Here is a 55,848-nt window from a genome sequence, read left to right as displayed (position 1 = left end):
GCTATGCCGGGACAGCGTCGATCGAAGATCTGGACGATGCCAATGGCATTCTGCTGATCGGCACCAACCCGGCGATTGAATCGCCGGTGCTGAACGCGCGTATCCGCAAGGCTTGGCTGCGCGGGGCGACGGTTGGCGTGGTGGGCGAAGCGCCCGACCTCAGCTATGACTATCACCATTTCGGCAATGACCGCGCCGCACTGGCCGAGCATGTGAAAACCGCCAAGTCGGAGCCCGTGGGCGAGGATGAGCGCGGCATCGTGATCGTCGGGCAGGGCGCCCTGCGCGAGGCCGATGGCGCCGCCGTTCTGGGTGCCGCGATGGAAATCGCCACCGCCCGTCAGGCGAAACTGCTGATCCTGCACACCGCCGCCAGCCGCGTCGGCGCGATGGACGTGGGCGCGGTGAACGATCGCGGGATGGATGCCGTGTCCGAGGCCGAGGTGATCTATAACCTTGGCGCGGACGAGGTGGAAATCGCCGAGGGCGCCTTTGTGATCTATCAGGGCAGCCATGGCGACCGGGGCGCGCATCGGGCCGACATCATCCTGCCCGGCGCCGCCTATACCGAGGAATCGGGCCTGTTCGTGAACACCGAAGGCCGCCCGCAGCTGGCGCTGCGCGCCGGGTTCGCGCCGGGTGAGGCCAAGGAAAACTGGGCCATCCTGCGCGCGCTGTCGGGCGAGCTGGGCAGCGCCTTGCCCTTCGACAGCCTGGCGCAGCTGCGTCAGAAGCTGGTCGCCGAGGTGCCGCACCTGGCCGATATCGACGAGGTGCCGGAAAACGAATGGGTCGCGGTTGAACCCGGCTCGCTGGGCGAGGCAAGTTTCGTGCCCGCGATCAGCGATTTCTACCTGACCAACCCCATCGCCCGCGCCAGCGCGCTGATGGCGGAGCTGTCGGCCAATGCCAAGGCCCGCCGGGCCGAGAAGATCGCCGCCGAATGAGCCGGATCGCCGTCATATCGGCGCTGGCCCTTGCGGCCTGTGGCACGGCGAATGCGCCCGAGGCCGCTGTGCCCGTGCCCGGCTACCAGGGCATCGAAACCAGTCTGCTGGCCGATGACCTTGTGCGCTTTGACGTGACGATGACCAATGTTTCGCAGCCCAACCAGCTGCGGGATTATGCGGAATGTGCCGCCGCGCAATACGCGCTGATCCGGGGTTTCGGATTTGCGCGTCATCTGCGCACGAATGTTGATGAAAAGGGTGGCGTGTGGGTGGCGGATGCTGTTTACACCATCTCGCCATCGCTGCCCCGCGGGCTGGAAACGCTTGACGCCGAAGTCGTCGTCGCCAGCTGCGCGGAAAACGGGATACCCACGGTGTGAGGACTTATGGCTGACTTCTTTACCACCACATACCTCGGCATTGCGCTTCTGACTTTGGGTCAGATCCTGCTGCTGGTTCTGCCGCTGATGGTGGCGCTGGCATTCCTGATGTATGCCGACCGCAAGATCTGGGCGGCGGTGCAGCTGCGCCGGGGCCCCAACGTGGTGGGGGTGTTCGGCCTGCTGCAAAGCTTTGCCGACCTGCTGAAATACGTGGTCAAGGAAGTCGTCTTCCCCGCCGGGGCCGACAAGGCGGTGTTCCTGCTGGCGCCGATGGTGTCGCTGGTCATGGCGCTGATCGCCTGGGCGGTGATTCCGTTCAACGACGGCTGGGTGATCTCCGACATCAACGTCGCGATCCTCTATGTCATGGCGATTTCATCGCTTGAGGTCTACGGCGTCATCATGGGCGGCTGGGCGTCGAACTCGAAATACCCGTTCCTCGGCTCGCTGCGGTCAGCCGCGCAGATGATTTCCTACGAGGTCTCGCTGGGCCTGATCATCATCGGCGTCATCATCTCGACCGGGTCGATGAACTTTGGCGATATCGTCAACGCGCAGCGCGGCGATTTCGGGCTGTTCAGCTGGTACTGGCTGCCGCATTTCCCGATGGTCTTCCTGTTCTTCATCTCGGCGCTGGCCGAAACCAACCGCCCCCCCTTCGACCTGCCCGAGGCGGAATCGGAACTGGTGGCGGGCTACCAGGTGGAATATTCCTCGACCCCGTTCCTGCTGTTCATGATCGGCGAACTGGTGGCCGTGGTGCTGATGTGCGCGCTGGTGTCGCTGCTGTTCCTTGGCGGCTGGCTCTCGCCCATTCCGGGGCTGCCCGATGGCATCCTGTGGATGATCGCCAAGATGCTGGTGGTGTTCTTCATGTTCGCGATGATCAAGGCGATCACCCCGCGCTACCGTTACGACCAGCTGATGCGGCTGGGGTGGAAAGTGTTCCTGCCCTTCAGCCTTGTCTGGGTGGTCTTTGTATCCTTCGCCGCAAAATTCGACTGGTTCTGGGGTGCTTTCGCACGCTGGAGCACAGGGGGCTGACATGACTCAGATCGACTATACCCGCGCCGCCAAGTACTTCCTGCTTCAGGATTTCGCCAAGGGCTTCATGCTTGGGCTGAAGTACATGTTCAAACCCAAGGCGACGGTGAACTATCCGCATGAAAAGGGGCCGCTGTCGCCCCGGTTCCGTGGCGAACACGCGCTGCGCCGTTACCCGAATGGCGAAGAACGCTGTATTGCGTGCAAGCTGTGCGAGGCGATCTGCCCGGCGCAGGCCATCACCATCGACGCCGAACCGCGCGAGGATGGCAGCCGCCGCACCACGCGGTACGACATCGACATGACCAAATGCATCTACTGCGGATTCTGCCAGGAGGCCTGCCCGGTGGATGCCATCGTCGAGGGGCCGAATTTCGAATTCGCCACCGAAACCCGCGAAGAGCTGTTCTATGACAAGGCCAAGCTGCTTGAGAACGGCGAGCGCTGGGAAGCCGAGATCGCGCGCAACCTGGAAATGGATGCGCCCTACCGATGAACGACACGCGCAACCCGTTCGAGGCCATGATGGCGCAGGCGCACGAGATGGCGAAAGCCCTCAACCCTGCGCTTGAAAGCTTCTCGCCCAAGGGGTTCGAGGCCCTGTGGCCGACGATGCCCAAGGACGTGATGGAGATGTGGTTCGGCAATACCGTCAACAAGGACGGGTTGGACGCAAAAACACGTCTTCTTCTGACACTTGCCGGGTTGACGATGCAGGGCGCTCAGGCCGATACGGCGGTGCGCCAGACCGTGCGCCACGCCATCGAGGCGGGGGCGAAAAAACAGGAAATCGTCGAGACCATCGGCCAGATGTCGATGTTCGCAGGCATTCCCGCAATGACACGCGCGCTTGAACTCGCGCAGGACGCCATGGGTGAAAAAGAGGACCCGGAGACATGACCGTATTCAGCTTTTACCTCTTTGCGCTCAGCGCCATCGCGGGCGGGTTCTTTACGGTGGTCAGCCGCCAGCCGGTGCATTCGGTGCTGTGGCTGATCCTTGCGTTCCTGTCCTCGGCCGGGCTGTTCGTGCTGTTGGGCGCCGAATTCGTGGCGATGCTGCTGGTCATCGTCTATGTCGGCGCGGTCGCGGTGCTGTTCCTGTTCGTCGTGATGATGCTCGATGTGGATTTCGCCGAGCTGAAGGCCGAGATGGCGCGCTACATGCCGCTGGCGCTGCTGATCGGGCTGGTTATCCTGATGCAATTCGTCATGGCCTTTGGTGCATGGGAAGCGAACGAAGCTGCCGAAGGTCTGCGCACGCAGGTGATGCCGGTGGATCGACACAACACCGAAGCGCTGGGGATGATCCTGTACGATCAGTATTTCCTGCTGTTCCAACTGGCCGGGCTGATCCTGCTGGTTGCGATGATCGGCGCCATCGTGCTGACGCTGCGCCACCGCCAGGATGTGAAACGCCAGGACGTGGTTGCCCAGATGATGCGCGATCCGGCCAAGGCGATGGAACTGCGCGATGTGAAACCGGGGCAGGGGCTGTGACCGGGAAACCGGTCGGACAGGGCCCTGCCATGACAGACCACGATCCGCCGCTGGCGGTGATCTAAGACGCGACATCCGGGCACCAAGACCCGGGACAAGGCAATACGCACCCGGACACGCTCCGGCACGGAAAAACCGAGGGACGACATGATCGGACTTGAACATTACCTTACCGTAGCGGCGACATTGTTCGTCATCGGCATCTTCGGGCTGTTCCTGAACCGCAAGAATATCATCATCCTGCTGATGAGCATCGAACTGATGCTGCTGGCGGTGAACATCAACCTTGTCGCCTTCTCGTCCTATCTGGGCGACATGGTGGGGCAGGTGTTCACCCTATTCGTGCTGACGGTCGCCGCCGCCGAGGCCGCGATCGGGCTGGCGATCCTTGTCTGTTTCTTCCGCAACCGCGGCACCATCGCCGTTGAAGACGCCAACGTGATGAAGGGCTAGGACATCATGGAAACCATCATTCTCTTTGCCCCCCTCGTCGGCGCGCTTCTGTGCGGCTTCGGCTGGAAGGTGATCGGCGAAACCGCAGCGCAATGGGTGGCGACCGGGCTGCTGTTCCTGTCGGCGCTGCTGTCCTGGATCGCCTTCTTCAGCTTTGAAGGCGTGACGGAACACATCACCGTCCTGCGCTTCATCGAAAGCGGCAGCCTGGCCACCGAATGGGCAATCCGCATGGACCGCCTGACCGCGATCATGCTGATCGTGATCACCACGGTGTCCAGCCTCGTGCACCTGTATTCCTTCGGCTACATGGCCCACGATCCGCAGTGGAAGGACGGCGAAAGCTACAAGCCGCGGTTCTTCGCCTACCTGTCGTTCTTCACCTTTGCCATGCTGGCGCTGGTGACATCGGACAACCTGGTCCAGATGTTCTTTGGCTGGGAAGGCGTGGGCGTGGCCTCGTACCTGCTGATCGGATTCTACTATCGCAAACCCTCGGCCAACGCGGCGGCGATCAAGGCCTTCGTGGTCAACCGGGTCGGCGATTTCGGGTTCGCTCTGGGCATCTTCTGCCTGTTCTTCCTGACGGATTCGATTGATTTCAACACGATCTTCTCCGAGGCATCGACCCTTGCGGAAACGCAGGTCAGCTTCCTCTGGGCGGAATGGAACGCGGCGAACCTTGTGGCCTTCCTGCTGTTCATCGGCGCGATGGGCAAATCGGCCCAATTGCTGCTGCACACCTGGCTGCCCGATGCGATGGAAGGACCGACTCCGGTGTCGGCGCTGATCCACGCGGCAACCATGGTGACGGCGGGCGTGTTCCTTGTGTGCCGCATGTCGCCGATTATGGAATTTGCACCCGAGGCCACCGCCTTCATCACCGTGCTGGGCGCCACGACGGCCTTCTTCGCGGCGACCGTGGGCCTGGTGCAGACCGACATCAAGCGCGTCATTGCCTATTCGACCTGTTCGCAGCTGGGCTACATGTTCGTGGCCGCCGGTGTGGGCATGTATTCGGCGGCGATGTTCCACCTGTTCACCCACGCCTTCTTCAAGGCGATGCTGTTCCTTGGCGCGGGCTCGGTCATCCATGCGATGCACCACGAACAGGACATGATGAACTATGGCGGGCTGCGCAAGAAAATCCCCTATACCTTCTGGGCGATGATGATCGGCACGCTGGCCATCACCGGGGTCGGGATTCCGCTGACGCATATCGGCTTTGCCGGCTTCCTGTCGAAGGATGCGATCATCGAAAGCGCCTGGGCTGGCGGGTCGTCCTACGGGTTCTGGCTGCTGGTGATCGCGGCGGCGATGACATCCTTCTATTCGTGGCGCCTGATCTTCCTGACCTTCTATGGCACCCCGCGCGGCGACAAGCACACGCATGAACACGCGCATGAAAGCCCGATGGTCATGCTGATCCCGCTGGGTGTTCTCAGCCTTGGGGCGATCTTCGCCGGGATGATCTGGTACAACGCCTTCTTCGGCCACACCGACCGGGTCGCGCAGTTCTACGGCATCCCGCTGGCGGGCGCCGAGACCGAGCAGGTCGCCCACGGCGAAACCGCTGCCGCCGACGGTGAACAAGCCGAACACGGGGGCGACGCCGGGCATGGCGAAGACGCCACACATGGTGGCGAACATCACGCAGCCTTTGGCGGAAACCCGGGCGACGGCGCGTTGTACTTTGCCCCCGACAACCACGTACTGGACGACGCACACGCCGCGCCGGTCTGGGTCAAGGTCTCGCCCTTCATCGCGATGTTGCTGGGGCTTGGGCTTGCCGTCTGGTTCTACCTTGTGAACCCGTCGCTTCCGCGTCGTCTGGCCGAGCAGCAGCAGCCCCTGTACCTGTTCCTCAAGAACAAGTGGTACTTTGACGAACTCTATAACGTCGTCTTCGTGCGCCCCGCGCTTGGAATCGGGCGGCTGTTCTGGAAACGCGGCGATGGCAGCATCATTGACGGCTTCCTGAATGGCGTGGCCATGGGCATCGTGCCGTTCTTCACCCGTCTCGCAGGGCGCGCCCAGTCGGGATACATCTTTACCTACGCCTTCTGGATGGTGCTGGGCATTGCCGCCCTTGTCACCTGGATGTCGATCGGAGGAAGCAACTGATGGACAACCTTCTTTCCATCGTCACCTTCATCCCGGCGCTGGCCGCGCTGATCCTTGCCGTGTTCCTGCGCGGAGAGGACGAGGCCGCGCAGCGCAACGCCAAGTGGGTCGCGCTGTTTGCCACTGCGATCACCTTCCTTGTGTCCATCGGCATCTACGCGGGCTTCAACCCCGACGACACCGGGTTCCAGTTCGTGGAAGAGGCGAACTGGCTGGGCGGTTTGAAATACAAGATGGGAGTCGACGGCATCAGCGTGCTGTTCGTAATGCTGACCACCTTCATCATGCCGCTGACGATCCTCGCCAGCTGGGAGGTGAAGACCCGCGTCAAGGAATACATGATCGCCTTCCTGCTGCTGGAAACGCTGATGCTGGGCGTGTTCATGGCGCTGGACCTGGTGCTGTTCTACCTGTTCTTCGAGGCAGGGCTGATCCCGATGTTCCTGATCATCGGCATCTGGGGTGGGGCAAACCGCATCTACGCCAGCTTCAAGTTCTTCCTCTATACCTTCCTCGGCTCGGTGCTCATGCTGGTTGCGATGGTCGCCATGTATGCCGATGCTGGCACCACCGATATCGAGGTTCTGCTGACCCATGAATTCAGCAGCGCCAGCTTCAGCCTGCTGGGCATTCAGGTGTTTGGCGGCTTGCAGACACTGCTGTTCCTAGCCTTCTTTGCCAGCTTCGCGGTGAAGATGCCGATGTGGCCGGTGCACACCTGGCTGCCCGATGCGCACGTTCAGGCGCCCACCGCCGGATCGGTCGTTCTGGCCGCGATCCTGCTGAAGATGGGGGGCTATGGATTCCTGCGTTTCTCGATCCCGATGTTCCCCATCGGGTCCGAGATCCTGACGCCGCTGGTGCTGTGGATGAGCGCGATTGCCATCGTCTATACCTCGCTGGTGGCGCTGGTGCAGGAAGACATGAAGAAGCTGATCGCCTATTCGTCCGTCGCGCACATGGGCTTCGTGACCATGGGCATCTTCGCGGGCAACCAGCAGGGGATCGACGGCGCGATCTTCCAGATGCTCAGCCACGGGTTCATCTCGGCCGCGCTGTTCCTTTGCGTTGGCGTGATCTATGATCGGATGCACACCCGCGACATCGACGCCTATGGCGGTCTTGTGGTGCGGATGCCGGCCTATGCGCTTGTCTTCATGCTGTTCACCATGGCGAACGTGGGCCTGCCGGGGACCTCGGGGTTCATCGGGGAATTCCTGACGCTGATGGGCACCTTCCAGACCAACACCTGGGTGGCCGCCGTGGCGACGACCGGCGTGATCTTCAGTGCGGGCTATGCGCTGTGGCTCTATCGCCGGGTGGTGTTTGGCGATCTGATCAAGGGCAGCCTGAAAACCATTCAGGACATGACCACGCGGGAACGCGCGATCTTTGCGCCGCTGGTTGTCATGACGCTGCTGCTGGGGGTCTATCCCGCGCTTATCACCGATATCATCGGGCCGTCGACGGCGGCATTGGTCGATCACTATCAGGCGGCTGTCAGCGCGGGCGAAGCCGCGACTCAGCACGCATCGAACTAAGGGAGCCGGAGCATGATCCAGGCCGATCTGAACGTCATCCTGCCAGAGATCGTGCTGGCTGCCTTTGCGATGCTGGCGCTTGTGGGCGCGGTGTATACCGGCAAGGACAAGACCGCGCCGGCCATCGTCTGGGCCACGGGGATCCTGATGCTGGGCCTTGCGGTCTGGATCGGGACGCGTGGCACGGCCACCACGGTGGCCTTCAACGGCATGTTCATCGACGATAGCTTTGCGCGGTTCGCCAAGGTCGCGATCCTGCTGTCGGCGGCATCGGTTCTGGTGATGAGCCAGGAGTACATGCAGCGCCGGGGCATCCTGCGGTTCGAATATCCGCTGCTGGTTGCGCTTGCTGCTGTGGGCATGATGATGATGGTCAGTGCGGGCGACCTGATGTCGCTTTACATGGGGCTCGAGCTGCAATCGCTGGCGCTTTACGTCGTCGCCTCGCTGCGCCGCGACAGTCTGAAATCGACCGAGGCCGGGCTGAAATACTTTGTCCTTGGCGCGCTGTCGTCGGGTCTGCTGCTTTATGGCGCGTCGCTGGTCTATGGCTACTCGGGCACCACGCTGTTCTCGGGCATCATCCAGACCGCCGTTCATGGCGAGGTGTCGCTTGGCCTGCTCTTCGGCCTGATCTTCCTGATCTCGGGTCTGGCCTTCAAGGTGTCGGCCGTCCCGTTCCACATGTGGACCCCGGACGTTTACGAAGGCTCGCCCACGCCGGTCACCGCCTTCTTTGCCACCGCGCCCAAGGTTGCCGCGATGGGCCTGTTCGCCCGGCTGATGCACGACGCCTTTGGCGCCGCCGTCAGCGACTGGAGCCAGGTGATCGCGTTGATCGCCGTGGCCTCTATGTTCCTGGGGGCCGTGGCCGCGATCGGCCAAACCGACATCAAGCGCCTGATGGCCTATTCCTCGATCGCGCACATGGGGTTCGCCCTGATGGGGCTGGCCGCCGGAACGGAACTGGGCGTACAGGCGATGCTGATCTACATGGCGATCTACGCCACGATGAATGTCGGCACCTTCGCCTTTATCCTGACGATGGAACGCGATGGCGCCCCCGTTACGGACATTCGCGCGCTGAACCAATACGCGCGCCGTCAACCGGGCCGTGCGTTGGCCATGCTGATCCTGATGTTCAGCCTTGCGGGCGTGCCGCCGATGCTGGGTTTCTTCGGCAAGTTCTACGTGCTGCGCGCGGCGTATGAGGCCGGGCTGGGCTGGCTGGCCGTGGCCGGTGTGGTCGCGTCGGTGATCGGGGCGTTCTACTACCTGCGCATCGTCTACTACATGTACTTCGGCGAGGAAGGCCACGAGATCGAGGCGAATGGCTCGCCCGTGCTCTGGGGTTTCCTGATGGCTTCGGCGGCGGTGATGCTGCTGGGCGTGATCAACATGTTCGGGGTCGAGGGGGCTGCTGCCGCAGCGGCGGCGACGCTTGTCAACTAACCCAGACCGGTCTGAACGGGCAGGGCCAGCGCGATGAGCGACTGGCCCGACGGATACGGGCGGCGCATCCTCGACACCGTGGATTCAACCCTGAACGAGGCCGGGCGCATCGCGCCGGGCCTTTCCGCTCCGGAATGGATACTGGCGCGCCAGCAAACCGCCGCGCGCGGTCGGCGGGGGCGGGCATGGCACATGCCTCCGGGGAACTTGGCCTGCACGCTGGTTTTGCGGCTGGACGAACCGCCCCAGCGGATCGCCCTGCGGTCTTTCGTGTCGGCGCTGGCCTTGTTCGATGCCTGTGCCGAGGTGCTGGGCGACAGCGCCAAACTGTCCCTGAAATGGCCCAACGACGTGCTGCTGAACGGCGGCAAATTCGCGGGCATCCTGCTGGAAACGCTGGGCGGCGCGGGGCAGGGGGGCACCGTCCTGGCCATAGGGATCGGCGCGAACCTGGCCACCGCGCCCGAACCCACCGAGGTCGAATCCCGTGCGCTGCGCCCGGTGTCGGTGCTGGGCGAAACCGGCGTTTCCCTTGACCCCGAGATGTTCCTGACCCATCTGGCCGCCCATTACGCAAAGCGCGAGACGCAATTCACCACATACGGATTCGACACCATCCGACAGGCCTGGCTGGCCCATGCCGCACGGTTGGGCGAGACCATCGTGGCACGAACCGGCACAACCGAAACCGAAGGCCGGTTTGACACGGTGGACAGCGATGGCAATCTGGTGCTTGTCACATCCAGTGGTCCGGTTCGGATTCCTGCGGCAGATGTCTATTTCTAAGGGAACGTCCCATGCTTCTTGCGATTGATTGCGGCAACACCAATACGGTTTTCTCGATCTGGGACGGGACGACCTTCCTGTGCACTCTGCGCACCTCGACCCACCATGCCCGCACGGCGGATGCCTATTTCACGTGGTACACCACTCTGATCAAACACTACGGGATCGAGGCTGACATCACCGATGTCATCATTTCCTCGACCGTGCCGCGTGTCGTCTTCAACCTGCGGGTCTTCGCCGACCGGTTCTTCAACTGCCGCCCGCTGGTGGTGGGCAAACCCGAATGCCTGTTGCCCCACGCGCCGCGCGTTGATACCGGGACCATCGTCGGGCCCGACCGGCTGGTGAACACGGCTGGCGCCTATGATCGGCACGGCGGCAACCTGATCGTGGTGGATTTCGGCACGGCGACCACGTTTGACGTGGTGGACCATGACGGCGCCTATGTGGGCGGGGTGATTGCGCCGGGGGTGAACCTGAGCCTGGAGGCGCTTCACATGGCAGCCGCCGCGCTGCCACACGTCGACATTTCCAAGCCACAGAACGTGGTGGGCACGAACACGGTGGCCTGTATGCAATCAGGCATTTTCTGGGGATATATCGGCTTGGTGCGGGAAATCTGCACGCGCATCCAGGCCGAACGCGATCGCGACATGCGCATCGTTGCCACAGGCGGGCTGGCGCCGTTGTTCCAGCAAAGCGAAGAGCTTTTCGATGACTTCGAAGACGATCTGACAATGCACGGGCTGACCGTGATTCACAAATACAACAAGGATAACGAGTGATATATGAGCAGTAAGCGACTGATCTACCTGCCCCTTGGTGGGGCGGGTGAAATTGGGATGAATGCCTACGTCTACGGCTATGGTGAGCCGGACAAGGAGCGGTTCATCCTTGTCGATCTTGGCGTGACCTTCCCGGATATGGACGGCACGCCGGGGGTTGATCTGATCCTGCCGGACATGACCTGGCTGAAAGAGCGGGCCGACCGGCTGGATGCGATTTTTGTCACCCACGCCCATGAAGACCACGTTGGCGCGGTGGCGATGTGCTACGAGGCGCTTGGCGCACCCGTCTATGCGCGCGCCTTCACGGCCAATATCGCCCGCCGCAAGATGGAAGAATACGGCCATCCCGAAGATGCCGTGCGCACTGCCTCTGCCTGGCCCGAGCAGGTGCAGGCGGGGCCGTTCAGCGTTGGTTTCCTGCCGATGTCACATTCGATCCCCGAAAGTGGCGCGCTGGTGATCGACAGCCCGGCGGGCCGCGTGATCCACACCGGCGATTTCAAGCTGGACCAGACGCCGATCGTGGGTGAACCCTTTGACCCCGAGCTTTGGGCAGAGGTGTCGGCCGGTGGCGTCAAGGCAATGATCTGCGACAGCACCAACGTGTTTTCCCCGATGCCGGGCCGGTCCGAGGCGACTGTGGGCCCCGAGATCGAAAAACTGGTCTCGCAGGCGAGCGGCATGGTGGTTGCGACGACCTTTGCCAGCAACGTGGCGCGTGTCAAGACGCTGGCCGAAGCGGGCGAGCGGGCAGGGCGGTCAATCGTTCTGCTGGGGCGCGCGATGCGCCGGATGGTCGAGGCGGCCATCGAAACCGGCGTGCTGACGGACTTCCCCAAGGTGGTCAGCACCGATGCCGCCAAGGATATCCCGCGTGAAAACCTGATGTTGCTGGTGACGGGCAGCCAGGGCGAGCGCCGGGCCGCAAGCGCCCAGTTGGCGCGCGGCAAATATCAGGGGCTCGAGGTGAAAGAAGGCGATCTGTTCCTGTTCTCCTCGAAAACGATCCCGGGTAATGAACGTGGTGTGATCCGCATCATCAATGCGTTCTCGGAAAAGGGCGTGGATGTGGTGGACGACAGCTCGGGGCTGTATCACGTCTCGGGTCATGCGAACCGCCCCGATCTGGAACGCTTGCACGCCATCGTGAAACCTCAGATGCTGATCCCGATGCACGGCGAACACCGCCACCTGCGCGAACATGCCAAGCTGGCCGAAGCTGCGGGGCTGCAATCGGCGCTGGTTGTGAACGGCATGATGATGGATCTGACAGGCAACGAACCCCGCGTCGCCGAGTACATCGAAACCGGGCGGACCTACCTTGATGGTGCAGTGCAGATTGGCGCGCTGGATGGTGTCGTGCGCGACAGGATCCGGATGGCACTGAACGGCCATGTGATCGTCACCTTGATCCTGGATGACGAGGACGAGCTGCTTGGCGATCCCTGGTGCGAAATCATGGGGTTGCCGGAAACCGGGCGTTCGCGTGCGGCGCTGGTCGAGGTGCTGGAAGAAGACCTGAGTCAATTCCTGAATCGCGCCAACCGCAAGACATTGCGCGATGATGCGGCCATTGAAGAGGCGCTGCGCCGGATTGTGCGCAAGACAGCGCAGGATGAGATCGGCAAGAAGCCAGAGGTGACCGTTGTCGTCAGCCGCCTAAGCTGAGCCAAGCGCGTCCCGTTGAGACCCGGGACGCGCGGGTGCAAAGGCAGAGGCCGTCGTCCTGCGGGCACAGCGCGCCCACAGGACGACGGCCTCTGCGGTTTCGCCCTGGGCATATGGTGCGATCAAAAGAAAAGACCGGCGCGCCAAAGCGCGCCGGTCTTTGTGCGTTACTGCTTGAGGGTGTTATCCGGCGCGCCGCTCGGCAAAGCTGAGCGCGATGAAGCTGGGCATATGATCGCCCAGCCCGACAACATCCTGATCCCGCCGGTCAGACGATTTGCGCGACCGACCACGATCGTCCGAGCGCGACGGGTTGTCTTTCTTGGCAGGCTCGGACTTGGCAGGCTCTGCCTTTGCGGCTTCTGCCCGGGGCGTTTCGTCGGCAACCTCGTCCCGTGCGGCGCTGCGGCGCGAAGACGACGACCGGCTGCGCGAGGATTTGCGCGGCTCGTCCTTCGAAGCAGTGTCGGCCTCTTCGGTCGGTGCGCTGGATTTCAGCGGATTTTCGAGACGCGGAATTTCCCGCTGAACCAGATGCTCGACATCGGCGAGGTTCTTTTCGTCGCGCGGAACGCAGATCATCATCGCTGTCCCCTCGCGACCCGCGCGGCCGGTGCGGCCGATCCGGTGCACATAATCTTCGGCGTGGCTGGGCACATCGAAGTTGAACACATGGCTGACGCTGGGGACATCCAGCCCGCGCGCAGCGACGTCCGACGCGACAAGGATTTTCAACGCGCCGTTACGGAACCCGTCCAGCGTGCGGGTGCGCTGCGACTGGTCAAGATCGCCGTGGATCGGTGCCGCGTCATAGCCGTATTTTTTCAGCGATTTCGCGACGATATCCACATCCGTCTTGCGGTTGCAGAAGATGATGCCGTTGGTCAGTTTATCACCTTCGCCGTCGATCAGTGCGCGCAGCACTGCGCGCTTCTCGCTGGCTTCACGGTCTTTCCGGCTGCCTTTGAACAGCACCACGCCCTGGGTGATCGTCTCGCTCGTGGTGGCCTGGCGGGCAACCTCGATCCGTTCAGGCGCGGAAAGGAAGGTATTGGTGATGCGCTCGATCTCGGGCGCCATGGTGGCACTGAAGAACAACGTTTGACGGGTAAAGGGCGTCAGTCCGAAAATCCGCTCGATATCGGGGATGAACCCCATGTCCAGCATCCGGTCGGCTTCGTCCACAACCATGATCTTCACGTCCGACAGAATCAGCTTGCCGCGCTCGAAATGGTCCAGCAGGCGGCCGGGGGTTGCGATCAACACGTCGACGCCCTTGTCGATCAGCCGGTCCTGTTCGCCAAAGGACACGCCGCCGATCAGCAGCGCCTTGGTCAGTTTGACGTGTTTCGCGTAGGTATCGAAATTCTCGGCCACCTGTGCGGCCAATTCGCGGGTGGGGCACAGCACAAGGCTGCGCGGCATCCGGGCGCGGGCGCGGCCACGGGCCAGCGCGGTGATCATCGGCAGTGTGAAACTTGCGGTTTTGCCGGTGCCGGTCTGGGCGATTCCCAGGACGTCGCGGCCTTCCAAAGCGGGCGGAATGGCGCCAGCCTGGATCGGAGTGGGGGTTTCGTATCCGGCCTCTTCAACGGCCTTCAATACTTTGGGATTCAGGTTCAGGTCAGAAAACTTGGTCATGTGTATCCGCAATTCGCGGACACTGTTCCGGCCCGCGCGTCTGATAAATCGGGCCCGGATGGCCCGCCGGGGCCTGCGCGGCCCGCATGTGACGCTGCCCATAGCAAAATAAGCGCAAAGGGTCAAATTTCATGTCCGTAACGCCCGCGCTAGCAGACGACGTTGGATATTTGTTGCGAAATGGGCAACAAATACCTGCGCTTGGCAGTCAATGTTGCGGAAATTGCCGCGCGCGCTTTTGCTCTAGTTGCAGATCGTGAATGCGAAGTAGCCCCTCGGCCTGTAGCGCGGCGCAATGGGAAGGGGTGGCGGTGCACAGGCTGTCGTGAAACCGGCGAAGCCCGTCTTCGCCTTCGCTGTCCAGCAGCGCGGCAAACACCTCGTGCAGCGTCAGGCCGCTTGGCCCTTTGCGCCCAAGCTCGGCGCGATAGGCGCCATGGCTGTGGCGATAGTCGAACCGGCTGCGGAAATCTTCCCAATCGTTTGCGTGGCAATGCAACAGCGACACAGTGGTCAAATCCACAGCGCCGGGGTTCTGCAACTCGCCCTTACGGGCGTTGTGGATCCGGAACTCTATGTCGCCCATGCCGGTCCGAAGGAAAATCTTGCCGGCAACGTGGCTTAGGAAGCCATCGTCGATATGGGCGGCATAGTCGGGGTACAGCCGTGCAGTGCTGCGATCGCGCGCGGTGCGGTCGATATGCATTGCCTTGAAGGCGGTGGCTGGAGCATAGAAATCGGGCGTGTCCGGAGCCAATGCTTCGGCCGGGCGCACGCGCGCGGTGAAGGCCTGCGCGGGAAGGGCGGTCAGCGCCTCGGCGACGCCGGTTTCGGGCCAGAGGAATTCGTCCACATCAATATGCGCCAGCCAGTCCACCTCGGCAGGGCGGGCATAGGCATGTGTTGCGTTCAGGGTTTGGCGCACCTGATGTTTGGCAGGCCGGCTGCCATTTTGCCGTTTCCAATATCCCGCATCGCAAACCCGCAGGCGGACCTTGGGATGCGCCTTCAGCGCCGCTTCGGCCGTGGGGTTGGGCTCGTCCAGATAGAGGTAAAGACGGTGCGCACCCAGTTCGAGGTGGTGGGCCGCGAAATTCAGGATGGTCGTGTGATCCGCGCGGATGGTGGCGACGATGCCCCAGGTTGTCATGAAGGTGGCCCCGCGCGCGTTACCGTCATTCCATCATGACGCGGGCCGTGGCGGGGTCAAGCCATTATGGTTGGACGTGTCCGCCATGAAGCTGCCACATTTGGTGGTCCGTTTCATCGCTGCGTAGACGCGTGTCAGGTACGGAGCGGTCGGTTGTCTCTGTTACGTGGACAGTGGCAAGATTTTCACCCGAATTAGTGCGGTTGTTGACCGTTTCCACGGAAAATCGAAAAACAATTTTCTTCAAATTTTGTTAACTTTATGGTAAATTTATGGTGCTTGCGGTGCTTGCTTTCCGCAGCGTGTGAGATTTGAAAACAACTTTAGTGTGAGAGAAGGTTATGAAACTGAAACTTTTGAAGACGGCTGCGGTTGCGGCGATTGCAGCAGTGATCGGCACCGGCGCTTCGGCCCACGCGACGTCGATCGGTTATGCGAACTCGGGGCCTGGCGCAGTCGCTGTCTGGCTTGGAACGTATAATCATGGTACATCAACGCACCACCTGGAAGGGTCGATGAACCTGACCGGGGTCGACGTAACGTACAACCAAACCGTTGCTTTCACGCTGGCGGCTGGTCTTGGCGGGACAACGTGGCAAGGTTATGCGGGCTATCAGGGGGTCAACAAGCCGAATGGGCTTATTGACGGGACAACCAACTTCTATGCGCCGAACGGGTGCCTTTCAAGCGGGGGTGCATTGGTTTCCACGCCGAACACCTGCGGCGGCGGCGTTGATCATTGGCAAGGTGCGGTATTCTCTGGGCTGACAGCCGGTACATACCAGTTTACCTGGACGCCCATTGCGAACCCGACAGCAGAATGGTCTGTTCTGAACCCGGCGATGAACGGCCAATTCACCATCTCCGGCAGCGTTATCAACCCGGGCCAGGTTCCGCTTCCGGCCGCCGGCTGGGCGCTGATCGCCGGTCTGGGCAGCTTTGCCGCGCTGCGTCGTCGCAAGAAGAAAGCTGCTTGATCCTTCCGATCAGCGCGAACAGGAAAAGCCCCCGGTGCTGCCGGGGGCTTTTTCGTTGGCTCAGACCATCATTTCCTTGGTCGCGGTCAGCTTGACCTTGGGATAGTCCCGTTCGACCCGGTCGATATCCCATTGCAGGCGCGTCAGGTATACGATGTCGCCATCATGATCGTGAGCGATGTGCTGCTTGTTGGCATTGGCAAAGGCCTCAACCGCTGCGCGCTCGCCACCAACCCAGCGGGCCGAGGTGAACTGCGACGCCTCAAAGCGCACCGGCAGGCCGTATTCCAGCTCGATCCGGCTGGCCAGAACCTCGAATTGCAACTGGCCGACCACGCCGACCACAAAGCCCGAGCCGATCGAGGGTTTGAACACCTTGGCCGCGCCTTCCTCGGCGAATTGCATCAGCGCCTTTTCCAGGTGCTTGGCCTTCATAGGATCGCCCGCGCGCACGCCCTGCAACAGTTCAGGCGCGAAAGAAGGGATGCCCGTAACCCGCAGGTCTTCGCCCTCGGTCAGCGTGTCGCCGATGCGCAACTGGCCGTGGTTCGGAATGCCGATGATATCACCGGCCCAGGCCTCTTCCGCCAGTTCCCGGTCAGACGCCAGAAACATCACCGGGTTCGAGATCGTCATCGGCTTCTTTGACCGCACATGCGTCAGCTTCATGCCGCGACGGAAGTGCCCCGAGGCCATGCGCACAAAGGCCACCCGGTCGCGGTGCTTGGGGTCCATATTGGCCTGCACTTTGAAGACAAAGCCGGAAACCTTTGTTTCCTCGGGTAAAATCTCGCGCGGGGTGGCGGATTGAATCTGCGGCTCGGGGCCATAGTTCGCGATGCCTTCCATCAGTTCCTTCACACCGAAGGAATTGATCGCCGAACCGAACCAGATCGGCGTCAGCGAACCCTCGGCCATGGATTTGGCATCAAGCGGGGGCAGCAGTTCGCGCGCCATCTCAAGCTCTTCGCGCAGTTTCTCAAGCTGCGCGGCAGGAACGTGCTCGGCCAGCTTGGGATCGTCCAGCCCTTTGATTTCAATGCTTTGCGCCACCTTGTTGCGGTCGGCGCGATCCATCAGCTCCAGCCGGTCGCGCAGGATGTCATAACAGCCAAGGAAATCGCGGCCCATGCCGATGGGCCAGCTGGCCGGAGTCACGTCGATGGCCAGGTTTTCCTGTATTTCGTCAATGATCTCGAAGACATCCCGGCTTTCCCGATCCATTTTGTTGCAAAAGGTCAAGATCGGCAGGTCGCGCAGGCGACACACTTCGAACAGTTTCTGGGTCTGGCTTTCGACGCCCTTGGCACCGTCGATCACCATGATCGCCGCATCCACCGCCGTTAGGGTGCGGTAGGTGTCTTCGGAGAAATCGCTGTGGCCGGGCGTGTCGACAAGATTGAACCGATAGTTGGCATAGTCGAACGACATGGCCGAGGCCGAGACGGAAATGCCCCGGTCTTTTTCCATCTGCATGAAGTCCGACCGCGTGCGCCGCGCTTCGCCCTTGGCACGGACCTGGCCCGCCATCTGGATCGCGCCACCGTACAGCAGGAATTTTTCGGTCAGCGTCGTCTTGCCCGCATCCGGGTGCGAGATGATGGCAAAGGTGCGCCGCCGGGCGATTTCGGCGGGCAATTCGGAGCGGTTGGAAGCGGCGTCAAGCATGGCATCGCAATAGGACAAGCCATGGCGCGGCGCAAGCGCGTGCGAAAGGCGCTGGCCCGAATCGACGGGCTATGGCAGGGTGGGAACAATACGTGAACATTTTGGAGGAAAATGATGAAACTGGAAGAGATTGCCGCAGAACTGGTTGCCGGTTGCCGCGAAAACCGGACTGCCGAGAACCTGGATAAGCTTTATGCCGATCACGCGATCTCGGTTGAGGCGCGCGATACGGGCTCGGGCCGTGAATGCGCGGGGCTGGATGGGATCAAGGCCAAGCATGACTGGTGGGATCAGAACATGGAGATGACCGATGGAACGGTCAGCGATCCATTTCCGCATGGCGATGACCGGTTTGCCGTTATCTTCGAGGCGCAGGGGCGTGAAAAGGCCACTGGAAACGCTTTCGAAATGAAGGAAGTGGCAGTTTACCACGTGGCCGATGGCAAGATCGTGCGCGAGGAGTTTTTCTATTAACTACTGCATCGAGGCGCGGCGCAGCAGGTCGATGGCATCGGGGCGGTCCAGCAACGCCTTCTGAACGTCGGTGCCATGTGCGTCGCGGCTGCCATGGTTGGGCAGAAGTCCGGGTAGCCGGTCCAGCAACTCAGGTGGCAGAGCCGGGCGCGTGCGCGGTTCCACCAGCATGGATTCGGCGGCAATGCCTTCGGCGTAGATGATGTGATGGCTGTCGAACAGGATCTGGAAATAGTCGATGTACCCGCCCGACCGCACCCGCACCGTGGTGCCGTTGACAAGGTGGCGCGCCTTGACAAGCAACTCGGCCCGGCCAACGCCCAGTTGATCGCTGCGCTGATACACGAACAGGCGGTGATGCGGGCTGACCACCAGTTCGTTCAGGTTGTTCAATGTGCCGGGCGCAATCACGATGGGGGCGAATTCGCCGGCTGCGCGCACCGTGGTCTGCCCGATCCAGCGCACCGCTTGGGGGCCGTTGTCGCGCGTCAGTACGCGGTCGCCGATCCGCAGCTTTTCAATCGGGACCTGGGCACCGGTCGCCAGGGTGATGTTCGTCCCGCGCGAGAAAGACACACAGGCGATCTGGGCAAAGGTCTGACGTACGGCGGCGCGTTCGGCCTTGACCAGCCGATAGGGTGCGCCGACGCGCAGCGGCTCCAGCGGCAGAAGGTAAACGGCAGCCACGGTCTGATCGGAATCGGTTTCCACCAGCACGATCGCGTCATGCGTCTGACCGTCCGCCGACATCAGAACCAGAGCGCAATCCAGATGCAGGGGGGCCCCGGTTCGGCCAACGGCGCTGCCACTGGCGATTTCCAGCGTTCCGTCGCCATGTGTCAGCAAGGCAAGGCGCTGCGCAGTGGCCCCCCCGGACAGGGCATAGGTATCGTCGGCCTCAAGCTCGCCCAGGATCGACAGCGTGTCACCTTCGTTCACGCCTTCGACGACGCAAAAATCCTCGGCCCGGTGGATAAGGATGTTCTGGGCCGGGAAAGGTGTTTCAGAGAGGGCGATGGCATCGTTCATGGTGGTGGATCGCATGCTAACGGGACAGTGTGAAATACGGGTTACCGTAGAATTGTGGCGCGGTTGGGTCAAATAGCCGGTGATATGCCGACTTGTTTGGCGTAACCGGGGACGGATGAAAGAAGGAGCGCATCATATGGATTTGGGAATTAAAGGAAAACGGGCGCTGGTCTGTGCCAGCAGCAAAGGTTTGGGACTGGGCTGTGCGCAGGCGCTGGCAGAGGCCGGTTGCGATCTGGTGATGAACGCGCGCGGGGCCGAGGCGCTGGAACAATCTGCCGAAGCGATCCGGAAGGCGTATGGCGTATCGGTTGAAACCGTCGCCTGCGATATCACCACAACCGAGGGCCAGGCCGCCGTGCTTGAGGCCGCTGGTCACGTCGACATCCTTGTGACCAACGCGGGCGGACCACCTCCGGGCATGTGGAGCGACTGGGATCGCGACGATTTCATCAAGGCGCTGGACGCGAACATGCTGGCGCCGATTGCGCTGATGAAGGCGCTGTTGCCCGGCATGATCGACCGGGGCTGGGGCCGGGTGGTCAACATCACCAGCCAGTCGGTGCGCGCGCCCATCGCCGTTCTTGGCCTGTCGAACGCGGCACGGACCGGGTTGACGGGCTATGTTGCGGGCACCGCGCGGCAGGTGGCGCAGCATGGCGTGTGCATCAACAACCTGCTGCCCGGCATCCACGACACCGACCGCGCCATCGCTTTGGATACCGGCGCGGGCAAAGCGCAGGATATCACCCGGGACGAGGCGCGCACCCGCCGCGAAGCCACGATTCCGGCGCGGCGCTATGGCACGGCCAGCGAATTCGGCGCCGCCTGCGCCTTCCTGTGTTCACAGCACGCCGGTTTCATCGTGGGGCAGAACCTGCTGCTTGACGGTGGCGCGACCAACCTGACGGTGTAACCGTGGCCTCGGGGTATTCGCTGAAGGATCAGTTGTTTAATGCGGATACGGTCGGTTATCTGGCCGGGCTTTTTGCGGCCGATCCCAACTTTGATGCCCCGGAGTTCACCGCGCAGGTGCTGGCGGGATTTCCCTCGCGCGAGCTGAAACAGCGTATCGACTGGATCGCGGTCTGTCTGGCCGAGCAGATCGGCGTTGACTTGCCGCGCGCCGCGCCGCTTCTGCGTGCAGCCTTGCCGCCACCGCTGGACCCGACGCTAAAAGACGATGATTTCGGTCGGTTCATCTTTGCCAGTCTGGGCGAATACGTGGTTCTGGCAGGGCTGGACGGTCATCCTGATCTGGCGCTGGATCTGATCGAGGACATCACCCAGCGATTCAGCATGGAATATGCGGTGCGCCCGTTTCTGGCGCGCTATCCTGACCTTGTATTGGCGCGCTTTGCCAGGTGGGCGGATCATCCCAACTATCACGTGCGGCGGCTGGTCAGCGAAGGCTCGCGACCTCGGTTGCCTTGGGGCGCAGGGGTTGGGCTGTCGCCCGAGGCCACGCTGCCGCTGCTTGACACGATGCATGGAGACGATGCGCGGTTTGTCACAAGATCGGTCGCCAACCATCTGAATGACATTGCAAAAACTCACCCTGACCTTGTGTTGGAGCGGCTGGCGCGCTGGCGGAACGAAGGTCGGCAAGACGCGAGAGAATTGCGCTGGATGGTCAACCATGCCCTGCGCGGGCTGGTGAAAGCCGGGCATCCAGAGGCGATGGCAATGCTGGGCTATGCTGCGGATGTGGCGTTAAACTGTACGGTGACTGTTCCGCCAAGGGTGCGGATTGGTGACGTTCTGGCGTTGGAATGCAGCCTGACCGCCGCACGGAAAACGCCTGTCTTGGTGGATTACATCGTTTGGTTTGCCCGTGACGGTGGGGCACCGCGCCGTAAGGTATTTAAGCTGAAAACCGGCACGATCATGCCTGGCACGCCATTGGTTCTGACAAAGGGCCACAGGATGAAGGGCGATGCGACGACCTTTCGCCTGACACCCGGGGCGCACGCGGTTGAAATTCAGGTGAACGGGCAGGTGCGGGCGCGGGCAGAGTTCACTTTGCAGCCATAACCGCCGGACCGGCGCTTGCTTCGCGCCGGTCCTGTTGATATTGCCCAGACCGCCCGATCAGGCGGATCGTGCAAGCAGAAAGGCCCGCGTTCTGGAACCCCTGCAAAACCGTTTGGAAATCCGCAACCTGCTGCGCCGGTTCGATGGCAAGGCGGTCGTGAATGACGTGTCTTTGGCGATCAAGCCGGGGCAGGTCACCTGCCTTCTTGGCCCCTCTGGCTGTGGCAAATCCACGACCCTGAGAATGATCGCCGGGGTCGAGCCGCTGGACGGTGGGGAAATTCGTGTCAACGGGCGGCAGGTCGCCGGGGATGCGGGGCTGGTGCCGCCCGAAAAGCGCGGCATCGGTTTGATGTTTCAGGATTTTGCCCTGTTTCCGCATCTGAGCGTGGCCGACAACGTGGCCTTTGGATTAAAAGGACCGCGCGACGAGAAACGAGATCGGGTGCGGTCCCTGCTGGAGCGGGTCGATCTGCTGCGCCACATCGACAGTTTTCCGCACCAATTGTCAGGCGGCGAACAACAGCGCGTGGCGTTGGCCCGTGCCATCGCACCACGTCCCGGTGTGATGCTGATGGACGAGCCGTTTTCCGGGCTCGACAACCGGCTCCGCGATGGCATTCGCGATGAAACGCTGGCCCTGCTGAAAGAAGAGGGCGCCGGGGTACTGCTGGTGACGCATGAACCCGAAGAGGCGATGCGCATGGCTGATGAAATCGCGCTGATGCGCAATGGTCGGATTGTGCAAAGCGGCGCGCCTTACAATGTGTACACCCGTCCCGTCGATCTGGATGCGGTGTTGTTTTTCAGCGATGCCAATATCTTGCGGGCCAAAGTTCATGGCGCGCTGGCGGATACGCCCTTTGGCCGGTTTCTGGCGCCCGGTATTGCCGATGGGATGCCGGTCGATATCGCTTTCCGGCCTCAGCATGTGCGCATCGATTTCGACAGGGGCGGCAGCGGGCCTTTGCCCACGCCAACCGATGGCGTGGCCGCGCGCGGCGAAGTGGTGCGCGCACGCTTCATGGGGCATGAATCGCTAGTCGAATTCCGGATGGATTTCGAAGGCGCGATCCTCAAGGCGACAGTGCCGTCGGTTTTCCTGCCCAAGCCCGGGACGGTGATGTGGCTGACAGTGCGTCGGGATCGATGTTTCGTCTTTCCGGCAACCGGTTAGGAACCAGCGCCAAAGTCTGACAGCCGCTTGCCCGGCTCGTCCACGAACAATTCCGGCAGCGGCTCGGCGCGGGTCAGGCTGTCGGTGCGGAACTGCGCAAAGGCCTCTGTGGCTTCGCACCATGCGGTCAGCACCCAGAGGCGCGCCCAATGTTCCAGTCGCAGTGGACGCACCCGGCGCGGGGCGCTGTCCTGCGTTTGAATCAACAGCTTCTGACGTGCGCGGATCGCCCGGCGCAGGGCCGGGATGTGGGAAAAGCCCCGCGTGGCACGAGGCGCGGCATGGGCCGTGGCCCAAGCTTCGCCCGGCTGGTTGCCATGCTCCGGCATGACGGCATCAATCTTCTCGGCAAGCGACAAGGCGGCGGCGCGCAACTCGGGGTCGTCGGTTTCGGCCACGATCGCAATGCCCAGGTTCAGTGCGCCCAGTTCCTCCTCGCTGAGTGACAGCGGCGGCAGCGCAATTTCGGGCGCCAGCCGGTAGCCGGAGCCGGGCTGTCCTTGAACGGGCAGGCCCGCGCGCTGCAGATGCTCCATATCGCGGTAGATGGTGCGTAGTGAGGCCCCGGTCGCCTGTGCCAAATCTTCGGCGCGCAGGGTCTGCCCTCCGGCCAGGCGCCGATGCAGATCAAGCAGACGCTCGGATTTTCGGGTCATTGCTGTGTCGCCTCGTCAAATGCTGCCAAAATCATGTCAGGAGTGATGGCGACTGTAAAGCCGATGGCGATTCTGGACCCGTCCCGGTGCTTGCTACGCCGGTTTGCCGCTTTTGCCGGTGTCCGGGCACGGCTAGAACCGAGGTCAGGATATTGCCCGATACGCATCGGGCCAGAAGAGACTGACAAGGAGAAGACAATGCTCAACAATATCGGCCTGCCGGGCCTTCTGCTGATTGCCGTCGTGGTTCTGGTTCTGTTTGGCCGGGGCAAGATCAGCTCGCTCATGGGCGAAGTCGGCAAGGGAATCACCGCCTTCAAGAAGGGCGTGACCGACGGCTCGAAAGAGCTGGAAGAGGACAACGGCGAAACCGCACGCGACATCACGCCGGAAGGCGAGAAGGACAAGGCGTAACCACAGATGTTCGATCTGGGATGGACCGAGCTGCTGGTCATCGGGATCGTCGCGCTGATCGTGGTCGGGCCAAAGGACCTGCCGGTGTTGTTCCGCAACGTCGGGCGGTTCGTGGGCAAGGCCAAGGGTATGGCGCGCGAATTCAGCCGCGCGATGAACGATGCCGCCGATGAAACCGGAATGCGCGATGTGGCCAAGGGGCTGAAAACGGCCACGAATCCGATGTCGTCGGCAATGGACGGGGTGAAGGATGCCGCGCGCGATCTGACGCGCGATCTGAACCCGGCGCGCTTTGCCGAGGGCAGCGAGACCGAAAAGCTGGCCAAGGAACGCGCCGACAGCGCGAAGAAGATCCAGGCCTCGACCGCCCGCGCGGCGGCCGAACGCAAGGCGAAAGAAGCCGCCGAGGCGCTGGCCAAGGCCGAAGCAGCCGAGGCCGAGCTGGCCAAGGGGACAGAGAGCAAGACATGAGTCACATGGCGGATGACAGTATCGACGACAGCGCCGCGCCGCTGATCGAACATCTGGCCGAACTGCGCACACGGCTGATCCATTCGGTGCTGGCGTTCATCGTCGGGATGGTGATCTGTTTTACCGTCTGGAACCCGATATTCGATTTCCTGACACACCCGCTGTGCAGCGCTATGGCGGTGCGGGGCCACTCTGATTGCGGGCTGATCCTGATCAAGCTGCAAGAGGGCTTTTTCGTCGCGATTTCCATCTCGCTTCTGGGCGGGCTGGTGCTGTCGTTTCCCTATATCAGCTACCAGATGTGGCGGTTCGTGGCGCCGGGGCTGTATAAATCCGAGAAGGGGGCGTTTCTGCCCTTCCTCGTGGCCTCGCCCTTCATGTTCTTCCTGGGGGCGAGTTTCGCGTTCTACGTGGTCACGCCGCTGGCGTTCGACTTCTTTCTTGGCTTCCAGCAGGCGGGCAGCGTTCTGACCGGTGAAACCGATGGCAATGCCGTGGCCGGCATCGCGTTTCAGGGCTCGGCACAGGAATATCTGAGCCTGACGATCAAGTTCATCGTCGCTTTTGGCCTGTGTTTCCAGTTGCCGGTGCTTCTGACGCTGATGGGCAAGGCGGGGCTAGTCAGCGCGGATGGCCTTGGCGGCGTGCGGAAATACGCGGTTGTTGCCATTCTGGTGCTGGCCGCGCTGGTGACGCCGCCTGATGTCATCACCCAGGTCATCCTGTTTGTCGTGGTCTACGGTCTTTACGAGATTTCCATCTTCCTTGTCCGACGAGTCGAGCGCAAGCGCGAGGCACAGCTGCGCGCCGAGGGCTATTACGACGACGAGATGGAGGCCGAGCTTGACGATCCGTTGGCCGACGAGTCGGGTGAAGAGGGCAAGCCATGAGCAAAGACATGATGGACCTTGATCCGGCCGATCTGGGCCGGATTGCCGAGGCATTGGAGCGGATGGCGCCGCCGCCGCTGCCTGCGCCCGATTTCGCCGCTGCTCCGGCCTTTGTCTGGCACGTCGCGCCCGACCGGCTGGAGCCGGTGCCGGTTGTCAATCGGATCGGTCTGGAGCTGCTGGTGGGGATTGACCGCTCGCGCGATACGCTGCTGGACAATACACAGCGCTTCGCCAAGGGGTTCGCCGCGAACAACGCCCTGTTGTGGGGCGCGCGGGGCATGGGAAAATCCAGCCTTGTCAAGGCGATCCATGCCGAAGTGAATGCGGATCACCCCGAGCTGAAGCTGATCGAGCTGCAACGCGAGGATTTGCCCTCGGTCGGGCGGCTGCTGGCCCATCTGCGCGCGGCGCCCTATCGGTTCGTGCTGTTCTGCGATGACCTGTCGTTCAGCCACGACGACCAGCATTACAAATCGCTGAAGGCCGTTCTGGATGGCGGGATCGAGGGGCGTCCAGCCAATGTGGTGCTCTATGCCACGTCGAACCGGCGCCACCTGATGCCGCGCGACATGATCGAGAACGAACGGTCAAGCGCGATCAACCCCTCGGAAGCGGTGGAAGAGAAGGTCTCGCTATCGGATCGTTTCGGGCTGTGGCTGGGATTCCACCCCTGCGATCAGGCGGAATTCCTGGCAATGATCGAACGCTATTGCACGGCCTATGGCGTGACGGTGGACGCCGATACGCTGTACGCAGAGGCGATCGAATGGCAGGCGACGCGGGGCGCGCGTTCGGGCCGGGTGGCGTGGCAGTTCTTTGTCGATCTGGCAGGCCGTCAGGGCGTGCGGATCGGGTAGGGGGCGCTGCCCCCGTCCGCGCTGCGGACTCCCCCGGAGTGTATCTGGAATAGTGAAACAGGGGCGCGGTGGTGCAGGCTGCGCCCCTGTTTATATTCAGTCGAGGTAGGGCGCGGGATTCACGCTGTCGAAGCCGTTGCGGACTTCGAAGTGAACGTAGGCGTTGTCGCCATCGCGCAGCTTGGCGAGGCTTTGGCCGCGTTTGACAGTATCGCCTTTCTTGACCTGAATGCCGTCGATATTGGCGTAGACCGTGAGCAGGTTGTCGGGGTGGCGCACCACGACGATCGGCACCTTGTCGGCGCTGGCCGTGATCGCCGCGACGCTGCCATCGGCGGCGGCCTTGACCGGGGTGCCCGGCTCGGCGGCAATGTCGATCCCGTCGTTCTTGCCTTTGGAGAAGGCGCGGATGATCTTGCCCTGCACGGGATAGCCCATGGGGGCGGTACTGGCGGCTGGTTTCGACGGCTGTCCGACGGAAACCTTGGGCAGCTCGGGTGCTGCTGCGGCAACTTTCTGTTCCGGCAGCGGTTTCGTCGCGCTTGGCGGGGTGGGCGTGGGGCTGCCTGCACCCGGTTCGGTCACGGCGGCGGTGACGGCGGCGGGCAGCGGTTTGGGTGCGGCAGAGCCCGCAACGGGGATCAGCAGATGTTGTCCTTCGCGGATCGCGAAATCGGGGCCAAGACCGTTCCATTCGCCCAGAGATTTTACCGGCACGTTGTACAGGCGGGCGACGGTATAAGCGGTTTCGCCCCGGACCACGCGGTGTTTGACCGGCTCGGCGCCGGCGACGGCTGCCGCCGGTTTTGGCGTGCTGGCCGCCGGTGGCAGGGCCGTCGTTTGCACCGACGACGGAGTCGGGGTGGTGTCGGGGGAAGCGTCGATGGCACCCGATGCGATGGCGGTGATGTCGACATTGCCGGCGCCCGGGGCGGCGGCGATGCGGGTTGGCAGCGCCACGACTTCGCCTTCGCGCAGGGGCTGGCCGTTTTCCAGCCCGTTGTAGCGCGCGAGCTCTTGCGGGTTCAGACCGGTGCGGGCTGCGACGCTGGCGACCGTATCGCCGCGGCGGGCCACGGCGACCTGATAATTGGGATAGGTGATGACGCCGCGCGCATCCGGTTTGGGGCGTTCGCCGGTGGCGGTTTGCGCGGCGGGCGAGGTTGAAAAGGCGCCCAGCTTGCCGCGCATATCCAGATCGAGCGGTTCGTCGCAGGCCGCGAGCAAGGCCAGCGCCGAAGCGGCCAGCCCGAACCGGGCGAGGGTGCGGAGGGAATATGTGGTCATGCTCTGTTCCTCATCTGCCCTTTCCTGTTCGGTCGGAAAGTGGCGCCGTCCTTCATTCAATTCAAGACCCGTCCTTGCCAAGACCTTCGAGCAGGGGCACGAAGCGGACCGGGCGCAATTCATCGTAGTCAAAACCGTTCTCGCCCCGCCGGACCCGGATCAGGGTCTGAACCGCATCCGACTGGCCGACAGGCACCACCATGATACCCCCGATCTTGAGCTGAGCCAAGAGCGGGCCGGGCGGGTCTTCGGCGGCGGCGGTGACAAGGATGCGATCAAAGGGGGCCTGCTCGGCCAGACCATGCGATCCATCGGCTGTCATGGCGGTGATATTGACAAGCCCCAGCGCCTGGAACACGGCGTTGGCGTCGCGCACCAGACGCGCGTGGCGGTCGACCGTGTAGACCCGGCGCGCCAGCCGCGCGAGGATCGCCGCCTGATAGCCCGAGCCGGTGCCGACTTCGAGCACCTTGTCGCGGGCGGTGATCTGGAGCGCCTGTGTCATCAGGCCGACCACGGAGGGTTGCGAGATGGTCTGGCCGCAGGGGATTGGCAGAGGCATGTCCTCATACGCGCGATCCGCGAAGATGCCGGTAATGAAGCGGCCCCGGTCGATGGTTTCCATCGCGTTCAGCACACGCTTGTCGGTCACCCCGCGTGAGCGCAGGGCATAGAGGAACTGCATCTTGGTTTCGGCGTCCGGCCCGCCGGAGCTGGGCCCGGTCATGCGTGGGGATCCGTCATTCGATGGCCTTCAGCGCGTCCAGCGCATCGTGGGCGGTCAGGTCGGCGCGCATCGGCGTAACCGAGATGTAGCCATCGAGGTTGGCGCGGGCATCGGTGCCGGGCGCGGTGCGGACCTGCTGGTTGCCGCCTTTGACCCAGAGGAACCGTTTGCCCGAGGGCGAGCTGTGCGCCTCGACCGAGAAGCAGGTGTCGCGCCGGAAGCCCTGGGTCGCAACGCGAATGCCCGCGACCTCGGGGGCAGGGACGGGTGGAAAGTTGATGTTGTAGAACAGCCGGTAATCCTCGCCCTGGTCGGGGGCGTTTTGCAGGATGCGGCGGATCACCTCGGCGCCATGTTCGGCTGCGGCCTCGAACGGATTCTCCGACGGGAAGTTGCGCGGCCCGAGGTATTGCGAGAGCGCAAAGGCGGGCAGCCCCTGCAACGCGCCTTCGATGGCGCCGCCAAGGGTGCCGGAATAGAGCGCGTTTTCGGCTGAGTTGTTGCCGCGGTTCACGCCCGAGAGCACGATATCGGGGGGCGTGTCGACCATCACGTCATGCAGCCCGGCCAGCACGCAATCAGCGGGCGAGCCTTCGGCGGCGAAACGGCGCGGGCCCATTTCTGCGATCAGCGTGGGGTGGGTGTAGCTGATGCAATGGGCCACGCCCGATTGCTCGAAGGCGGGTGCGACTGTCCAGACTTCGCCATCGGGGCCAGCAAGGTCTTGCGCGATCGCCTCGAGCACCTTCAGCCCGGGGGCGTTGATACCGTCGTCGTTGGTGATAAGAATACGCATGTGCCTGCCCCGTTTTGCCCTTTGTGATAGGCGAGGGGCAGGCGGGGGGCAAGCCGCTACGGCCCTATTCCTTGCGCTGCGGGCGTTGCTGCATCACGCCGGGGCGGTCACTCCGATGTCAGTCAGGATACGTGCGGCCTGGGCTGTGGGCTGGGCCAGTGCGCTGCGGTCTTCTCCGGGGAAGAACCGGGCGCGGGTGGCCGTGGGCATGGGAGCCGGGGTTTCGACATGAACGCGGGGGCCGGTTTTCGCCGTCTCAGCCTGCCAGCTGCGCACCAGCGCCATCTGCGCAGCCTTGCTGGCGCCGTAGACGCCAAAGAATTTCTCGCCCGCGCGGGGGTCGTCGAAGAACAGCGCCTGGCCTTCTGTGCCCAGCAGGGGCGCGACAAATGGGATCAGCACCGAAAGCGCGGTACAGTTCGTCGCCATCGAACGGTCCCAATCCTTGGCATCGGTGAAGACGGCGGGCGCAAGCGTGGGCGCGTGGACCGCCGCATGGGCCCAGAGTGCGACACTGCCCCAGCGGTCGTGGATGCCGCGGCACAGCGTGGCCATGGCATCGGCATTGGTGATGTCCATCGGGGCCAGCGTGGCCGAGCCGCCCAGCGACTTGATCCGGTCGTCCAGGTCTTCGAGCGCGCCGGTGGTGCGGGCGACGGCGACGATGTGGTGGGTCGGGGCCAGCGCTTCGGCCAGGGCGGCGCCCAAGCCACGCGAAGCGCCGGTGATAAGAGCGATCTGTGTCATGAGGGCGGTTTGGGCGCGTTTCGCGGCGGCGTCAAGCCTTGGGCGCGCGGTGCCTAGCCGCGTGGCATTTCGTAGACCCGCGCAATACCGTTCTGCACAAGGTGGACCCGTCCATCGGTTATGGCGGTGACGCGCGCGCCAGCGACGCGGTCGCCCGTGGTGACGCGGTGGATGTCGCCGCGTGGCGTTCGGATCAGCGCGGCGCGGCCGCCCGGGGCTGTGATGGTGCCCAGCAAGGCAAGCGCGTTCAGGTCGAGCGCGTTCTTTTCCGTGGCTTTGCGCGCGGTGGCTTCGGGGGTGTCGGACATGATTCCTCGGGTCGTGGTACCGCGCTCCGGCGGCAGTGGACCGGGGCGATGACACGGCAGGGCGACGGATGAAAGGGGGCGCGGACCCGGACGGGGGCGGGCGGCAGAGGATTGCCGGATGCCTTAGGGACAGATGCCGGATTTCCGCCGAGGCCAAAGCGCGGCCCGGTGTCGCGGGGGGTGAACTGCCGGGGTTTACTACGGTTTGCGCGGAGGCTTGGGCGGGAAGACGGAGGTGCCCAGGCTGCCGGAGGCGCCGATACGGAAAAAGGGGGCTCTGCCCCCGTCCGCTTTGCGGACTCCCCCGGGATATTTGGCCCCAAAGATGGAGGGCTGCGTGTTTACTCGGCGGCCTTCATCTCAAAGCCCTGTTCCAGCATGTCGACCGGGCGCACGGGGTAGTCGCCGCTGAAGCAGGCATCGCAGTATTGCGGCGAGTCGGCGTCGCGGCCATTCGCCTGACCCACGGCGCGGTAGAGACCGTCGAGCGAGATGAATTTCAGGCTGTCGACCTCGAGGTGGGCGCGCATTTCCTCTTCGCTCATCGTGGCGGCGAGGAGTTTTTCGCGCTGCGGCGTGTCGACGCCGTAGAAGCAGGGCCAGGCGGTGGGCGGGCTGGCGATGCGGAAGTGCACCTCGGCCGCGCCAGCATCAAGAATCATTTCCTTGATCTTGCGGGACGTGGTGCCGCGCACCACGGAATCGTCGACCAGGATCACCCGTTTGCCGCGGATGAGTCCACGGTTCACGTTCAGCTTGAGCCTTACGCCCATGTTGCGGATCTGCTCGGTCGGCTCGATGAAGGTGCGGCCCATGTATTGGTTGCGGGTGATGCCGAGCGCGAAGGGAATGCCGCTTTCCTGGCTGAAACCGATGGCCGCCGGCGTGCCGCTGTCGGGCACCGGGCAGACGAGGTCGGCATCGACGGGGGCTTCCTTGGCCAGTTCCACGCCGATCTGGCGACGGCTCTCGTATACGGACCGCCCCCCGAGGATCGAATCCGGGCGCGAGAAATAGACGTGTTCGAAGATGCAGAAGCGCGATTTGGCCCGGCGGAAGGGGAAGTGCGATTGCACGCCTTCGTCGTTGATCACGACCATTTCGCCAGCTTCGATTTCGCGTATGAATTCTGCGCCGATGATGTCGAGCGCGCAGGTTTCCGAGCTGAGCACCCAGCCGTCGCCCAGTTTGCCCAGAACCAGCGGGCGCACGCCCAGCGGGTCGCGCACGCCGATCAGTTTCGTGCGGGTCATGGCGACGACGGAAAATGCGCCTTCGACCTTGCGCAGCGCCTCTTCCATGCGGTCGGGAATCGAGCGGCCCATCGAGCGCGCCATCAGGTGGATGATGCATTCGCTGTCCGATGAGGACTGAAAGATCGACCCGCGCTCGATCAACTCGCGGCGCAGGGCGTTGGCGTTGGTGATGTTGCCGTTGTGGGCAATCGCCGCGCCGCCCATGGAAAATTCGCCGAAGAACGGCTGGACATCGCGGATCGCGGTCTGGCCTTTCGACCCGGCGGTGGAATAGCGCACATGCCCGATGGCCAGCGGCCCGGGCAGGGTTTCCATCACCGATTGCGAGGTGAAGTTGTCGCGCACATATCCGAAGCGGCGGGCCGAATTGAACCCGGCCTCAGCGTCATGTGTGACGATGCCTCCGGCCTCTTGTCCGCGGTGTTGCAGGGCGTGCAGGCCCAGTGCGACGAAATTGGCGGCGTCAGACACGCCCACAACGCCGAAAATCCCGCATTCCTCCTTCAGCTTGTCGTCGTCGAAGGGATGCGCGGGGGGCATGACGGGGTTGGACAAAGCGGCAGCTCCGAATCCGTTTGCAGGTCAGGGCCTGACATAATGGCTGATGGCGCCAGTGTCACGAAAGGATCACAATGTGACGCAGGTTTGAACGCGACAGGCGCAGAAACGCGGCGCAGCCAGGCAGCTGCGCCTTTGTTTTACTGCTGTGCGGGCGCGCTGCACTTGCCGACCAGCGCTTCGTACTGGCCGGTGATCCAGCCCAGCGCCTGCTCGGGGTTGCGCTCTTCGATCTGGGTCGTCATGCGCGAAAAGACCTGCGCCGAGCGGCTGGAATCGACCAGCGGAAAGTTCTGCGATGTCATGACGTTCTGGTAGACGAAGAAGGCAATCGCAACCAGCAGGATGCCGCGGGCCACGCCGAACAGGAAGCCAAAGCCCTGATCGATTCCGCCAAGTGCTGAGCGGCGCACGATCGACGAGAACAGCGGCGTGAAGAACGACACGACGATCAGCGCCACCGCAAAGACGGCGGCAAAGGCGCCGATAACCGACAATTCGCAGCTGTCGGCGATGAATTCGCCGATCATCGGCAGTTCCTTGATCAGCGGCTCGACCTGCGGCGCGAAGAGGAATGCCAGAACGGCGGCGGCAATCCAGCCGACGATGGCCATCGCCTCGCGGACGAAACCGCGCGAATAGGCCAGAAGCGCGGACAGAACGATGACCAGAGCCACGACCCCGTCGATGATGGTGAAACCTTCCATGAAGCCTTTAGCCCTCGTGCTTGCCAGTTGCGGCGGACATTATCCCGCCCCGAATACTTCGCCAACAAAACCTGTCAGATCTGTGGCCCGGGTGATCTTCATCCCGGCATCTGTGCCGGATTTGCCACCCGCGGGGGCGATGGCGGCGGTAAAACCAAGTTTTTGCGCCTCTTTCAACCTGTTTTCCGTCTGGGGGGCGGGGCGCAGGGCGCCGGACAGGCTGATTTCCCCGAAAACAACGGTTTCGGCGGGCAGTGCGGCATCTTCCCGCGCGCTGAGCAGGGCGGCGGCGACGGCCAGATCGGCGGCGGGTTCGGAAATCTTCATGCCGCCCGCCACGTTCAGGTATACATCCAACCCGGCAAAGGGGATGCCGCAGCGCGCTTCGAGAACGGCGAGGATCATCGCAAGGCGGCTGCCGTCCCAGCCCACCACCGCGCGACGCGGCTGCGAATGGGGCGAGGGGGCGACCAGCGCCTGAAGCTCGACCAGCACGGGGCGGGTGCCTTCGATTCCGGCGAAAACGACCGATCCTGGGCTGGGTGTGCCGCGTTCCGACAGGAACAGGGCCGAGGGGTTGGTGACTTCCGAGAGCCCGCGGCCGGTCATTTCGAACACGCCGATTTCATCCGCCGGGCCAAAGCGGTTCTTCACCGCGCGCAGGATGCGGAACTGGTGGCCGCGTTCGCCTTCGAAATACAGCACGGTATCGACCATGTGTTCGACGACGCGGGGGCCGGCGATCTGGCCTTCCTTGGTGACGTGGCCGACCAGAATGACGGATGTCCCGTGCCGCTTGGCGAATGTCGTCAGCTCATGCGCGGCGGCGCGCACCTGCGACACGGAGCCGGGCGCGCTGTCGACATTGTCGGCCCACATCGTCTGGATCGAATCGATCACTACGAGGTCAGGCTTTTCCGCCTCGAGCGTGGTCAGGATGTCGCGCAGGCTGGTTTCCGTGGCCAGCCGCACCGGCGCTTCGGCCAGCCCCAGCCGCTGAGCACGCATCCGCACCTGGGCCGAGGCTTCCTCGCCCGAGATATAGATGGTTTTCAGCCCGGCCATCGCGAACTTGGCCGCGCCCTGCAACAGCAGCGTGGATTTCCCGATGCCCGGGTCACCGCCCACAAGGATGGCCGAGGCATCGACCAGCCCGCCGCCCAACACGCGGTCGAGCTCGTCAATGCCAGAGCAGGTGCGCGGGGGCGGGGTTTCGCGCGTCGACAGATCGCTCAGCGGGATGGTCCGGCCCCGCTTGCCGCCCAGCGATTTCGACGCGGGGCCGACCGACAGCGGCTTTTCCTCGATGATGGTGTTCCATTCGCCGCAGGCCTCGCAGCGGCCCGACCATTTCGATGAACTGGCCCCGCAGGCGGTGCAGACGAAGGTGGTGGATTTGGCCATTATGCCCCCCCGGCGCGCTGACGTTTGGCGGTGAAATGCGCAATCAGGATCGAGCTGATGACGCAGGCGGTGAACAGGTAGATGCCCCAGGCAATCTCGATCCGGGCCAGTCCGATGCCCTTGGCGATCACGACATAAAGCGCGATCAGGAACATGTCGGCCATCGCCAGCTTGCCCAGCAGGTCAAGCGCGGGCAGCAGGCGGCGGCGCAACATGCCAAAGTGGATCAAGGCCAGCCCGATGGTTTTCAGGTAGGGCGCAAAGATCGCCAGGAAGGTCACGATCAGCGCCAGAACCACGTCGCTGTCCCACAGGCTTTGCAGCCCGGAAATCACCGAAATTTCGCTTAGCCCGAACAGCGGCAGGTCGATCCCGGCGCGCAGAAGCGGGGCGAACCAGGCCACCGGATACAGCACCAGCAACATCAGGTTGGCCAGGCGCAGGGCCATCGCCTAGCGCACCGCCTCGATCGGGCCGGTGGCGCTGCCGGTGATGAACTGTTCCAGGTAGGGATCGCCCGAGTCATCCATCTGCGACACCGGGCCGGTCCATTTGATCTGGCCTTCGTGCAGCATGGCGATGTTGTCGGCAATGGCGCGCACGCTGGACATGTCGTGGGTGATCGTCATGGCGGTTGCGCCCATTTCAACCACGATTTCGCGGATCAGGTCGTTGATGACGCCCGACATGATCGGGTCCAGCCCGGTGGTTGGTTCGTCAAAGAATATGATTTCGGGATCGGCGGCGATGGCGCGCGCCAGGCCCACGCGTTTCTGCATCCCGCCCGACAGCTCGGCCGGCAGCAGGTCGGCCACATGCGCCTTCAGCCCGACGCGGCGCAGCTTGTCGATGGCCAGCGCGCGCGCCTCTTCCGCCGGTTTCTTCAGCGACCCGCGCATGTGGCGAAAGGCGACGTTCTGCCAGACCGGCAGCGAATCAAACAGCGCGCCGCCCTGGAACAGCATCCCGAAGCGCGCCAGAAAGGCGTCGCGGTCACCGGTATAGGCATCCTGCCCATCCACGGTGATCGACCCGGAATCGGGCCGGATCAGCCCCAGCACGCATTTCAGCGCCACCGACTTCCCGGTGCCCGAGCCGCCAATGATCACCATCGAGGTGCCGCGCTCGATCGTCAGGTCAAGCCCGCGCAGAACATGGTTGGAGCCAAAGGATTTATGGACGTCTCTGAACTGGATCATATCGAAAAGAACACCCCGGTCAGAATGAAGTTGGCGGCCAGGATCAGCACGGCCGCGGCCTCGACGCTGTTCTTGGTGGCCCGGCCCACGCCCTGCGCCCCCCGGTCGGACTGCATCCCGTAATAGCACCCCATCAACGCCGCGATCACGCCAAAGGCGGCCCCTTTGGCAAGGCTCGACACGATGTCGCGCAACTCGAGGAACTGGATCGTGTTGGTCAGATAGGCCGAGGCGTTGAAGCCAAGGTTCTGCACCGCCACGGTATAGCCGCCCGCGATGCCAATGATGTCGCCGATCCCCACCAGAAGCGGCACGGTGATCAGCGCGGCCAGAACGCGCGGCACGACAAGGTATTTCATCGGGTTGGTCGACAGCGTCACCAGCGCGTCGATCTGTTCGGTCACCTTCATCGTAGCGATTTCCGCCGCGATGCTGGAGGTGACGCGGGCCGCGATCATCAAGCCGACCAGCACGGGGCCAAGTTCGCGCACCATGCCGATGGCGACGATCTGGGGCACCACGGCCTCGGCGTTGAAGCGCGCGCCACCGGAATAGATTTGCAGCGCCAGGGCGCCCCCGGTGAAAATGGCGGTCAGCCCCACCACCGGCAGCGACAGCCAGCCGATGTTCAAAAGCGCCACGGCCAGTTCGCGCGGATAGATCGGTGGGCGCACGACGTGGCTGGCCGTGCGCGCGCCAAAGATCACGACGCGCCCGACCGAGGCGGCAAAGCGCAGGACCATGGCGCCGATCAGCGCGGGAAAGGCGAGGATTGCGTTCATGCGCGATAGCTCCGGCTGTAACGGGCGCCAAGGCTGGTCAGGATTTCATAGCCGATGGTCCCGGCGGCATCGGCCAGATCGTCGACACCCTGATGCGGTCCCAGCAAGGTCAGATAGGGCGGATCCTGTTCCAGGTCGGTCACATCGACGATAATCAGATCCATCGAGATGCGGCCTGCCACGGGGCAGGGCTTGTCGCCATGATACAAAGAAACCTTCGGCCCCATCGCGCGCAGGATGCCATCGGCATAGCCTGCCGCCACCGTCGCCAGCCGTGAAGGGCGCGTGGCCGTCCAGGTGTTGCCGTACCCGGCGGTTTCACCCACCTCGGCATCGCGCACCTGTATCACCGGCACGTCCAGCCGCGCCACCTTGGCCGCGCGGTCAAACGGCAACCCGCCGTACAATCCGATGCCCGGACGGGTCAGATCGAAATGATACTTCTTGCCCAGCAAGATGCCGCCCGTCGCCGACAGCGAGCGCGGCACATTCAGATCGGCCGTCATCTCAATGAAACTTTGCAATTGCTGGGCGTTCATCTCGTGCTCGGGTTCATCCGCGCAGGCCAAATGCGACATGATCAGCACCGGCTTCTGCCGCAGCGCCACATCGCGGAGGGCGGCCCATTCGGCAGGCTCCATCCCCAGACGGTTCATGCCGGAATCCAGCTGAATGCCGAACCGGCGGTCGGGCAGCGCCTCGACATGGCGCAACATCTGGTCGACCGAATTCAGCATCGGGGTCAGGTCGTTGTCACGGATCAGATCACTGTCGCCGTCCATATGGCCGGAAAACACGCCGATCATCACACCGGGGCCAAGCGCGGCCCGCACAGCGGCGCCTTCTTCGGCCACGGCCACGAAAAACCGCCGCGCCCCGGCATCGGCCAGTGCGCGGGCCACACGGGCGGCGCCCAGCCCATAGCCGTCGGCCTTGACCACGGCGGCGGTTTCACAGCCGGTGCGCGCATCAAGCGCGCGCCAGTTGGCGGCCAGCGCGCCCAGGTCGATTGTCAGATGTCCACTGCTCATGCGCCGTTCTTGACACGGGGGCCGCGCGCGTCAAGGGGGAATGCCACCGCGTGCGAAGCCTTGCCGCTGTCACTGGACTTAGGGCGAGTTGAAATCGAACTGGTTCGATTCCCACTTCTTTTCGCCGATCAGGCAATCGTAGCCCTGCGCCTTCATTATGCGCTCGGGCGGGGCGGGGGCAGGGCGTGCGGCGATTTCAAGGATCAGCTTGCGTTTGACACTATCCGCGAACTGGTCCCAGCTTAGCACCGGCAGAACAAAAGCGCCGGGTCCGCCGATCACGCAGTTCAGGTAATAGGCATCCAGATCCGGAATGCCCCAGCGCAGCGAGAACGCATCCTGCGTCATCAGGGGCAGGCCATTGATGGTAATCCCGCGCGCCTGAACATCGGCGCGCGCGTCCAGCACCGGGCGGCCCTGATTGTTCGGCCCGTCGCCCGATACGTCGATCACCCGGCGCAACCCGGTGTAGCTGTTCGTTTCAAAGGCATCGGCCGCATAGTCAAGGACCCCGGCAATCGAAGTACGCCGCATTCCGTTGCTGAACCATGCGGTCAGCCGCTCTGCCACCGCTTGCCCAGCCTCGGGGCTGTCGATCAACGTCCATGGCACGATCACCGTCTGGCTGCTGTCACCGGCCCATTCCACGTAGGTTAGCGCGATGCGCCCGATCATGCCGCCGGCAATCACATCTATTACTTCGGGATCCGAGAGCGCGGCGGCATAGCCCCTGCGCTGGATCTCGAGTTCCTGAGGAGACATCGACCGAGAGACATCAACCGCCAGAAACAGCTCGACATCCACCTCGACCGGGTCGGCACGTACCGACAGAGGCAGAGCAAACGCAAGGGTGAATAGGGCAGACCGCAACCACATGCGACCATAGCGCCCGGCTGGCGGGCGCCTGTCCATTCACGAATCCGTAAACAGCGCCAATTCGGCCCGCGGTGCCTAGAATTCCTGCTCGCCCGATTGCTGCCAGGGCTTGATCAGGTTGCCAAAGCGGGTGAACCGGCCCTCGAAACTCAGTTCGACGGTGCCGATGGGCCCGTGACGCTGCTTGCCGATGACAACCTCGGCCTTGCCGTGCAGGCGCTCCATCTCGTCCTGCCAGGCGGCCATCTTGTCGAGGTCGTGATCGCCGGGCTTTTCGCGTTCCTTGTAATATTCCTCGCGGAACACGAACATAACCACGTCGGCGTCCTGCTCGATCGAACCCGATTCCCGCAGGTCCGACAGCTGGGGCCGTTTATCCTCGCGCGATTCCACCTGGCGCGACAGCTGCGACAGGGCGATCACCGGAATATCCAGCTCCTTGGCGATGGCCTTCATGCCCTGCGTGATCTCGGACACCTCGTTCACGCGGCTGTCCTTGGCCGAGGCGGGGCGCACCAGCTGAAGATAGTCGATGATCAAAACGTCAAGGCCGTGCGTCCGCTTCAGCCGCCGTGCGCGGGCGGCCAGTTGCGAAATCGGCAGGGCAGGGGTGTCGTCGATATACAGCGGGCAGGCTTCCAGTGCCTTGGCGGCATCCACGAAACGGCGGAATTCGGCCTCGGTCATGTCGCCGCGGCGAATCTGTTCGGATGGCACCTCGGACGCTTCCGAGAGGATCCGCGCGGCCAGCTGCTCGGCGCTCATCTCCAGCGAATAGAAACCGACAACCCCGCCTTCGATGGTGCCCTCGGTGCCGTCCGGGCGCATCCCGCGTTTGTACGCCTTGGCGACGTTGAAGGCGATGTTCGTCGCGAGCGAGGTTTTCCCCATCGACGGACGCCCGGCGAGGATCAAAAGGTCAGACGGGTGCAGCCCGCCCAGCTTCTTGTCCATGTCGATCAGCCCGGTAGAGATGCCCGCCAGCCCGCCTTCGCGCTGATAGGCCGCGTTGGCGACGTTCACCGCCTCGGTCACGGCGCTCAGGAAACTCTGGAACCCGCTTTCGGCGCGACCCTGTTCCGACAGCTTGTAAAGCATCTGTTCGGCTTCGACGATCTGCTCGCGGGGCTCCGACGACACTTCGACCCGGGCGGCTTTCTCCGAGATCTCGCGCCCCAGCCCGATCAGCTCGCGCCGGATCGCAAGGTCATAGACCATCTGGGCGTAGTCGCGCACCGCGAAAGCACTGATGGCGTTGGCCGCGAGTCGTGCAAGGTAGGCCGGCCCGCCCAATTCCTTCAGGCCGGCGTCGTCCTCCATGAACGCTTTCAGCGTTACGGGCGAGGCGAGCGCATTCTTGGCAATCCGCGCTGCGGCGATTTCAAAGATGCGCGCGTGCACCGGATCATAGAAATGCTGCGGCCCGATGATCGAGGCAATACGGTCGTAGACATCGTTGTTCGTCAGCACCGCGCCCAGCAGCTGCTGTTCGGCCTCCACCGAATGGGGCATGGTCTCGGGCGACTGAATGTCAGCCGTTTTCCCGTCGAAACTGGTGATCTCGTTCATCTCGACCCTCTGCGCTGTCGCGTCTGCGCGATCTCGTCTTTGGTTCGGAATACCTACCAAAAACCACCGGTGTCAGGCAAACTGTATAAGCTGTGGATTAATCTTACTTAACAGTTGCGGCGCAACATATGGGCGATTTGCCCTCTTGTATGCCGATATGTGGCGTAATGTGAGGTGTTGACCGGCCACATTCCGCCATTTGGGACAAGGTCAGCCAGGCTGACGTGCCTCTTGCCATGCACGCGGCGCGCGCAGGAAGCTTTCCACTTCCGACAGGGTGTCGGCGCTGAAGGCACCGCTCTCGCGGGCTTCTTCGAGCACGTCCCACCACGTACACAGATGGTGCAGTGCAACGCCATGATCACCCAGCGTTTTGATCGTCTCGGGAAAAATGCCGTAGTAAAAGATCACGGCCGTATGTGCGCAGGTGGCGCCGGTGTCGCGGATGGCGTCGACAAAGCTCAGCTTGCTGCCGCCATCGGTCGTCAGATCCTCGACCAGCAGAACCCTGTCGCCTTCGCCCATCACGCCTTCGATTCGCGCGTTGCGGCCATAGCCCTTCGGCTTCTTACGGACATAGGTCATGGGCAGAGCCATGCGTTCGGCCATAAGAGCGGCAAAGGGGATGCCCGCGGTTTCCCCACCGGCGATGTTGTCAAACGCCTCGAACCCGGCGTTACGCATCACGGTGACCGCCAGGAAATCCATCAGGGTCGAGCGGATACGCGGGTAAGAGATCAGCTTGCGGCAGTCGATATAGGTCGGGCTGGGCAGCCCCGAGGCCAGCGTGAACGGTTCGTCCGCGTTCAGATGCACCGCTCCGATCTCCAGCAGCATCCGGGCCGACAGTCGCGAGATTTCCTTGGCGTCGGGGAAGGAGGAGGGAATCATCGGGGAACTGTCCTGTTCTGGGGGCGGATTGCGGGGTGGCATAAGGCAGCGGGCCCGAAAAGGAAAGCCTACCGAAATTGGCAGATCGGGCCCCCTAATAGAAAAACCGCCTCGTTTGGCAGATCGGGCCTCCTTTAATAGAAATCCCGCCCCGATTGGCAGATCGGGGCGGGGGCAGGCCGGGTCCGTACCCCTGGCCACTGTCCCAAGTGCGAGCAGGAACTTAGAACAGGAAGTCGTTGACGCGCAGGTCGTCCATGGCAACGCCATCAAGCGTGATGGTATTGCCGTTGTTGTCGGAAATCACCGCGTCGCCATCCACCTCGGACAGGTGATTGTTTTTTAGATCGCGGAACGATTTGATGCGGATCACGCCCGACAGATCGATCTTCTCGGCTTTTCCGCTGATCTGGAAGTCGGCGATTGTGTCATTTCCGAACCTGCCCGAGAAAACAAATTTGTCGGCTTGTGCGCCGCCGATCAGCAGATCGTCGCCGTTGCCGCCGTCCAGAACATCACGCCCTGCGCCGCCTTCAAGCGTGTCTCGGCCGTTCAGACCAAACAACTTGTCCGCGCCGTCGAGGCCGATCAACCGGTTGTTGCCGTTGTCGCCATAGATCCGATCATTGAAATCGGACCCCATGGCATTTTCAAAGCCCTTCAGGATGTCACGGTCGCCGAAGCCATCAATTGCGAATTCCCGATCCAGTCGAACGGTTACGCCGTCGTTGCCGCCAAAGCGGGTGTCACGATCATAGCGCACGGTGTCCTGGCGGCCGTTCCCGGCATTCATAAAGTCGTTGCCAGCGAGCCCGCGCATTATATCGTTGCCATCCGACCCGACAAAACGATCGTCGTGCATGGACCCGCGCAGCATCTCGATGCTGAACAATTTGTCCCGGTTGCCCCAGCCATCGGTGGCGCGGCCGGTGTTGAGGTTGGCATAGACGCCGGTCGGGTCGCCGAGAAAGGTCACCTGGTCGATCCCGGCCTGCCCGCGGTACACATCATTGCCCGCCGAACTGATGAAGTAGTCATCGCCGATCCCGCCTGCGAAAATGTCGCGCTCGGGCGTGCCGTAGAATTCGTCGTCTTCGGTTGTGGTCGCGCTGTTGAAGTCGGTCCAGGCGATCTGCTGGCCCGGAGCGTATGGTCCGGTCGGTGCGCTGATGCTGTTGATCAGAAGATCAAAGTCATCCCAATCTGACGCTGTGTCGATCGTCGGGAAATCGGCACCATCCAGGACGAAATAGTATTCCGTGTCGGTGTTCGGACCGGTTTCCCAGCGCACGCCCAGAACGGTTGAGATGTTGTTGGCGCCCCAGTTCACCTCGACCATATAGGCTACCATGTTCTCGGGCGCATAATAATCCGACACGCCGTCAAACACGGCCTGCACAACCGTGTCCGAAATTTCGGCAACCGGAACACCGTCGTCGTAGCCGACGATTGAGTAAGAGAAAGTGTCGTTCTCCGACCCGACAATGATCTGCGCGAGACCTTGGCGTGCATCTACGGTGACGAAGTCCTGGAAACTGACCCGCACGCCTGTAAGATTAATTGTTGTCATAATTCCGTCCTGTGCTTTGCCCCCGTCTGGGCCATCCATACGCGGGGCGACCCGCGAGGCGAGGTGCCAGCCCTAGGTTAAAATCTGGCGAATACGCGACCCGCTGGTGCCGGTCAGATGACCTGACAGAGACTGGTTGTACCGATCACCAAATCGCGATCAAGCCCTGTGGGACGTTTTCCACGAAAGCGGGAATCCGGGATCGAAAACTGTTACTTTTCCGTCACCCGTGTCGATGTGGTCCGGGAACGCTATAGGACGATCTTCCCGTGTCAGGGTGATTGTTTCCTCATTCGGATCAAGGCGATAGAAGGCCGGGCCGTTCAGGGAGGTGAAGGATTCGAGCCGGTCCAGCGCGCTTTCTTCTTCGAAAACATGGGCGAGGATTGACATCGTGTTCGTCGCGGTAAAGCAGCCCGCACAGCCACAGGGCAGCAGCTTGTTCGCGTCGGTATGAGGGGCGCTGTCGGTGCCCAGAAAAAACCGGGCTTCGCCGCTGGTGGCCGCCGCCCGCAGCGCCAGACGGTGCGATTCGCGCTTGGCCACGGGCAGGCAGTAATAATGCGGCCGAATCCCTCCGGCGAGGATGTGGTTGCGGTTGATTACAAGGTGATGCGTGGTGATCGTCGCGCCAAGGTCGTCGCCTTGGGCGCGGGCATAGTCCACCGCATTCGAGGTGGTGATATGTTCCATCACCACGCGCAGGCCCGGTGTCGCGCGGCGGATCGGATCCAGCACGCGGTCGATGAACACGGCTTCGCGGTCGAAAATGTCGATCTCGGGGTCGGTGACTTCGCCGTGCACGCACATTGGCAGCCCGATTTCAGCCATCCGCTCCAGCACGCCGCGCACGTTGTCAAAGTTCGTCACGCCGCTGGCGGAATTCGTGGTGGCCCCGGCCGGGTAAAGCTTCACCGCCTTGACCAGACCGCTGGCATGGGCGGCGGCCACATCCTCGGGGTCGGTGTCCTCGGTCAGATACAGCGTCATCAGCGGTTCGAAAGCCATGCCGTCGGGCAGGGCGGCCAGAATGCGGTCGCGATAGGCGGAGGCCTGCGCGCCAGTCACCACGGGCGGGACGAGGTTGGGCATGACGATCGCGCGGGCGAAATCGCGGGCGGTTTCGGGCAGGACGGCACGCAGCATTGCGCCATCGCGCAGGTGCAGGTGCCAATCGTCGGGGCGGCGGATCGTCAGGCTCTGGCTCATGGTGGCTGCGCTAGCATAGCGCCGCTGATCAGGCCAGCGTTATCCGGCCGAGGCGCGCGGTTCTTCCATGCCCAATTCGCGCCTTAGTGCATCCAGCCTGCGGCGGAATTTCGGCGCGTTCAGCCGCGCGCTGACATTGGAACACAGCATCATGTTCAGATAGGCGCGATCTTCGCCATCAAGCCATCCCATGAGCGAGCGCAGATAGGAGGGGTTGTCGCGCCGCGCGCGGTAGAGGCGGTAGAAACTGGCAGATGTCAGGCGGTCCTGACCGGCAAGGTCCAGGATCGGATACAGGATATCCATCTCGATAAGCTGGGTTTGCAGCGCCGCGCCCATGTGCGGCATGCGCAGGCGCGTGACATTGGGGCGGGCGTAAAGCGCGGCGTGCATCGCATCGAATTCCTGCCGCGGGTCATACAGGATGAAGGCGCGTTCGGCGGCATCCAGCATATCGGGCGCATAGCCGTAACGGTCGGTGAAGCATAGTCGGCGCAATTCGGAGAACCGGGGATCCCAGCCTGCCATATCCGGATCCAGCGTGGCCTGAGGCTGCACCGCTACAACCGTCGCCCCCGGGGCCGCGACAGAGTAGGCGGCCGCCGCATAGCCGCAGGGACCCGCGCCATAGAAAACGACCTGCTCGAAGGCGTCAAACAGCCCGTCGTCGATCAGCTCGTCGAAATAGTCATACACTTGCGCCGCGCGGAACCATGTGTCGCCATTGGAGATCAGGCACAGATGCGACCAGCCGTGCGACGACACCATTTCAAACCCGAAAGGCGTAGCGGTTTCCGACAGCGCGCGGATGCCCTGAACCGTCTCAAAGGTGACCAGCAGCGTGTCGCTCCGGCGGATCAGCGTGGAAAAGTGGCGCGGGCCAAGGCTGCGGAATTCGCCCAGCTCTTGGGCAAGCCCGGTCAGTCGGTCCTTCCATTGGGCCATATCCAGCCCTGTCAAAGGCACATCGACCTTGTCGGTTAGATCCTGCATCGCCCCACTCCTGATACGGGCGGAAATCTAGTGCCGGACGCATCCCATTGCCAGAGCTTGCTGGGACTGTTTCCAGAGGGGGGGTTATTCCGCCGCTTCGCTTGGGGATTGTTGAGCCATCATGGCGTAACGCGTCAGCCCCCGGGCGGCGCGCACACTGATAGGGCGAGAGGCGGGTGCCATCAACAACCTGGCGAAGAGCGCCCGCATCGGTTCGCGTTGCATCAGGTGGGTGAATCGCTCGTGTCTCCAATCCACCGCCGCCTTGTGCAGCGGGCCCAGCACCGGATCGGCCAAAAGCGCCTGACGGACTGGCTCCGAGGCATGATCGAGCGCGTTGACCGATGTGTCATTCTCGGTATTGAAGTTGCGTTCAACCCAGTAATCGGCGCCCAGCATATCGTCGGAATGCACCGCGCGCCCCCGGTCGGATTTCAGCACGAAACTTTGCATCGCGCCCAATGGATAGTGATTCAGCTGCGCGAGCTTGTAGTTCGAGCGGCCATAGTTCGAAAAAATGCGCCGCACCTTGAACTGCTGGTCCAACTCGCGGCCTTCGCCATCGAACCAGCGCGCCTGATCCAGCCGCGATTTGTCATGCCCGCGCGGGCGGTGCACGCCCAGTTTCGAATAGGTCCCATCGTTGCGGTAAAGCGTCTTGAACATCGCCGCGCGCCAGGGCCAGTGCATGTGCACCGGGGCGCAGCGGGTGAAGGTATGCGTGACGCGCCGGTCGCGGTAATCGACCACATCGGCATTGCCGAACAGCCGCCATGTCAGGGTGATCGCCGTCGCCTCGGGCAGGGCGGCGATCAGCGCGGGCAGCGTGTTGTCGCCCACATGCACGTTCACGAATTCGTCCACATCCAGCGGCAGCAACCAGTCGGCCTGTGTCACCACGTCCAGTGTGGTGGCGTGTTTCAGCGCGGTGAACTGGATGCCGGCCTGGTCATAGGGGCCGTCGTTGCGCACATGGGTCAACCAGCCCATCATCTGCATCCGGTCCAGCATGGCATCGGTGCCATCCTGACAATCGTTTGAATAGACGACGATGTGTTTGACCCCGGCCGCCAGATGATGGGCCACCCATTCCAGCAGAAAGGCCGCTTCGTTCCGAACCGTCAGGATTGCCGTAATGTTCACGTCGTCACCCCTGCCACCAATCCGCGCGGATCAGCTTTCCATGTCAAGCGCCAGCGCATAGGCCACCCGCTCGGTTTCGTTCAGTTTCACCTTCAGCGCCTGCTGGTACAAGTCTTCGAATTCCGGCATCCCGTGCAACTCGGCCGCCTTGGCGCGGTGCCACGCCAGCCCGGTTTCGTGCAGGTCGCGCAGCGTATCGTCCTGCATCAGCCGGTCATACTCGGCCCGAAGACGCGGCACATTGCGCTTGATCGTAACATCGCGCACATCGCCCCAGTCCATCCGGATCCAATAGTTCAATCCGATCGAGCGATCCACATGCAGCGCCCGTCCGCGCTGGCGTTTCACTAGGAAACTCTCGGCCGAGCGCAAGGCATAGTGGTTCAGCTGGATCAGGTCATAGCCGATCGTCTTGGTCGAATTGCGCCAGCCGTTTTCGGCGGCTTCCTTTGTCATGTCCTGCCCCGAGCCGTTGACCCAGCGCACCTGCTCGCGAAACGCGGGGTCGAGCTTGTTCGGGCGGTGGCAGCTGAGTTTCGCATAGGCGCCGTTGTTGCGCAGCATCGTCTTGAACCCCCATGCCGTATGCGGCTTGGGGCAGAATTTCGGGGCGCAGGTGTCGAACTGGTCGATCACGAAGTCGTCGGCCAGATCGGTTACGCCGTTATGCCCGAACAGCCGCCACGTCATCGCGACATTGGTGGCATCCGGCACGCGCGCCAGAAAATCGTCCAGCGTGCCATTGCCGCAGCGCACGTTGATGAATTCGTCCACGTCGATATGGATGATCCATTCGGCAGTGCGGATCACTGGTTCCTTCAGTGCCTTGTTCAACGCGTGCTGCTGGGGCGAATTGCCTTTCCACGCGTCGTTGCTCCGGTGCTGAAGCACGCCAAGCTCTTGCAGCCGCTCCAGAATTTCGGACGTGCCGTCGGAGCAGTCGTTGGTGTAGATCAGGAAGTTTTCGATCCCGATGGCGCGGTGATAGGCGACCCACTCCACGATATAGGGCGCTTCGTTCTTCATGCAGCCGACGATCACGCGGCCGCTGGACCCCTCGGGCAGGGTACGCGGCGGGGCAGTGTCGTAGGGCGCGCCGGGGTCGCGTTCGTTGACCTGTCCGATCCGGTCATGCGGGCGGAAGGGCGAGGTGGTGAGGAAATTGTACTTGTCGATGGCCGCCGGGGGCATGATGGCGCGCGCCTCAGGGCTGGGGCCCTTGGGCCTTGGCTCGGGCTTGGCCTGCTTGGCCCGCTGGGCACGGCGTGCGGCTATGGTGGCGCGGTCAATGCGGTACTTGAAGGCCAGAAGGTATTGCGTGGCTCGGAAGCCGCGCGTGGGGTCGGCCTCGGCCAGGGGGGCCGGTTCGGGCGCGTGCAGGGTCGCCAGACCGGGGTGGTTCAGTGTAAGCCGCGCCATCGGTTCAGCAAAGCGGGCCGAGAGCGGGGAAAACATGCCCGGCTCCAGCGGCGCGCCGTCCACCTGCATGTCGGTCATGAACCCGCGCCACAGCTGGCGCGGCACCACGTATCTGCCAGAGGCCAGCATCTGCATCAGCAGGTGGTTCAATCGCCGCGCGCGGGTGATCCAAGCGGCGGCGGGCTGATCGGGCGCGGTAACCGGATCGGCCTTGCCGATAGGCTCGGCAATGTCGAAGGCGGCGCGCAGTTCCTCGGGCGCGTCAGATCCGCTGAACAGATCGGGCGGACAGGCGCGCAGCCGCATGGTGCCGGGTCCGAACACATCCTCCCAGAACGCGACCAGCGCGTGATAATCCAGCCAGAAGGGCGCGCCTTGCACCTCGGGGAAGACACCTTTGCCGGGGGCGGGCGCAGGGCCGGCTTCGAGGCAGGCCTGCCACCAGTCGGGGGCGCGGGCCAGTTCCAGCTCGCGGTCGGGCAGGGCGGCGCGGCCTTCGAAGACCTGCGCGGCATAGTGGCGGGCAAAGGCGCGGGCCGGGTCATCCACATGCGAGACAATGGTGATGTCCTGCGAAAAATGGCCCAGCAGATCGCGGAGCCGCTCCAGCTCGGCCCGATGGCACAGCCCGGTGCCAAGTTGAGCGGCCGACAGGATCAGTACCTTGGCCCCGGATTCCACCACCTCTCGCGTAAGGTCCGAGATCGTCTCGCGGTAGAGCGCAGATTGCGCCTCGGGCGCGGCCAGCCCACGGTTGAAGCGCAGCGAATCCACGCGATCCGGGTCCGAACTTGCCATGAACAGCCGGGTGTGGTTGGCGCCGCCGGGGCTGCGCGGATACAGGATGCCTTGCTGCGCCAACTGCCCGCGCTTTGCCTCCAGCACCTGTTGCAGCCGCGTGGTGGCCGCCAGATCGGGCCCGATGTGCAGGTATATCCGCATCAGACAGGCTCTCTCAGCGGGTTGCCGTTCAGATGGCCCCACCACGGCATTTTGCGGCCAAGAAACTCGGCCAGAAGGGCGGGGGTTTCCGGGTCTTCAATCCAGAATTCCTGAAAAGTCCGGTCGTTCTGGAAATGCATCCGCAGGCTGTCGTAATGCCCGTCGATCCAGGTTTCGCGCTGTTTGCTGGTCTCACCATAGCCCGCAGGCAGGCCGGGAACGGCGCTGGCGGGCAGGCGGTCGGTTCCAAGGTTCGTCCACGCCAGCATGGATTGCGACATGGCAAAGGCATCGCGGCGCGACGCAAGGAATTTCACGCCCGGGTGGTGTCGACGGATCGCGCGGACCAGTGCCATATCGGTTTGCGGCCAAAGCGACTCGTCACCCCGCAACATGCTCATTTCCGAAATCGCCTGCACCTGCGGCAGGTATTGCCCGGGGTCGCCGGTTTCGAAATAGCCGCGATACAGCAATTCACCGACAAAGGCGCCTTTCAGCGCCGGGTCGTCGGTGTTGCGCCCGCGCATCCGGTGGTCGGCCACGCACAGCCCCGACATGCGCAGCGCCTTGGCCAGCGTCGTCGTGCCGGATTTCGGCAGGCCCAGATTGACGACAAGCAGCGTCATGGCGCCAGCCCAAGTTCGGCGATCAGGGCCTCTTCCGCCGGGGGCAGGGTCGAGGCGCGGGCGAGGGCCTCGCGCATGGCGCGATAACTGTCCTGTTCCAGCAGCGCATCGCGCCGGGCGCGGTGGCGGGCGACGCAATCATCATGCAACGCGCGAATTTCGGGATCGGATTTCAATGCCTCCAAGGCCTGTGTCAGCGCGGGCAGATAGCGTTGGATCGACGTGTCCTCGAACGCCGGATCGTTGCGTTCGCGCCAATATGTATCGTCAAACGCGCGGTTCTCGCGGTTCACATCGCCCCGGTCGTTCTTGACCAGATAGCTGTCGAGACTGCGCAGCGCATAGTGGTTCAGCGTGGCGTGAGCCCGCGCGCCCTGCGCCGGAAAACGCCGGATGCGGCGGGTATTGGCGGCCACCAGAAACTTGTGCGGCACCTCGCGCCCCGATCCGTCCGTCCACGTCGGGCGTTTGTCGGCAGCAAGGGTCTTTTTGAAAAACGGGCGGTGCGCGCCGTAGTAGTGCAGCGGAAAATCGCGCCGCACCAGCGACTTGACCTCAATCGCGACATCGCCGCACCAGATGTCGGGATTGTGCGAGCGCTGAAACTGCGCGATCACCGGCGCGTCGACATAGTCGCCCACGCCATCATTGGCAAAGAACTGGAAATTCAGCGAAATCGCCCGCGGGTCGCCGCAGGCGGCGATCAGCGCGGGGATGGTGTGGTCGCCCACATGGATGTTCAGGAATTCATCGACATCGGCGATCCAGACCCAATCGGCATTTGCCACAACGGGCTGGTGGCGCGCGTCTTTCAGCGCCTCCATCTGGTAATTGCGCCCCTCGGCCGGGTTGGGCAGGTGCACGACCATGCCGCGCGCCGCCAAGGCATCCAGCAGCGCATCGGTCCCATCATCGCAATCGTTTGAATAAAAAAGGAAATCCGTCACACCAATCAGGCGGTTGAAGGCGATCCATTCCAACAGGAACGGGCCTTCGTTCTTGACGCAGGTGACGGCGGTGATCCGAAGCCCACCGGCGCCCGTTTCGCCTGTTCCAACACTGTCGCTCATGGTGCCGCCCGCTGTCGCGCCTTGCCGTTCCGGTCTGTATGGCACGAATTTTATTGACGTTTCATGCCACTCCGGGGCGAGTCCGTCAATATTTCCCGGGGTCGCAGGGGCGTGCGGTTGACGCGGCGCCGCTCTCATGTGCTGATTGCGGACGGGAGGCAGCATGGCATGACAACACCTCAAAGCATCGACGCGGTTCAGACCTTGCTGGGCGGACAGGGCTATGTCTGCGCCCGGCCCTTGGCAACTGTTGTGTTCCTGTCGCTGCGGTTGGGCCGGCCACTGTTCCTTGAGGGCGAAGCGGGTGTCGGCAAGACCGAGATCGCCAAGGCAATGGCGGCTTCGCTGGGGCGGCGGCTGATCCGATTGCAATGCTACGAAGGGCTTGATGCCTCCTCGGCCGTGTATGAGTGGAACTTCCCCGCGCAAATGGTCGCGATCCGCACCGCCGAGGCCGCAGGCGGCGCCGACCGCGCCGCCCTACAGACCGAAGTGTTCAGCCGCGAGTTCCTGATCGAGCGCCCCCTGTTGCAGGCCATGCGTCCAGACGAAAACGGCGCTCCGGTGTTGCTGATTGATGAACTCGACCGCACCGATGCCCCGTTCGAGGCCTTCCTGTTGGAGGCGCTATCCGAGTTCCAGGTCACCATCCCCGAGCTTGGCCCGATCCGCGCGCCCGAACCGCCCATTGTCATCCTTACCTCGAACCGCACGCGCGAGGTGCATGACGCGCTGAAACGGCGCTGCCTGTATCACTGGGTTGATTACCCCGATTTCGACCGCGAGCTAAAGATCCTGCACGCCCGCGCCCCCGAGGCCGCAGAGGCGCTGAGCCGCGAGGTGGTCGCCTTTGTCCAGCGGCTGCGCACCGAGGATCTGTTCAAGAAACCCGGCATCGCCGAAACTATCGACTGGGCGAAATGCCTGCTGGCGCTGGATGTGCTGACCCTCTCGCCCGAGGTGATCGCCGACACGCTGGGCGCGGTTCTGAAATATCAGGACGACATTCAGAAACTGCAGGGGTCCGAGGCGAAACGCCTGCTGGACGAGGCGCGCGCCACGCTGGCGCCGGCATAAGGGCATGGCCGATTACGCCGAGCTTGACCTGCCGGAAAATCCGCGCCTGGCCGGGAACATCACCCATTTCGCCCGCGCCCTGCGCCGTGCGGGCCTGCCCATCGGGCCGGGCCGGGTGATCGATGCGATCCGCGCGGTGCAGGCGGTGGGCTTCACCGACCGGGCCGATTTCTACTGGACGCTTCAGGCCTGTTTCGTGTCGCGCCCCGAACACCGCGCGGTCTTCGGGCAGGTGTTCCGCCTGTACTGGCGCGACCCGCGGTACCTTGAACACATGATGGCGATGATGCTGCCCGCCATTCGCGGCGTGCAAGAGGACCGCCATGCCAAGGCCGCCGAAAAACGCGCCGCCGAGGCGCTGCTGGACGGCCAAGGCCCCGAGCCGCCCGCGCCGCAGGACAGCGCAGGCGAAGAGATCACGCTGGACATAGACGCCTCGCTGACCATGTCGGCGCAGGAACGGCTGCGCACGCTGGATTTCGAACAGATGAGCACCGAGGAGGTCGCCGCCGCCAAGCGCATGCTGGAACGCCTTGCGCTGCCGGTCGATCCGCTGCCTTCGCGCCGGATGATGGGCGTGGCGAACGGCCCGCGTGTCGATGTGCGCCGCACGCTGGCGCAGGCGATGCGGCGCGGCGGCAACATCCACCGTATCGCCAGGGCGACACCGCGCACCCGCTGGCCCAACCTTGTGGTGCTTTGCGACATCTCCGGTTCGATGAGCCAGTATTCGCGGCTTGTGCTGCATTTCCTTCACGCGGTCACGAACCGGCAGGGGCAGGGCTGGGCACAGGTGCATGGCTTTACCTTCGGCACGCGCCTCACAAACATCACCCGCCATCTTGCAACGCGCGATGTGGATGCGGCGCTGGCGGCTGCCGGGGCCGAAGCGCAGGATTGGGAAGGCGGCACGCGCATTGGCGATTGCCTGCATACGTTCAACCGCGACTGGTCGCGCCGGGTGCTGGGGCAGGGTGCCATCGTGTTGCTGATCACAGACGGGTTGGACCGGGGCGATCCAAAGGCGCTGGCCGATGAAACGCGGCGTCTTGCGCTGTCGTCGCGGCGGCTGATCTGGCTGAACCCGCTTCTGCGCTGGGATGGATTTGCCGCCCGTGCACAGGGCATCGCCGCCATGCTGCCACATGTCGACAGCTTTCGCGCGGGCCACTCTATCGCCTCGCTCGAAGATCTGGCGCGGGTGGTGTCCACCCCTGGCGACAGCGGCGAAAAGCCTCGTCTGCTGGCGCAATTGCAAGCGGGATAGGCGGCGATCCGCCCAAGCCTTAAGCGTTTTGTGAAACCTTTCCGGGCCAGATGGCGTTGTCATCGGAACGGCGCGCACAGGCGCCCTTTGGCGCACCTGCGCAAAGAAAGAAAGGATACGGTATGAAATCGGTCTTGAAATCAACGACTTCAATCGTGCTGGCCATGTCGCTGGCGATGCCCCACGTTGCCTTCGCCCAAGGCGACGCAGACCCTGCCGCCGAACGGCTGGAACAGCAGCTGCGGGTTGAACAAGAAGCTCAGGCTGAGGCGAACGCAGAAGCGGACGCAAAGGCTGAAGCCAAAGCTGAACGTCAAGCCGAGCGCAAGGCGGACCGTCAGGCCGAGCGCAAGGCGGAACGTCAGGCCGAGCGTCAAGCGGAACGTCAGGCAGAACGCCAAGCTGAGCGCGCAGAGCAGGCGCAACAGAACGAGCAACCCGCCCAGCAGGCCGATGCCACCGCGCCCGCAGCGCAGAACAACGGCAACGAACCTGTGACCGAACAGCAGGCAACACAGGAACAGGTGCAAAACCCTGCACCCGAGACCGATGTCACGACCCAAGCGCCCGCCGCCGCCACCACCGAGGAGGGGCTGACTGCCGAAGAACGCCGCGCCGAACGTCGCGAAGAGCGCCAAGCCGAGCGTCGCGAAGAGCGCCGTGAACAGCGTCGCGCCGAACGCATGGAAGACGTCGATGCCGCGCCGGAGATGAACAGCGATGCCCAGGCCGCGGCCTCTCAGCAGCTCGAAGCGGACGCGCAAGCTGCCGCTGCCGCGGGCACCGGCGAAGGCGAGGTGACCACCCAGACCATCAACGAAGGCGACGTGCGTTCTTCCAGCCAGGAATTCGCAACCCGCGCCAACCAGGTTGCCCCCGTAGCCGAAGACGACGATGGCCTCTCGACCGCTCAGAAGGTTGCGATCCTTGGTCTTGGCGCGCTGGCGGTGAACCAGCTGCTGAAAAACAACGACCGCGTGATCACCAACTCGGGCGACCGCGTGGTGGTCCAGGGCGACAATGGCCTGCGCGTCATCAAGGACGATGACATCCTGCTGCGTCGTCCGGGCAGCGAAGTGCGCACCGAGCAGTTCAACGACGGCTCGACCCGCAGCTATGTGAACTACTCTGACGGCAGCCAGGTGGTGACAGTGCGCGCCGCCGATGGCCGCGTTCTGCGCCGCACCCGCGTTCTGGCCAACGGGCAGGAAGTGACCCTGTTCGACGACACCCGCGCGGTCGAGGCCGTGCAGGTCAGCCAGCTGCCCACCTATCGCGGCCAAAGCTATGACTACAACGGCAGCACCAATGCCGAGGACCTGCGCCTTGCCCTGCAAGCCACGCAACAGAACGACATCGATCGCCGCTTCTCGCTGGCCCAGATCCGCAACATCGACGCGGTGCGCCACCTTGTGCCGGAAATCGACCTCGACAACGTGACCTTTGAAACCGGCTCGGCGGTGATCCGTCCCGAGCAGGCACAAGAACTGGCCGGTCTGGGCCGCGCGATGGCCTCGGCCATTCAGGACAACCCGGGCAACGTCTTCCTGATCGAAGGCCACACTGACGCCGTGGGCACCGCGGGCCTGAACCTCGCCCTGTCCGACCGCCGGGCCGAAACCGTGGCGCTGGCGCTGACGGAATACTTTGACGTTCCGCCGGAAAATATGGTGGTTCAGGGCTATGGCGAGGCCGACCTCAAGGTCCCGACCGACCGGGCCGAACGCCAAAACCGCCGCGTTTCCGTGCGCCAGATCACGCAACTGCTGAACTGACCTGACCGCGTGATAGCTAACAACCCGGCGCCGCCTCACCCGCGGCGCCGGTTTTTTGTGTGAATCCCAAATTCTTCGGGGCCCAAATATCCCGGGGGAGCCCCGCAAGGGGCGGGGGCAGAGCCCCCGTTGCACACCGCCCGGGCAGGAATATCCCGCCCCAATGCGCGCAGGGGGTTGCGCCCGCGCGCCGCTGCACCGATTCTTTGTAAATTCCCGCCGCGCCCCCGCAGGCGGCCGCGACAAGCCAAGAGGCCCCGATGGATCTGCACGATACAATTCCCGAAACCGCGCTGGCCTGGCATCGCGCCGGGCGCGGCGCGGCGCTGGCAACGGTGGTCGAAACCTGGGGCAGCGCCCCACGCCGGGTCGGCGCCATGCTTGCGGTGGCGGGCGACGGCGACATGGCGGGCTCGGTCTCGGGTGGCTGCGTCGAAGGCGCCGTGGTGGCCGAGGCGCTGGACGCCATCGACAGCGGCCGCTCGACCATTCTTACCTTCGGTGTCAGCGACGATGACGCTTTTGCCGTTGGCCTCGCCTGCGGCGGAACGATCCGAGTCATGGTTCAGCCGATCGGTACCGGTTTGCCAGTGGACGAACTCGACCGCATCTGCACCGCCCGTGCGCAGCGTCACCCCATCGCGCAGGTGGTGGATACCACCGCTTGGACCACACGAACCGCCGAGGCCGGGGATTTCCCCGACAGGTTTCGCGCCGACCGCTCCGGGTTCGAAGACGACGGCGCCACCTTCTTCAGCATCCACAACCCGCCCCTGCGGCTGGTCGTCGTCGGCGCCGTACACATCGCGCAGGCGCTGGTGCCGATGGCGCGCATCCTGGGCTACGATGCCGTGGTGATTGACCCGCGCGAGGCGTTTGCCACACCGGCGCGATTCCCCGAAACCCGCCTGCTGCACGACTGGCCCGACGATGCGGTCGCCACCGTCGGTCTCGACTCGCGCTGCGCCGTGGTCCTGCTGACCCACGATCCAAAGCTGGACGATCCGGCGCTGCTGGCCGCCCTGCGCGCGAATGTCTTCTATATCGGCGCGCTCGGTTCCACCCGAACCCACGCCAAACGGATCGAGCGGCTCGAAGCCGAAGGCATCGCACCTGCCGATATTGCCCGCATCCACGGCCCTGTCGGGCTGAACATCGGCGCAGCCAGCCCTGCGGAAATCGCTGTTTCGATCCTTGGCCAGATGACAGAGGTTTTGCGAAAGGGCACGGAATGAAATTCGGCCCCGTTGCGCCGGCCGATGCGCTGGGCGCGGTCCTGGCCCACTCCCTCACGCTGGGCGAGACTCGCCTGCGCAAGGGGCGGGTACTGGACAAGGCTGACATCGCCCGCCTCATCGCCGCCGATCTTGCCGAGATCATCGTGGCACGCCTCGACTTAGGCGACGTCCCCGAAGACACGGCCGCCGCGCGCCTTGCAAGGGCCCTGGTCCCTGATCCCGAAGCCGCCGGCCTGCGCCACAGCACCGCTTTCACAGGTCGCGTGAACCTGATCGCCACCGGCCCGGGCGTCATCACGCTGAACTCCGGGGCCATCACCGCCTTCAACTCGGTGCACCCGATGATCACCGTCGCCACCGTTCCCCATTGGCAGCAGGTCGGCCCGGGCCAGTTGGTCGCCACGATCAAGATCATCTCTTACGCCGTGTCGGAAATCGACGTGGCCGGGGCCGAAGAGGCCGCCAAAGGCGCAATCCGCCTGCTGCCGCCGGTTCACCGTACGGCCGGGCTTGTGGTCACCGAAATCCCCAACGGCCCCGACAGCGACAAGGGCATCGCCGCCACCCGCACCCGGGTCGAGGCGCTTGGCCTGACTCTGGACGACGTGCAGCATGTGCCGCATCGCGTACCCGATCTGGCCGAAGCGCTGGGCAGGCTCAAAGGCGATATCGCGCTGATACTGACAGGGTCTGCCACCTCCGACATCAACGATGTGGCGCCCACGGCTGTCATTTCTGCCGGTGGCACGGTGACGCGCTTCGGGCTGCCGGTGGATCCCGGTAACCTGCTGTTCCTCGGCCGGATCGGGCCGCGCCCGGTGATCGGCCTGCCGGGCTGCGCGCGCTCTCCTGCGCTGAACGGTGCCGATTGGGTGCTCGCGCGCGTGGCCTGCGGCGTTGACATCACCGATAGCGATTTTGCGGCCATGGGTGTCGGCGGTCTGCTCAAGGAGATCCCGACCCGCCCGCAACCGCGCCGCCGCAAACCCAAACCTAGCTGACCGCCAGCACCAGCAGACTTGCGGCAACACAGTAAGATACGCAAATCAGCCCAAGCAGGCGAACGGTGGTGGTAAACGGCATGGCAGGCTCCCGGGGTTTCACTCTCGCACCTCCTTTTGCCGCCCCATGCGCCCCCGCGTCTGTGATCCACCTCACACATATTCTTTGGGGTCCAAGTATCCCGGGGGAATCCGCGCAGCGGATGGGGGCAGAGCCCCCCGCTACCCTCACCAATCAAACCTCGGAATTT

At 63.4% G+C, this 55,848-nt stretch carries 54 protein-coding genes (1 of these 54 only partly in view); 27 read left to right on the top strand and 27 right to left on the bottom strand.

The genetic code is table 11. From position 1 onward, the window contains the following. From nuoG to FGK64_RS02115, 13 genes are all read left to right on the top strand, one after another. On the top strand, window positions 1-947 hold the 3' end of the coding sequence (nuoG, locus tag FGK64_RS02175; protein WP_138862160.1) for an NADH-quinone oxidoreductase subunit NuoG. It extends 1,075 nt beyond the left edge of the window; only the last 947 of its 2,022 coding nucleotides appear in the window; its start codon lies beyond the left edge, outside the window; it ends in the stop codon at window positions 945-947. Further along, a complete protein-coding gene (locus FGK64_RS02170) occupies window positions 944-1,330 on the top strand; it encodes a hypothetical protein (RefSeq protein ID WP_138862159.1) in 387 nt (128 codons plus the stop codon). Before nuoG ends, FGK64_RS02170 begins: the two co-directional genes overlap by 4 nt. Window positions 1,331-1,336: 6 nt before the next feature. Next, window positions 1,337-2,377, top strand: a complete 1,041-nt coding sequence (nuoH, locus tag FGK64_RS02165) for an NADH-quinone oxidoreductase subunit NuoH (protein WP_138862158.1) — start codon at window positions 1,337-1,339, stop codon at window positions 2,375-2,377. 1 nt (window position 2,378) lies between these two features. Continuing rightward, window positions 2,379-2,873: an NADH-quinone oxidoreductase subunit NuoI gene (gene nuoI / locus FGK64_RS02160; RefSeq protein WP_138862157.1), complete on the top strand. Its 495-nt coding sequence runs from the start codon at window positions 2,379-2,381 to the stop codon at window positions 2,871-2,873. Next, window positions 2,870-3,277: a carboxymuconolactone decarboxylase family protein gene (locus FGK64_RS02155; RefSeq protein WP_138862156.1), complete on the top strand. Its 408-nt coding sequence runs from the start codon at window positions 2,870-2,872 to the stop codon at window positions 3,275-3,277. The genes nuoI and FGK64_RS02155 overlap by 4 nt, the downstream gene beginning before the upstream one ends. Next, a complete protein-coding gene (locus FGK64_RS02150) occupies window positions 3,274-3,876 on the top strand; it encodes an NADH-quinone oxidoreductase subunit J (RefSeq protein WP_138862155.1) in 603 nt (200 codons plus the stop codon). The genes FGK64_RS02155 and FGK64_RS02150 overlap by 4 nt, the downstream gene beginning before the upstream one ends. A 147-nt stretch (window positions 3,877-4,023) precedes the next feature. Next, entirely contained in the window at window positions 4,024-4,329 is a 306-nt protein-coding gene (gene nuoK, locus FGK64_RS02145) for an NADH-quinone oxidoreductase subunit NuoK (protein ID WP_138862154.1), read from the top strand. Window positions 4,330-4,335: 6 nt separating this feature from the next. Next, window positions 4,336-6,453 (top strand): NADH-quinone oxidoreductase subunit L, encoded by a 2,118-nt coding sequence (nuoL, locus tag FGK64_RS02140; RefSeq protein ID WP_138862153.1) that lies wholly within the window; start codon window positions 4,336-4,338, stop codon window positions 6,451-6,453. After that, window positions 6,453-7,994, top strand: a complete 1,542-nt coding sequence (locus FGK64_RS02135; protein WP_138862152.1) for an NADH-quinone oxidoreductase subunit M — start codon at window positions 6,453-6,455, stop codon at window positions 7,992-7,994. Before nuoL ends, FGK64_RS02135 begins: the two co-directional genes overlap by 1 nt. A 12-nt stretch (window positions 7,995-8,006) precedes the next feature. Beyond that, window positions 8,007-9,446: an NADH-quinone oxidoreductase subunit NuoN gene (nuoN, locus tag FGK64_RS02130; RefSeq protein ID WP_138862151.1), complete on the top strand. Its 1,440-nt coding sequence runs from the start codon at window positions 8,007-8,009 to the stop codon at window positions 9,444-9,446. Window positions 9,447-9,479: 33 nt separating this feature from the next. Then, entirely contained in the window at window positions 9,480-10,232 is a 753-nt protein-coding gene (locus FGK64_RS02125; protein WP_138862150.1) for a biotin--[acetyl-CoA-carboxylase] ligase, read from the top strand. Window positions 10,233-10,243: 11 nt separating this feature from the next. Next, window positions 10,244-11,017 (top strand): type III pantothenate kinase, encoded by a 774-nt coding sequence (locus FGK64_RS02120; RefSeq protein ID WP_138862149.1) that lies wholly within the window; start codon window positions 10,244-10,246, stop codon window positions 11,015-11,017. Window positions 11,018-11,020: 3 nt separating this feature from the next. Continuing rightward, entirely contained in the window at window positions 11,021-12,688 is a 1,668-nt protein-coding gene (locus FGK64_RS02115; protein WP_138862148.1) for a ribonuclease J, read from the top strand. A 183-nt stretch (window positions 12,689-12,871) separates the two neighbouring features. On the opposite strand, the gene FGK64_RS02110 is transcribed toward FGK64_RS02115, so the two are convergent. Then, a complete protein-coding gene (locus FGK64_RS02110; RefSeq protein WP_138862147.1) occupies window positions 12,872-14,329 on the bottom strand; it encodes a DEAD/DEAH box helicase in 1,458 nt (485 codons plus the stop codon). A gap of 208 nt (window positions 14,330-14,537) precedes the next feature. Beyond that, on the bottom strand, window positions 14,538-15,479 hold the full coding sequence (locus FGK64_RS02105) for a glycosyltransferase family 2 protein (protein ID WP_138862146.1): 942 nt from the start codon (window positions 15,477-15,479) through the stop codon (window positions 14,538-14,540). A 341-nt stretch (window positions 15,480-15,820) separates the two neighbouring features. Here FGK64_RS02105 and FGK64_RS02100 point away from each other — a divergent pair, with 341 nt between their 5' ends. Beyond that, entirely contained in the window at window positions 15,821-16,456 is a 636-nt protein-coding gene (locus tag FGK64_RS02100) for a VPLPA-CTERM sorting domain-containing protein (protein WP_138862145.1), read from the top strand. Window positions 16,457-16,516: 60 nt separating this feature from the next. Here the strand turns inward: FGK64_RS02100 and FGK64_RS02095 are convergent, their stop codons facing one another. Then, window positions 16,517-18,124: a peptide chain release factor 3 gene (locus tag FGK64_RS02095; protein ID WP_138862144.1), complete on the bottom strand. Its 1,608-nt coding sequence runs from the start codon at window positions 18,122-18,124 to the stop codon at window positions 16,517-16,519. A gap of 114 nt (window positions 18,125-18,238) precedes the next feature. Here FGK64_RS02095 and FGK64_RS02090 point away from each other — a divergent pair, with 114 nt between their 5' ends. Then, window positions 18,239-18,598: a nuclear transport factor 2 family protein gene (locus FGK64_RS02090; protein ID WP_138862143.1), complete on the top strand. Its 360-nt coding sequence runs from the start codon at window positions 18,239-18,241 to the stop codon at window positions 18,596-18,598. Here the strand turns inward: FGK64_RS02090 and FGK64_RS02085 are convergent, their stop codons facing one another. Then, a complete protein-coding gene (locus tag FGK64_RS02085) occupies window positions 18,599-19,642 on the bottom strand; it encodes a Hint domain-containing protein (protein WP_246057649.1) in 1,044 nt (347 codons plus the stop codon). A 121-nt stretch (window positions 19,643-19,763) separates the two neighbouring features. On the opposite strand from FGK64_RS02085, the gene FGK64_RS02080 reads away from it, so the two are divergent. The 3 genes from FGK64_RS02080 to FGK64_RS02070 all read left to right on the top strand — a co-directional run bounded on the left by FGK64_RS02080 (window position 19,764) and on the right by FGK64_RS02070 (window position 22,838). Continuing rightward, window positions 19,764-20,543 carry an SDR family oxidoreductase gene (locus FGK64_RS02080; protein WP_138862142.1) on the top strand — a complete coding sequence of 260 codons (780 nt, stop codon included), beginning with the start codon at window positions 19,764-19,766 and terminating at the stop codon, window positions 20,541-20,543. Between the two features lie 2 nt (window positions 20,544-20,545). Further along, window positions 20,546-21,661, top strand: a complete 1,116-nt coding sequence (locus FGK64_RS02075; protein ID WP_138862141.1) for a hypothetical protein — start codon at window positions 20,546-20,548, stop codon at window positions 21,659-21,661. Window positions 21,662-21,752: 91 nt separating this feature from the next. Next, window positions 21,753-22,838 carry an ABC transporter ATP-binding protein gene (locus FGK64_RS02070; protein ID WP_246057691.1) on the top strand — a complete coding sequence of 362 codons (1,086 nt, stop codon included), beginning with the start codon at window positions 21,753-21,755 and terminating at the stop codon, window positions 22,836-22,838. Here FGK64_RS02070 and FGK64_RS02065 read toward each other — a convergent pair. Beyond that, on the bottom strand, window positions 22,835-23,494 hold the full coding sequence (locus tag FGK64_RS02065; protein ID WP_138862139.1) for a helix-turn-helix transcriptional regulator: 660 nt from the start codon (window positions 23,492-23,494) through the stop codon (window positions 22,835-22,837). The genes FGK64_RS02070 and FGK64_RS02065 overlap by 4 nt on opposite strands. Window positions 23,495-23,692: 198 nt before the next feature. On the opposite strand from FGK64_RS02065, the gene FGK64_RS02060 reads away from it, so the two are divergent. The 4 genes from FGK64_RS02060 to FGK64_RS02045 are packed head-to-tail and all read left to right on the top strand — an operon-like array spanning window position 23,693 to window position 26,129. After that, entirely contained in the window at window positions 23,693-23,908 is a 216-nt protein-coding gene (locus FGK64_RS02060; RefSeq protein WP_138862138.1) for a twin-arginine translocase TatA/TatE family subunit, read from the top strand. Between the two features lie 6 nt (window positions 23,909-23,914). Next, entirely contained in the window at window positions 23,915-24,379 is a 465-nt protein-coding gene (gene tatB / locus FGK64_RS02055; protein WP_138862137.1) for a Sec-independent protein translocase protein TatB, read from the top strand. Next, window positions 24,376-25,269, top strand: a complete 894-nt coding sequence (tatC, locus tag FGK64_RS02050; protein WP_171053952.1) for a twin-arginine translocase subunit TatC — start codon at window positions 24,376-24,378, stop codon at window positions 25,267-25,269. The genes tatB and tatC overlap by 4 nt, the downstream gene beginning before the upstream one ends. After that, window positions 25,266-26,129, top strand: a complete 864-nt coding sequence (locus FGK64_RS02045; RefSeq protein WP_246057648.1) for an ATP-binding protein — start codon at window positions 25,266-25,268, stop codon at window positions 26,127-26,129. The genes tatC and FGK64_RS02045 overlap by 4 nt, the downstream gene beginning before the upstream one ends. A gap of 96 nt (window positions 26,130-26,225) precedes the next feature. On the opposite strand, the gene FGK64_RS02040 is transcribed toward FGK64_RS02045, so the two are convergent. The 22 genes from FGK64_RS02040 to FGK64_RS01935 all read right to left on the bottom strand — a co-directional run bounded on the left by FGK64_RS02040 (window position 26,226) and on the right by FGK64_RS01935 (window position 49,239). Further along, window positions 26,226-27,416, bottom strand: a complete 1,191-nt coding sequence (locus FGK64_RS02040; protein WP_138862135.1) for a peptidoglycan DD-metalloendopeptidase family protein — start codon at window positions 27,414-27,416, stop codon at window positions 26,226-26,228. Between the two features lie 61 nt (window positions 27,417-27,477). Next, the gene (locus tag FGK64_RS02035) at window positions 27,478-28,143 is read right to left on the bottom strand and encodes a protein-L-isoaspartate(D-aspartate) O-methyltransferase (RefSeq protein WP_138862134.1); all 666 of its coding nucleotides are present in this window, start codon (window positions 28,141-28,143) and stop codon (window positions 27,478-27,480) included. Window positions 28,144-28,156: 13 nt separating this feature from the next. Further along, a complete protein-coding gene (surE, locus tag FGK64_RS02030; RefSeq protein ID WP_138862133.1) occupies window positions 28,157-28,939 on the bottom strand; it encodes a 5'/3'-nucleotidase SurE in 783 nt (260 codons plus the stop codon). Window positions 28,940-29,032: 93 nt separating this feature from the next. Then, window positions 29,033-29,686 (bottom strand): SDR family NAD(P)-dependent oxidoreductase, encoded by a 654-nt coding sequence (locus FGK64_RS02025; RefSeq protein ID WP_138862132.1) that lies wholly within the window; start codon window positions 29,684-29,686, stop codon window positions 29,033-29,035. A 53-nt stretch (window positions 29,687-29,739) separates the two neighbouring features. Continuing rightward, window positions 29,740-29,994 (bottom strand): pilus assembly protein PilP, encoded by a 255-nt coding sequence (locus FGK64_RS02020; protein ID WP_138862131.1) that lies wholly within the window; start codon window positions 29,992-29,994, stop codon window positions 29,740-29,742. Window positions 29,995-30,335: 341 nt separating this feature from the next. Further along, the gene (purF, locus tag FGK64_RS02015; RefSeq protein WP_138862130.1) at window positions 30,336-31,790 is read right to left on the bottom strand and encodes an amidophosphoribosyltransferase; all 1,455 of its coding nucleotides are present in this window, start codon (window positions 31,788-31,790) and stop codon (window positions 30,336-30,338) included. Window positions 31,791-31,948: 158 nt separating this feature from the next. Then, on the bottom strand, window positions 31,949-32,515 hold the full coding sequence (locus tag FGK64_RS02010; protein ID WP_138862129.1) for a CvpA family protein: 567 nt from the start codon (window positions 32,513-32,515) through the stop codon (window positions 31,949-31,951). Between the two features lie 39 nt (window positions 32,516-32,554). Then, entirely contained in the window at window positions 32,555-33,919 is a 1,365-nt protein-coding gene (radA, locus tag FGK64_RS02005; RefSeq protein WP_138862128.1) for a DNA repair protein RadA, read from the bottom strand. Beyond that, the gene (locus FGK64_RS02000; protein ID WP_138862127.1) at window positions 33,919-34,368 is read right to left on the bottom strand and encodes a paraquat-inducible protein A; all 450 of its coding nucleotides are present in this window, start codon (window positions 34,366-34,368) and stop codon (window positions 33,919-33,921) included. Before FGK64_RS02000 ends, radA begins: the two co-directional genes overlap by 1 nt. A gap of 3 nt (window positions 34,369-34,371) precedes the next feature. Further along, window positions 34,372-35,118 carry an ABC transporter ATP-binding protein gene (locus FGK64_RS01995; protein ID WP_138862126.1) on the bottom strand — a complete coding sequence of 249 codons (747 nt, stop codon included), beginning with the start codon at window positions 35,116-35,118 and terminating at the stop codon, window positions 34,372-34,374. Continuing rightward, on the bottom strand, window positions 35,115-35,861 hold the full coding sequence (locus tag FGK64_RS01990) for an MlaE family ABC transporter permease (RefSeq protein ID WP_425456604.1): 747 nt from the start codon (window positions 35,859-35,861) through the stop codon (window positions 35,115-35,117). Before FGK64_RS01990 ends, FGK64_RS01995 begins: the two co-directional genes overlap by 4 nt. A gap of 35 nt (window positions 35,862-35,896) precedes the next feature. Further along, the gene (alr, locus tag FGK64_RS01985) at window positions 35,897-36,931 is read right to left on the bottom strand and encodes an alanine racemase (RefSeq protein ID WP_138862124.1); all 1,035 of its coding nucleotides are present in this window, start codon (window positions 36,929-36,931) and stop codon (window positions 35,897-35,899) included. A gap of 78 nt (window positions 36,932-37,009) precedes the next feature. Next, window positions 37,010-37,843, bottom strand: coding sequence for a DUF1194 domain-containing protein (locus FGK64_RS01980; RefSeq protein ID WP_246057647.1), 834 nt, complete (start codon window positions 37,841-37,843; stop codon window positions 37,010-37,012). Window positions 37,844-37,882: 39 nt separating this feature from the next. Next, window positions 37,883-39,376, bottom strand: coding sequence for a replicative DNA helicase (locus tag FGK64_RS01975; protein ID WP_138862123.1), 1,494 nt, complete (start codon window positions 39,374-39,376; stop codon window positions 37,883-37,885). 210 nt (window positions 39,377-39,586) lie between these two features. Beyond that, window positions 39,587-40,267: an orotate phosphoribosyltransferase gene (locus FGK64_RS01970; RefSeq protein ID WP_138862122.1), complete on the bottom strand. Its 681-nt coding sequence runs from the start codon at window positions 40,265-40,267 to the stop codon at window positions 39,587-39,589. A gap of 223 nt (window positions 40,268-40,490) precedes the next feature. Further along, window positions 40,491-41,837: a calcium-binding protein gene (locus FGK64_RS01965; protein WP_171053951.1), complete on the bottom strand. Its 1,347-nt coding sequence runs from the start codon at window positions 41,835-41,837 to the stop codon at window positions 40,491-40,493. A 159-nt stretch (window positions 41,838-41,996) separates the two neighbouring features. Beyond that, the gene (gene pyrC / locus FGK64_RS01960; RefSeq protein ID WP_138862120.1) at window positions 41,997-43,046 is read right to left on the bottom strand and encodes a dihydroorotase; all 1,050 of its coding nucleotides are present in this window, start codon (window positions 43,044-43,046) and stop codon (window positions 41,997-41,999) included. Window positions 43,047-43,085: 39 nt separating this feature from the next. Next, window positions 43,086-44,039 (bottom strand): phosphoadenosine phosphosulfate reductase, encoded by a 954-nt coding sequence (locus tag FGK64_RS01955; RefSeq protein ID WP_138862119.1) that lies wholly within the window; start codon window positions 44,037-44,039, stop codon window positions 43,086-43,088. Between the two features lie 84 nt (window positions 44,040-44,123). After that, window positions 44,124-45,182, bottom strand: a complete 1,059-nt coding sequence (locus tag FGK64_RS01950) for a glycosyltransferase family 2 protein (protein ID WP_138862118.1) — start codon at window positions 45,180-45,182, stop codon at window positions 44,124-44,126. A 30-nt stretch (window positions 45,183-45,212) separates the two neighbouring features. After that, on the bottom strand, window positions 45,213-47,543 hold the full coding sequence (locus FGK64_RS01945; RefSeq protein WP_138862117.1) for a glycosyltransferase family 2 protein: 2,331 nt from the start codon (window positions 47,541-47,543) through the stop codon (window positions 45,213-45,215). Next, window positions 47,543-48,169 (bottom strand): sulfotransferase family protein, encoded by a 627-nt coding sequence (locus FGK64_RS01940; protein ID WP_138862116.1) that lies wholly within the window; start codon window positions 48,167-48,169, stop codon window positions 47,543-47,545. Before FGK64_RS01940 ends, FGK64_RS01945 begins: the two co-directional genes overlap by 1 nt. After that, window positions 48,166-49,239, bottom strand: coding sequence for a glycosyltransferase family 2 protein (locus tag FGK64_RS01935; protein ID WP_138862115.1), 1,074 nt, complete (start codon window positions 49,237-49,239; stop codon window positions 48,166-48,168). The genes FGK64_RS01940 and FGK64_RS01935 overlap by 4 nt, the downstream gene beginning before the upstream one ends. Window positions 49,240-49,407: 168 nt before the next feature. Between FGK64_RS01935 and FGK64_RS01930 the strand changes: the two genes are divergently transcribed. The 5 genes from FGK64_RS01930 to FGK64_RS01910 all read left to right on the top strand — a co-directional run bounded on the left by FGK64_RS01930 (window position 49,408) and on the right by FGK64_RS01910 (window position 55,597). Beyond that, window positions 49,408-50,316 carry an AAA family ATPase gene (locus FGK64_RS01930; RefSeq protein WP_138862114.1) on the top strand — a complete coding sequence of 303 codons (909 nt, stop codon included), beginning with the start codon at window positions 49,408-49,410 and terminating at the stop codon, window positions 50,314-50,316. Window positions 50,317-50,320: 4 nt separating this feature from the next. Then, entirely contained in the window at window positions 50,321-51,583 is a 1,263-nt protein-coding gene (locus FGK64_RS01925; RefSeq protein ID WP_138862113.1) for a vWA domain-containing protein, read from the top strand. A gap of 122 nt (window positions 51,584-51,705) precedes the next feature. Beyond that, window positions 51,706-53,358 (top strand): OmpA family protein, encoded by a 1,653-nt coding sequence (locus FGK64_RS01920; protein WP_138862112.1) that lies wholly within the window; start codon window positions 51,706-51,708, stop codon window positions 53,356-53,358. A gap of 260 nt (window positions 53,359-53,618) precedes the next feature. Next, on the top strand, window positions 53,619-54,593 hold the full coding sequence (locus tag FGK64_RS01915; RefSeq protein WP_138862111.1) for an XdhC family protein: 975 nt from the start codon (window positions 53,619-53,621) through the stop codon (window positions 54,591-54,593). Next, window positions 54,590-55,597: a molybdopterin-binding protein gene (locus FGK64_RS01910; protein ID WP_138862110.1), complete on the top strand. Its 1,008-nt coding sequence runs from the start codon at window positions 54,590-54,592 to the stop codon at window positions 55,595-55,597. Before FGK64_RS01915 ends, FGK64_RS01910 begins: the two co-directional genes overlap by 4 nt. Window positions 55,598-55,848: the final 251 nt, after the last annotated feature.

The organism is Arenibacterium halophilum (assembly GCF_005938225.1).
In the GTDB taxonomy this organism is placed as follows: Bacteria; Pseudomonadota; Alphaproteobacteria; order Rhodobacterales; family Rhodobacteraceae; genus Arenibacterium; species Arenibacterium halophilum.
Note: the sequence above shows the minus strand (reverse complement) of the source record. Positions and strands in the feature narration are given on the sequence as shown.

What these genes read in the sequence shown, in the direction of transcription:
- FGK64_RS02170 (WP_138862159.1), top strand. Translation starts at nt 944, where the DNA reads ATGAGCCGGATCGCCGTCATATCGGCGCTGGCCCTTGCGGCCTGTGGC.
- nuoH (WP_138862158.1), top strand. Translation starts at nt 1,337, where the DNA reads ATGGCTGACTTCTTTACCACCACATACCTCGGCATTGCGCTTCTGACT.
- nuoI (WP_138862157.1), top strand. Translation starts at nt 2,379, where the DNA reads ATGACTCAGATCGACTATACCCGCGCCGCCAAGTACTTCCTGCTTCAG.
- FGK64_RS02155 (WP_138862156.1), top strand. Translation starts at nt 2,870, where the DNA reads ATGAACGACACGCGCAACCCGTTCGAGGCCATGATGGCGCAGGCGCAC.
- FGK64_RS02150 (WP_138862155.1), top strand. Translation starts at nt 3,274, where the DNA reads ATGACCGTATTCAGCTTTTACCTCTTTGCGCTCAGCGCCATCGCGGGC.
- nuoK (WP_138862154.1), top strand. Translation starts at nt 4,024, where the DNA reads ATGATCGGACTTGAACATTACCTTACCGTAGCGGCGACATTGTTCGTC.
- nuoL (WP_138862153.1), top strand. Translation starts at nt 4,336, where the DNA reads ATGGAAACCATCATTCTCTTTGCCCCCCTCGTCGGCGCGCTTCTGTGC.
- FGK64_RS02135 (WP_138862152.1), top strand. Translation starts at nt 6,453, where the DNA reads ATGGACAACCTTCTTTCCATCGTCACCTTCATCCCGGCGCTGGCCGCG.
- nuoN (WP_138862151.1), top strand. Translation starts at nt 8,007, where the DNA reads ATGATCCAGGCCGATCTGAACGTCATCCTGCCAGAGATCGTGCTGGCT.
- FGK64_RS02125 (WP_138862150.1), top strand. Translation starts at nt 9,480, where the DNA reads ATGAGCGACTGGCCCGACGGATACGGGCGGCGCATCCTCGACACCGTG.
- FGK64_RS02120 (WP_138862149.1), top strand. Translation starts at nt 10,244, where the DNA reads ATGCTTCTTGCGATTGATTGCGGCAACACCAATACGGTTTTCTCGATC.
- FGK64_RS02115 (WP_138862148.1), top strand. Translation starts at nt 11,021, where the DNA reads ATGAGCAGTAAGCGACTGATCTACCTGCCCCTTGGTGGGGCGGGTGAA.
- FGK64_RS02110 (WP_138862147.1), bottom strand. Translation starts at nt 14,329, where the DNA reads ATGACCAAGTTTTCTGACCTGAACCTGAATCCCAAAGTATTGAAGGCC.
- FGK64_RS02105 (WP_138862146.1), bottom strand. Translation starts at nt 15,479, where the DNA reads ATGACAACCTGGGGCATCGTCGCCACCATCCGCGCGGATCACACGACC.
- FGK64_RS02100 (WP_138862145.1), top strand. Translation starts at nt 15,821, where the DNA reads ATGAAACTGAAACTTTTGAAGACGGCTGCGGTTGCGGCGATTGCAGCA.
- FGK64_RS02095 (WP_138862144.1), bottom strand. Translation starts at nt 18,124, where the DNA reads ATGCTTGACGCCGCTTCCAACCGCTCCGAATTGCCCGCCGAAATCGCC.
- FGK64_RS02090 (WP_138862143.1), top strand. Translation starts at nt 18,239, where the DNA reads ATGAAACTGGAAGAGATTGCCGCAGAACTGGTTGCCGGTTGCCGCGAA.
- FGK64_RS02085 (WP_246057649.1), bottom strand. Translation starts at nt 19,642, where the DNA reads ATGCGATCCACCACCATGAACGATGCCATCGCCCTCTCTGAAACACCT.
- FGK64_RS02080 (WP_138862142.1), top strand. Translation starts at nt 19,764, where the DNA reads ATGGATTTGGGAATTAAAGGAAAACGGGCGCTGGTCTGTGCCAGCAGC.
- FGK64_RS02065 (WP_138862139.1), bottom strand. Translation starts at nt 23,494, where the DNA reads ATGACCCGAAAATCCGAGCGTCTGCTTGATCTGCATCGGCGCCTGGCC.
- FGK64_RS02060 (WP_138862138.1), top strand. Translation starts at nt 23,693, where the DNA reads ATGCTCAACAATATCGGCCTGCCGGGCCTTCTGCTGATTGCCGTCGTG.
- tatB (WP_138862137.1), top strand. Translation starts at nt 23,915, where the DNA reads ATGTTCGATCTGGGATGGACCGAGCTGCTGGTCATCGGGATCGTCGCG.
- tatC (WP_171053952.1), top strand. Translation starts at nt 24,376, where the DNA reads ATGAGTCACATGGCGGATGACAGTATCGACGACAGCGCCGCGCCGCTG.
- FGK64_RS02045 (WP_246057648.1), top strand. Translation starts at nt 25,266, where the DNA reads ATGAGCAAAGACATGATGGACCTTGATCCGGCCGATCTGGGCCGGATT.
- FGK64_RS02040 (WP_138862135.1), bottom strand. Translation starts at nt 27,416, where the DNA reads ATGACCACATATTCCCTCCGCACCCTCGCCCGGTTCGGGCTGGCCGCT.
- FGK64_RS02035 (WP_138862134.1), bottom strand. Translation starts at nt 28,143, where the DNA reads ATGACCGGGCCCAGCTCCGGCGGGCCGGACGCCGAAACCAAGATGCAG.
- surE (WP_138862133.1), bottom strand. Translation starts at nt 28,939, where the DNA reads ATGCGTATTCTTATCACCAACGACGACGGTATCAACGCCCCCGGGCTG.
- FGK64_RS02025 (WP_138862132.1), bottom strand. Translation starts at nt 29,686, where the DNA reads ATGACACAGATCGCTCTTATCACCGGCGCTTCGCGTGGCTTGGGCGCC.
- FGK64_RS02020 (WP_138862131.1), bottom strand. Translation starts at nt 29,994, where the DNA reads ATGTCCGACACCCCCGAAGCCACCGCGCGCAAAGCCACGGAAAAGAAC.
- purF (WP_138862130.1), bottom strand. Translation starts at nt 31,790, where the DNA reads ATGCCCCCCGCGCATCCCTTCGACGACGACAAGCTGAAGGAGGAATGC.
- FGK64_RS02010 (WP_138862129.1), bottom strand. Translation starts at nt 32,515, where the DNA reads ATGGAAGGTTTCACCATCATCGACGGGGTCGTGGCTCTGGTCATCGTT.
- radA (WP_138862128.1), bottom strand. Translation starts at nt 33,919, where the DNA reads ATGGCCAAATCCACCACCTTCGTCTGCACCGCCTGCGGGGCCAGTTCA.
- FGK64_RS02000 (WP_138862127.1), bottom strand. Translation starts at nt 34,368, where the DNA reads ATGGCCCTGCGCCTGGCCAACCTGATGTTGCTGGTGCTGTATCCGGTG.
- FGK64_RS01995 (WP_138862126.1), bottom strand. Translation starts at nt 35,118, where the DNA reads ATGATCCAGTTCAGAGACGTCCATAAATCCTTTGGCTCCAACCATGTT.
- FGK64_RS01990 (WP_425456604.1), bottom strand. Translation starts at nt 35,861, where the DNA reads ATGGTCCTGCGCTTTGCCGCCTCGGTCGGGCGCGTCGTGATCTTTGGC.
- alr (WP_138862124.1), bottom strand. Translation starts at nt 36,931, where the DNA reads ATGAGCAGTGGACATCTGACAATCGACCTGGGCGCGCTGGCCGCCAAC.
- FGK64_RS01980 (WP_246057647.1), bottom strand. Translation starts at nt 37,843, where the DNA reads ATGGACAGGCGCCCGCCAGCCGGGCGCTATGGTCGCATGTGGTTGCGG.
- FGK64_RS01975 (WP_138862123.1), bottom strand. Translation starts at nt 39,376, where the DNA reads ATGAACGAGATCACCAGTTTCGACGGGAAAACGGCTGACATTCAGTCG.
- FGK64_RS01970 (WP_138862122.1), bottom strand. Translation starts at nt 40,267, where the DNA reads ATGATTCCCTCCTCCTTCCCCGACGCCAAGGAAATCTCGCGACTGTCG.
- FGK64_RS01965 (WP_171053951.1), bottom strand. Translation starts at nt 41,837, where the DNA reads ATGACAACAATTAATCTTACAGGCGTGCGGGTCAGTTTCCAGGACTTC.
- pyrC (WP_138862120.1), bottom strand. Translation starts at nt 43,046, where the DNA reads ATGAGCCAGAGCCTGACGATCCGCCGCCCCGACGATTGGCACCTGCAC.
- FGK64_RS01955 (WP_138862119.1), bottom strand. Translation starts at nt 44,039, where the DNA reads ATGCAGGATCTAACCGACAAGGTCGATGTGCCTTTGACAGGGCTGGAT.
- FGK64_RS01945 (WP_138862117.1), bottom strand. Translation starts at nt 47,543, where the DNA reads ATGCGGATATACCTGCACATCGGGCCCGATCTGGCGGCCACCACGCGG.
- FGK64_RS01940 (WP_138862116.1), bottom strand. Translation starts at nt 48,169, where the DNA reads ATGACGCTGCTTGTCGTCAATCTGGGCCTGCCGAAATCCGGCACGACG.
- FGK64_RS01935 (WP_138862115.1), bottom strand. Translation starts at nt 49,239, where the DNA reads ATGAGCGACAGTGTTGGAACAGGCGAAACGGGCGCCGGTGGGCTTCGG.
- FGK64_RS01930 (WP_138862114.1), top strand. Translation starts at nt 49,408, where the DNA reads ATGACAACACCTCAAAGCATCGACGCGGTTCAGACCTTGCTGGGCGGA.
- FGK64_RS01925 (WP_138862113.1), top strand. Translation starts at nt 50,321, where the DNA reads ATGGCCGATTACGCCGAGCTTGACCTGCCGGAAAATCCGCGCCTGGCC.
- FGK64_RS01920 (WP_138862112.1), top strand. Translation starts at nt 51,706, where the DNA reads ATGAAATCGGTCTTGAAATCAACGACTTCAATCGTGCTGGCCATGTCG.
- FGK64_RS01915 (WP_138862111.1), top strand. Translation starts at nt 53,619, where the DNA reads ATGGATCTGCACGATACAATTCCCGAAACCGCGCTGGCCTGGCATCGC.
- FGK64_RS01910 (WP_138862110.1), top strand. Translation starts at nt 54,590, where the DNA reads ATGAAATTCGGCCCCGTTGCGCCGGCCGATGCGCTGGGCGCGGTCCTG.